This window comes from Microbacterium kunmingense (assembly GCF_023155745.1).
GTDB lineage: Bacteria > Actinomycetota > Actinomycetes > Actinomycetales > Microbacteriaceae > Microbacterium > Microbacterium kunmingense.
The window spans coordinates 1-55313 of the sequence record NZ_JAKNUS010000015.1; the positions used below are offsets into that span (position 1 = coordinate 1).

Consider the following 55313-nt stretch of genomic DNA (forward strand, 5'->3'; position numbering starts at 1 on the left):
CGTCCAGAAGAATCGTGGGCGAGCCCGCGAAACCAGAGCTCACCGCCTCAGCCTCGGTGCGGATCAACACGAACTCCACCGGAACATCGCCCCGTCCGATCGAGTCGAGCACCAGCCGTACTCGATCGCCCGCCTCCTGCCAATTCGGGCAATCCTCGATATGCAGCACCTGGATCTTCACACGCCCATTCTCCCGCGCAACTCGCGGCGGCTGGCCACCCCGCACCTTCTTGATCAACACGCCCTAATCGCACGCGCCCAGCCCTGCACTCGAGGAACCACACACGCGCGGGGCCCGCCCAACGACCGGCTTGCGAACGCAAGCGGACCTCACAGGGGGTCTCGGCACTCCCCACGATGCGTGATCTCCGTTGACCGCGCTTGCCGTTCTCGGGCTCCGTGAGTCTGCAGGCGGGCGGGGGTCCCTCCGGATATCGTGAGGGTGTGCTCGGACTCGCGGATGAATACACCGTGCCGTTGTACTCCCAGGCGGAGGCGGCGCGGATCATCGGCGAGCCGGAAAACACGGTCCGAAATTGGGCGCACGGATACGCCTACCGGACAACCGAGGGCCCGAAGACTTCACTCAGCCTCATCACAGTCACTCCACAACCCTTCAGCCGGATGTCGGTCCCGTTCGTCGGGCTCGCGGAGGCCTACGTGATCGCCTCCTTGAAGAAGGCGGGAGTACCGATGCAACGCATCCGCCCCGCCGTCGAAGCGATCCGAAACGAGCTGGGCACCGCCGAAGCGCTCCTCAGTGAGCGCCTCAAGACCGACGGCTCGGAAGTGCTCTTCGACTATGTCGAGAACGACGGGCTAACCCGTTCCGGGCTCGCCGTCGTCCGCAACAAGCAAGGCGTCATTCCCGAAGTCGTCGCCGACTACCTCCAGACGATCTCCTACGCGAACGGGCTCGTCGAGTCGTTCCGGCCGATCCGCTACGGCGGGACCGTCTTCGTCGACCCGCGCATCAACGCCGGTCGCCCCTCGTTCGTCGAGACCGGGGTCCGGATCATCGACGTCGAGAACCGGATCGCCGCCGGGGAGCCGCTCGCGGAGGTGGCCGACGACTACGACCTCGACCCAGACGAGATCCTCCGAGTTATCGCCGCCGACCGAGCCGCCTGAGGCCGGATGACCGACCCGCGATTCTTCGTCGATCGGAGCCTCGGCGGGAAGGTCATCGCCCGGCTCCTCCGCGCCGACGGCTGGGACATCGTCACGATGCGCGAGTTCTACGGCCGTCCCGGGGACAGGATGAATGACGTCCCCTGGATCACCGAGCAAGCCCGACTCGGTCACGCAATCCTGTCCTGCGACGGGATGATCCTCAGCAACCCTCTGGAGCGGGCGGCGATCACCGACCACGCCGCCCGCGCGTTCGTCCTGCCGACATCTCGGATGACCGGGCCTGAGCAGGCCGCCCGATTCATCCGACACCGCGCCGCCATTTTCGATCGAGCGACCGCCGCCGCCCCCGCCGGATTCGTCGTCTACGAGAGCCGACTCTCCCGCGTCCTGCCCTGACAGCGCGGTGGCTTGTCCGCTCGACGATCGTTCGCCGATCCGGTACCGGGTCGGCCTTCGTTGCTACATCAAGAACTTAGCGACCAGTCCCGCTTGCCCTCCGATGCAGGTCCGGTCGCGGCTTGGAGCTGTTGGGCCACCTGCGCTGCGAAGGTCGAATCGGCGAGGATACGCCGCACGACATCGTCCGCAATTCGGTGGACATCGATGGCGCCGTGGTAGACGACCGCGGTGTCACGTGGGCCGGTGAAGTCGACCTTCGTCGTGTAGGCGCTCTCGCCGTCGTCACCATAGGCCGAGAGCACGTGGTCGTAGACGAGCTGCACTCCATGTCCGCTGTTTCGGGCATGTGGACATCGTCTCGCGAGCAGGACGTTGCTGGCCACGGCACGGCGACCGGGAATCACCGGGGGCTCACCATCGCCAGCGCAACACCGCTCTCGAACGGTGCCGTCCAGCCCGCCGTGTGCAAGTCGGAACCGGGGAGTTGAGTCGCGACCGCCGCATGAGTAGCTCCGGGCGCCGCCACCCGAGTCCCTATCCTCCGCGTGTGGCTGGAAACTGCTCCCGAATGAACGTTCGCAGAGCAGATTGGGCTCGCAGAAGCGACTGGTACGAGGACGTCAACGACTCCTTGCGGAGTGCGGCCGACGCATCCCTCCTCTTCTCGGCGACAGTGCGGGCATCCGCTTGCTCACCGGATCCGCGCGCGGGATTAATACATCAGTGGGAAGTCGGCGAGGACGGCTTGAAGGTGCATGACCTGACGGGGGATGTACTCGGCGATGGTGAGTCCGACGACCTCGCCGGCACCGCTTGCGTCCGCGACGACTCTGCGCACTTGCTCCATGGTGAGGCCGCCGCGGTCGGCGCCGAGCCCGAACCGGACCTCGTCGGCGTCCACTGTGTCGACGTCGAAGTGGATTGCGAGCTTCGATGCCCCGGTCGCATGAACCCAGTCCAGCAACGCCGTGCTGTCGTGTCGTAGTGCGTCCGGCGGGATCACGGCCAACCGCCACTGCTCCGCAGCGGCCGCGAGCGCAGGGTCGGACCAGTCATGCGTGCCCACCAGCGCCACCCGGTCGGTGGCGATCGTCGACGGCAGGGCGGCCAGCAGATTGGGGTCGCCGCGCCCGGTGAGCCCGGAAACCACCATCGCGTGGTACCCCTCGTATGCTGTCTGGCCGGTGTCGATGTCCGGGTGCGTGTCGATCCAGAGGATCGCAAGGTCGGCTCCGTACTTCGCTGAGAGCCACGCGAACGGCGCCATGCTGACCGAGCAGTCCCCGCCGATCGTTGTGATCCGAGACGGGTCGTGACGGTCCAGCAGGGTGAGCGCGGAACGGAGCTGCTCGAGCACGACAGTCTTGGCTTCGATACCGTCACGCAGCTCGAGCCCGTCGTCTCCCGTCGCGACCGGGACAACCGCTGTGGGGCCGACGTGCGGGGGAAGGATCGCTTCGAGCACCGCGGTGCCCACCGCATACCCACGGCGAGCGACGTCGAACGGGAACTCAGAGGCCAGCGCTCTCACACTGGACGAGCCGGCACCTTGCCATTGCGGCCACACCAGTCGAAGGTGGACCCCGTCTCCTGCCTCACGCCCGGTCACACGACCAGGGTAGCGACGCCTACCGCGCGGGGATCGCCGTTTGCGCCGATCTAGAGGCTGGGTCGATGCTTGGTAGGAGTTCAGAATCCGAGACGCTTCCAAATTGACCGCTTCTCCGCGACCGCGTCCTGTTCGGCGAGTTTCGCGACCTCGTGCTCCCGGGCAGTCGCGGCGGCCCGCTCAGCGGCCGCGAGTCGATCGCGATTGTCAGCGTCACGCTCAGCGCGGAAGTCAGCGTAATCACGGGAGTCCTCTGAGGTTGGTGGGGGCGAAAGCCAGACTCCAATATTCGGCCGTTCGGATGTACCGCCGTACAAGGATGCCTGCCGGAATACGAGGAGGCCGTCGTCGGCCGCCTGGACGACCAGCGGCTGGAGTCGGTAAGCCTGCTCACGCGGAAGATAGCCGCAAGTCTCTCGCTCGTAGCCCCACACAAGGTCGACGCGCACAGCGTGGCGATCGAACTCATTCAAAGGCTCGGCGATTAGCTGAGCAAAGAGGGTTCCGCCTTCCTCATCTGCCTCCATCAAGGCCTTGATGCGTAGTATTCGGTCGAGGTACCTGGACTCGCCCACGACCTCCCACTCTTCTCCGTCGGTGAATCCCATCGCTTGCACCGGGACCACAGGCGCATAGGCCTTCTCGCCAAGCGGCGGAAACTCTCCGTCTTGGAACGGAAAGCGGTCGAACCGAGCATCCATGCGCCCAGTATGTACTGACCGTGCCGCGGTAGCCTTCCGCTGTGGAACACGGCGAAGTGAAGACCTTCGAGGTCCAAGGCCGTTGGAAGGAAGAGGTCCTGTATTGGGAGGGTTCCCGCGGCTACCTTTTTGACGCCGGATGGGGAGTGAGTCCTCCCGTGCTTTACGTCCCGTCGGACGAAGAATGGGACTGCGTCACCGCCGAATGGATGAGCGGGCGTCGTGAAGAGATCGTCTCGCGGCTGGTCGAGCACTCCGGCCATGTCGTCCGCGAAGGTCCTTACTCCGGCCCCGGCGGACGAACGCTGAGTCGGTAGCGATCCTAAGAGCGGATCGCCACGGTAGGTGGCATGAATGGAATACAGATTGGCTATGCCAGGGTCTCCACGGCGGACCAAGATCTCACTTCGCAACGCGATGCGCTGTTGCGGCTCGGGGTCCTCGACTCGAACATTTACGTTGATCACGGGCTGACCGGCACGAACCGAGCGAGACCCGGACTGCGAGAGGCACTCGCAGCAGTCCGAGGGGGCGACACTTTCGTGGTCACCAAGCTCGACCGGCTCGCCCGATCGGTGAAAGACGCCCGCGAGATCGCTGACGAACTGACAACGAAGGGCGTCGCGCTCAACCTCGGCGGCAGCAGATACGACCCCACCGATCCGGCGGGACGCCTGCTGTTCAACGTGCTCGCGATGGTCGCCGAGTTCGAGCGCGACCTGATCAGCATGCGCACCAAGGAAGGAATGGCTGTCGCCCGCGCCAAGGGCCACCTCAAGGGCAAGCAACCAAAACTGTCGAAGACACAACGCAAGCTCCTGTTCGAGGTGCAAGACGGGGGTGAGTACACCCAGACCGAGATCGCTGAGCTCTTCAACGTGTCCCGGGCAACGGTCTACCGCGAACTGCAGCGCCGCCGCGTGGCGTTCCTCGCCACGTGCGAAGCGCACATCTTCTGAAAACAGGCACCCGGGCTGACACCGCCGACGTCGATCTCGGCATCCGGGCGCGGGCCGCGGCGGTGAGCGCCCGTGCGGTTACCCTGATCCGGTGACAGAGGCCTGCGAGACCTGCGAACCGGTCGTTGTGCGGAACAACGGCCGTCCGCCGCACGACGTCGACGTCGCCCGGACGACGGATGCGCTGATTCGTCGCGTCGACAGTGGACGGATGCGCTATCTCGGAGGCGACGTGCCGCTCGAAGACATGGTGGCGCTGGCCAAGTCCGACCTGAAGTTCACGATCGTGAGCTACCTCGCGTGTGAGGAGTGCCGCCGAACATGGTTCTGGGGGCTCTGCATCCGCGGTGCGCCGATCTACAAGCCTGTTGCGCCGGACGCGCCGGCGCTCCATCCGTGGAGCGCCGTTCCGCCTCGAGAGCTGTGGGCGGGAGAACCGCGCGGTGAGTAGGACGCCGAACGCACCGGCATCCTGGGAATCGCAGGGGTGCGCGGTCTGCCGCCGCCAGTGGGAGACGGCAGAGCGGCCGCACTTCGTCGCCGAGAACGTCGCGGATCGCGGCGAGCTTTACCGCTGCACGGTGTGCGGGGCCCTGTGGCTCATGACCGAACGCGCGGCGTCGGTCGTGCACCCCGAGGCGATCGAGTCCAGCTACCCCGGAGTTGTGGAGTCAGCAGGAAGGCGCCCGTCTGGGTCCGAGGCGCCGGCGAGCGACGACGAAGTTCAGTACTGGCGGCACTCCGTGGCATCCACCGATCACTACTTCGGACTGGTGGATGGTCGGGACTTCATCCTTCGGGGCGATCAGTGGGTGCCGTACGACGTCTACAAATCCGGACCGAGCTGGTGGCGACTGACGGGCGAGCCCGGCGCCGACGTCATCACCCAGGACGACCTGCCACCCGGCCGACGGTTGTCCTGGGTGCGCCGCATACCTCGAACTGGGACTTCGTGCTCATGCTGGGGATCGCGTGGCGCCTGAAGATGCGCTTCCGCTGGTTGGGGAAGGAGAGTCTCTTTCGCGGATGGCGCGGTCCGATCATGGGGGCGATCGGCGGCATCCCGGTCGACCGATCGAACCCCGCCGGGGTGGTCGACGCGCTCGTCAGCCGCATCCGGAACGGCGATGTGTTCGGGCTCCTCGTGACGCCGGAGGGGACCCGCGCCGGCGCCGCCTACTGGAAATCGGGCTTCTATCGCATCGCCCGTGAGGCGGGCCTTCCCGTCACGCTCGGCTACGTCGATCGCACCACGATGACCACGGGACTCGGGCCCACGCTCCCGCTCACCGGCGACATCCGCGCGGACATGGACGCCATCCGCGCGTTCTACGCGGACAAGTCGGGGATGCGTCCGGATCTACGCGTCGAGCCTCGGCTGCGCGAGGAGGACGATCCCCGCTCGGATGCGTCCGGCTGACCTACCGTCGGTCGCTACGGCCGATTCACATGCCCCGCGGAAGCAGTTGCTTTCGGTCGAGCGGGTTGGACTCAGAAACGGCGCCGGACTCATCCACGATCGTGATTCGGTCACGTGCGCCGTAGGTTCCCGATTCGACCACGGCGTCGGCGTCGACGATCGCGTTGATGACGTGCGCGCCGGACTTGATTCGGGCGCCATCGAGGATGACGCTGTTGCGGACCGTCGCTCCTTCGTCGACGCCGGCTCCGATGCCGACGACGGAGTGCAGCACCGTTCCCGAGACGGTCGCGCCTTCCGCGATCAACGAGTCGGCTACCTCCGCCGACCCGATGACAGCCGCCGGGAGCAGATGGGGTTGCGCAGAGAGGATCGGCCAGGTGTCGTCGTTCAGCGGGGCGCCGTCACCGTCGAGGAGCTGCATATGCGCGGTCCAGTACGACTGCGGGGTACCCAGATCCATCCAGTACCCCCGCAGGCGATGCTCGACCACGGTGCGATGCGCAAGGAACCAGGGCACAAGGTCATCGCCATAGTCCGCGAGTTCCTCCTGCTCATCGGCGAGGGCGTCCAGCGCATCGAGGAGTGCTCGTGCGTCGAAGAGGAAGATCTCCGCCGCCACCAGTCGACCGTTGGGGTTGTCGGGCTTGTAGTCGAAGTCGACGACGCGTCCATCACCATCGACCTGCACCACTCCATACCGTGAGGCGTCCTCGTCGATCTCGGTAGTGACCATGGTCAGGTCGGCGTGACTGGACCGGTGCGTTTCGAGGACGTCGAGGAAGTTCAGCGTGTAGAGATGATCGGCGCTGAGGACGAGCACCAGATCGGGCTCGAACTCCCGGATCAGCTCCCGCTGTCGATGAAGAGCGTCCGTATTGCCGCGCGCGAATCCCTCGCCTGACCCGCCTTCGAACGGAGGCAACACCCGCATCCCGCCGTGCGAGCGATCCAAATCCCACGGCCGACCGTTGGCGAGGTACTCGTTGAGCGTGTGGGGCAGGTACTGCTGGATCACCCAGACGTCGCTGATATGCGAATGGACGAGGTTCGACATCGACACGTCGATGAGGCGGTAGGTGCCGGCGACGGGCATAACGGGCTTGGCCTTGTTCTCGGTGAGACTTCCGAGGCGGCTACCGGCGCCTCCGGCAAGGACCAGCGCGACAACACGGGGCAGTTTCACGTCGTCCTCCCGGAGCGTTCACGCCATCCTATTTGCGCGAAGAATTCGCCGATACGGGGGATTGCCAGGTCGTTTCGAGGCTAAACCCGCCCAGGCACCTTCGCCTGCACGATCGGGATCGGCCACTGCGTGACATCCAGTTCGACGAATGCCTCCTGGTAGTCGGTGATCTCGGCCGTAGGCACGCGCCCGACCACCCGACCGAGCCAGGGGTTGTTCGTGAGACCGGGGAGCGCGGCGACCCGGGCGTCTGACTCCGGCGGCCCGGCGTAGGTGAGATCGGCCTTGCCGGAGTCAACGGGGCGAGGTTCGCGAATCCGGTCTCGATCCGCGTCGGAGAACTCGACGCTGAACGGCCCCTCACCCGCATACCAGCCGTAGGCGTCCACCCGCCGCAGGCGGGTGATCGACGCATGCTCGACCGTGATGCGGCGGTTCTCGTCGAGGAGCTCGGCGACCCAGGGCAGTTCGGCGATGTGCGCGTCGCTCGGGAGAAGGAGGACGGGTTCGCGTTCCCACATCGGGTGAGAGCGCTGCGACACCGCGAACTCCGTGTCGCGGACCGTGGCGAGGAGGTGCGACCCCCAGATGCCTGCGCGCGTGTCCATGCGGTCAACCCTGACACAGGCGCCGGCCCGCTCATGCGCGCTTCGTCGCGGGGGTGCCGCCTCATAGGAAGCGCAAAGGTATGTCCAATGTCGCAGCAACCTCTGCCCTCGAGGGTTGCTGCAACACACCGACAGAGGAGGACGCCGTGAGCAACACCCCCGAACCCGACTTCACCCCGCAGGGCCCGACCTACGAGGGGCGTGTTCTGCCGCGCCCGGAGGACGAGGTCGTCGACCAGGGCGCCGGCTTCGACGTCACGACCATGGTCAGCCGTCGACGCGTGCTGACCCTGGTGGGACTCGGCGTCGGCGCGGCCACGCTTGCCGCGTGCGCGGCGACCACCGATTCACCCAGCAGTGCGACCTCGACCGCTACGACGGACTCGAGCCCGACGACCGACGCGACCGACTCGACGACCACCACGACCACGACGACGGCGGCGGGCGAGATCCCCGAGGAGACCAACGGCCCCTACCCTGCGGACGGCACGAACGGCGTGAACGTGCTCGAGGAGTCGGGCATCGTCCGCAGCGACATCCGCTCCAGCCTCGACGGCGGCACGACCGCCGACGGCGTGCCCCTCACCTTCACCTTCTCGGTGACCGACATCGCCGGCGGCGACGTGCCGTTCGAGGGTGCCGCGGTCTACGTGTGGCACTGCGACGCGCAGGGGCTGTACTCGATGTACTCGGAGGGGGTTGAGGACGAGACGTTCCTCCGCGGCATCCAGGTCGTCGACGCCCACGGTGAGGCGACGTTCCAGACGATCGTGCCGGGGTGCTACACCGGCCGCTGGACGCACATCCACTTCGAGGTGTACCCCGACGTCGCATCCGCCACCGATGTCTCGAACGTCATCGCGACCTCGCAGGTCGCCTTCCCCGAAGACATGCTCAACGCCGTCTACGAACTCGGCGCCTACTCCGGCTCGGCACAGAACCTGGCGCAGATCGGCGGCCTCGCAAACGACAACGTCTTCAGCGACGGGACCGAGCTGCAGATGGGAACGTTCAGCGGCGACACCTCGTCCGGCTACGTCGGCACCCTCGCCGTCGGAGTGGACACCGCCACTGCGCCCGGCGTCAGCGCCGGCGCAGGGGGAGCCGGCGGCGCCGGTGGCGGGCAGCCGCCGTCCGGCGGAGGCCCCGGCAACTGACCCTGACCCCTCGACGAACACACGAAAGGACACTCCCATGCTGCAGAACCTCACGGGCTGGCACGCCCTCATCATCCTCGCCGTCATCGTGCTGATCTTCGGAGCCGCGAAACTCCCCGCGCTCGCACGAAGCGTCGGTCAGTCGATGCGGATCCTGAAAGACGAGGTGCGCGAAAGCCCGGAGGGCACCTCCCCTCCACTGACGGATGCCGCGGGGGCGGCCTCTCTCCCGCGTGACTCGTCGCACGCGCCAGGGCACGCCGTACCCACGACGGTGGGCACGGGAGGAGTGGGCACGTCATGACCGCCGCGACCGTCGCTCGAGGCGACATGCCCCTCGGATCGCATGTGCGCGAAGCCCGTCGGCGTGCCGTCCGGGCGGCGGTGGCGCTCAAGATCGGCATGATCGCCGGATTCATCTTCTCCGACCAGGTGATCGACGTGCTCCGCGCCCCGATCGAGGTGCTCGCCGCGTCCCGCGACGCGAGTCTCAACTACGACTCCGTCACCGGAGCGTTCGAGCTCAAACTGAAGATCGCCCTGTTCGCGGGGATCGTGCTGTCGAGCCCGGTCTGGATCTTCGAGCTGTTCGGATTCGTCTCGCCGGGTCTCACGCGCCGTGAACGTCGGCTCACCTTCGCGTTCTCCCTCGCCGCGTTCGCGCTCTTCGCCGCCGGAAGCGTGACGGGGTTCCTCCTCTTCCCGCACATGGTCGAACTGCTCGCGAGCTTCGCGTCGACCGAGGACAGCACCATCCTCAGCGCCGCGTACTACGTCGACTTCGTGATGAAGATCGTCGTCGCCACCGGCATCGCCTTCACCCTGCCGGTGTTCATGGTGCTGCTCAATGCGCTCGGACTCGTGTCAGCCCGCACGCTCCTGCGGAGCTGGCGGCTCATCGTGGTCGCGATCGTCGCCTTCAGCGCCCTGGTCACCCCCTCGGCGGATGTGCTGTCGATGTTCCTCATCGCCGTGCCGATGGCGGCGCTCTTCGCCGGCGCACTCCTCATCACCCATCTTCACGACGCGCGCGCTGCCCGCCGGGCCAGTGCCGCAGCCTTTCCCGACGCCGTCGCCACGCCCGCGGGCGTCTGACGCACCCCGATCCAAGGAGACACCGTGTTCGGCTTGACCTTCGAGAAGCTGTTCGTCGTCGCCGTTCTCGCTGCGCTGATCATCGGACCGCACCGGTTGCCGCAGATGGCCCGCCGCGCGGGCGAGCTGCTGAGAGGACTGCGCGCCTTCGTCGAGAGCACGCGCGCCCAGGCGGAGAGCGACCTGGGTGTTCCTCTTGACCGTGCGCGCTGGGAGACCGTGGATCTCCGCCAGTACGACCCCCGCCGGATCGTGCGCGACGCCCTGGCGGGCGCCCCAGCACCCGGGGCCGGTGGGGGACTGCCGGTGCAGACCGCTGGCGAGGCCCCCGGAGTCGGCCCCGAGCCGGACGCGGACCCGGGTGTCGACGCCGCGCCCCCTGCCACCCCGCGGCTGGCCCGCCCGAGCACGACCGGGCGCGGGCAGAAGTACGTCGTCTCCGGTTCAGCGGCGCACCCCCGCCGCATCCTGGTTCCGATATCAGAAGAGGATGCCGCGCCTGCGCCGGCCATCGGGATGCCCGGAGCCGAGGAGGATGCCGGGGTCGAGGCCGTGGGCGCGGTCCGCTGAACGACATTGCCGGCCCCCTTCGGTCGTACGCGGCGGCGTAGGTTGAGGGGATGCGCGGCATTCCGTCGGACGAACGTGACTCGACGTGGGAGCGCGACGATGCCCGGTACCGGCTCTACGTCTTCACAGGCCCCGACAACGCCGTGACGACGACCGACATCGTGGAGGCCACGATCGAGGAAGCTTTGGACTGTGCTGAGGCGCTTTCGGAGGGCGACGCGCACCTGTGGTCGCTGGCCCTGGTCGAGAACGACGCGCGAGGCATGCGCGGACTGATCTGGCTTTCGGGCATGGACTACAACGACCCGCCCGACTCGCCGCGCGAGTGGCAACGACGCAGGCGGATGCAGGACCGCTACCTCCGCGCTCGCCACCGACGCGGTGAACCCGTCGTGCTTCCGAACGGGCTGCGCCTGATCCGGGTGTTCCCCGAGTGGGTGAGCGGGTGGCCGCTGTGGGAGAACTACACCGAGGGCTACCGGCTCACGGGACCGGGCCTCGGGCTCACCCGACTCGCTCAGCGAGGCGCTGTTCGAGTGGAATGAGGCCTGGCTGTCGCGCGATGAGAACGACCCCCTTCCTGCCGGTTGGGAAGCCGAGGGTCACCGCCTGGTCGGCCGACTCCGCGACGAATTGCGCGGTGTCGCGGAGGTGCGGCCCGAGTTCCTGCGCTGACCCGGCGGCGGGGGTGGGCACTCCGCTGCATAGAGCTTCCTCCGGACCGTCCGTTGATGATCCCGCCCTGCCGTCGATGTCACCCCACGCCGCGATGTCGACGCCGTGGTTGTCCGGCGACGCGAGTGTCCACCAGTCGGGCGCGTGCGAGCTATCGGCCAGCCGTCCGCCGGCTTCGAGCGCTGCTGCGACACGCGCCTCCGCGCGTCCGTGGGGCAGGGCCACGTCTATATGGGTGCGGCCACGCCCGGGTGCCGCGATCTCGTCGAACCACATCCGCGGTCCTCGGCGCAGCGGGTCGATGAGAAGTCCGTCGAGCGACTGGTACCCGAGCGCCGCGACCCAGAAATCGCGCGTGCTCACTCCCGCCGCCTCCGCGACGGCGATCTGGATGGTGTGCAGCTGAGAAGGGTCGGGCGCGAGCCCGAGCTCCGCGGCGATGGAGGAGACGCGGCGGACCAATTCGACGTCAGCGGTATCCAATCTCCCGCGCGGCGTCGAGGCGGTGCGAACGACCACCGCCTCCGGTCGAAGGTCGATATCGGGCTCACGACCCACCGCATCAGTCACGAGCGCGATGCGCCGGATGAACTCGACGCCGGTCGCGAATGAGGACGTAGGAAATACGGTTTGCGCGCCGCCGTAAAGGACATGCCACCCGGCAGTTCCCTCTTCGTCGTGGAACTGCCTCGCGCTGATCGGTTCGCCCATACTGTCTCTCCTCCACCCTCGTCGGCAGCGCGACCAACGCTACGCGGCGGCTGCGACATTCCGGCTCCAGCAAGCCCTCACGTCCCTCTTTCGATGACCCGGCCGGGGCCGGCGGGAGGTTCATCGGGATCGTAAGGAGGTCGCGACGTCGTCGCACTCCGATCGCTTCCCGGCGAGCGCGGCGAGGGCTCGTTCGAACTCCTCGATGTGCGGACCGAGTTCGTCGTCCTGCTTCCGATGTCTCGTGAGAAGGTCGAGATTGGCTTCAGCGGTGAGGTGAGCGCCCTCCAGCGCCGCGCGCAGCGTCTCCGTAGCGACACGCAAGTCGGCGTCGACGTGAGGATTGCCGATGTCGGCCAGCAAGTGGACATCGTCGAGAAGGGATGCTCCGAGTCGACCGATCGCCAGTGATGACTCGATCGCCTCCACCGTCGCCTGTCGAACGGCCTGCTCTCGCTCTGGCCCTTCGCTCATCGCGAGAGCGGCGCCGAAAGCGGCGGAGCGGACACCATCCTCCTCGGCGGCCCGCGTCGCCTCATGACGCGTCCTCTGCAGCCGCCGGACAGCCTGTTCCGCTGCGATGTCGTCGGGGGTGTAAGCAGCGACCATTCCGAGCAGCGCCGCGGAGATCGCCGTCATGACAGCGCACGCCGCGCCGCCGCCCGGCGCCCCCCGCGCCTCGGCGAGACGGCCCAACCAATCTTCGAGCGGCGTCCGTGCAGGGACGATATCGTCGCGACTCATGTCGCCGACGCTACCCCGACGCCCGGTGAACCGACTCGCGGGCTCAGTTGCCTCCGGTGACGCGGAGATCGGCGCCGGAAGTGAATGCGGCGCCCGGGCCGAAAAAGTAGGCGACGGCGTCGGCGATCTCGTGGGGATGCGCCGCGCGGCGCAACGGGATGCCGGGCGCACGCTCTTCGGGCGCGTTCGGGCGCCCGCCGTCGGCGTGGATGGTCGTGTAGGTGGTGCCGGGGGAGACGGTGTTCACGCGCACACCCTGGGGGCCGAACTCCTTGGCCAAGCCGATGGTCATCGCGTTGATCGCGGCCTTGCTCATCGCATACGGCACGTACGTGTTCGGTGCGCCGCTCGTCGCAGCACCCGAAGAGATGTTGACGATCGTGCCGCCCTCGCCGCCCCTCTGGGTCGACATCACCTCCAGCGCCGCGCGTGTGAGGGAGATGGGAGCGAGGACGTTGATGCGGAGCATCCGATCCACCTCTGCGAGGTCGATGTCGATGTAATCGCCGATCCGCATGGTGACACCGGCATTGTTGACCAGCCCGGTCAGCCGGCCGAACTCAGCCAGTGTCGCCGGGACCAGCGCGGCGGTGTCATCGAGATCCGTGAGATCCGCCCGGATGACCAAGACCCGGGCGCCCAGGGTACGGCAGGCCGCAGCGACGGCCTCAGCCTCGTCGCGGGCGACCCTGTAGGTGAGCGCAAGGTCATGCCCGTCCGTGGCGAGCCGTTCGGCGACGGCGGCGCCGATCCCTCGGCTTCCGCCGGTGACGATCGTGACGGGCCGTGGTCTGGTCGAAGGCGCCATTCCGCCAGCCTATGTTTCGCGACCGCCGTCAGCCGGGCCGCTTTCACCGAACCCCACCTTCGCCGTCGAAACCCTGCGCGAGGCGATGGGTTTCGACGGCGGAGGTCTGTCTCGACGGAGCGACGCTCGGCGCGCGTCACCGCGACCCGGTCGGCATCCCCATCCGGGCGAGGACGACGTTCTCGATCACCTGCACCACGTTGTAGAGCACGAGCGTGATGACGGTGATGAGCGCCACCGAGGCCCAGAGCTCGTCGAAGCGGGCCGAGGCGCTGAACTTCTGGATCATCCCGCCGATGCCTTGACCCGTCGAGAGCCACTCCGCGAGCAGCGCTCCGGTCACCGCGCCCGGCACCGATACCCGCGCCGCCGCGAACAGCGACGGCAGGGCGCCCGGCACATTGACCTTGCGCAGCTGCGTCGCCCGCCCGCCGCCGTAGACGTGCACGAGGTCGAGGCTCTCCTTCGACGCGCGGCTGAGTCCGAAGAGCACCGACGCGAGCGCGGGGAAGAGCACGACGATCGACCCGATGACCGCGACCGACGCCGGTGTTCCGCGGCCGGTGATGAGGATGATGACCGGCGCGATCGCGACGAGCGGCACGCTCCGCAGCAGCAGCGCCAGCGGCATCACCCCCATCTCGACCGAGCGCGACAGCGAGAACGCGATGGCGAGCACGACGGCTACGAGCATGCCGACGACGAATCCCAGTGCCGCGTCGGAGAGGGTCTGGGCGAGCAACGGCGCCATGTCGGCACGGTGCAGCGCGGCATCCTCATCGGTGAAGAGGAACTGCCACACCTCCACCGGGCCCTTGGCGACGTAGGGCGAGATGCCGGTGAGGTTCACCACCGCCCACCAGAGCGCCACGACGATGACGAGGGTGAGGAGGGCGTTGAGGAGCGAGCGGCCGACAGCCCGCGCGGCGCCGGTCATGCCGCCACCGCCTTGCCCGAAACCCACGGGGTGACCGCGCGGGCGAGCAGCCCGACGACGGCGTAGCCGACGAGCGCCACGATCGCCGACAGCAGGAACACCGCCCACACGCGCGCGGAGTCGAGGTCGCCCTGCAGTCGGATGAGGGTGATGCCGACGCCCCGGTCGGTCGCCCCCATGTACTCGCCGAGGATCGCGCCGAGGAAGGCGGACGGCACCGCGATTTGAAGGGCGTTGAGGATAGCGGGGAGGGCGGCGATGAGTCGGACCTTGCGCAGCTGCATCCATCTCGATCCGCCGTAGACGCGTACGACGTCGAGGCTCGAGCGGTCGGACGAGCGGAACCCGAGGAGCGCGCCGACGACGGTGGTGAAGAACACCGCGAGCGCGGCGAGGAAGATCGCTGTCGCGCTCGGTTCGCCCGCGCGGCGCGCGCCGCCGAGGACGACGATCGCGATGCCGCCGACGGCGACGACCGGCAGGCAGTAGCTGACGACCGCGATCTGCACGACCACGGTCTCGATCTGGGGGAGGAGCAGCACGGTCGAGGCGACGAGGAGCGCCAGGCCGTTGCCCCACGCGTAGCCGATGAGCGCCTCGGTGATCGTGACCTCGAACACGCCGATGTAGGGGGCGAGGCCGTCGCTCCAGATGGTCTGCAACACCACGAACGGCGAGGGCACGGGGGTGAAGGTGGTGCCGGCCGGCGGCTGGAAGACCGTGGCCGAGAAGATCCACCACGCGGCGAGGAGCCCCGCGGCACCGATGACGCCGGCGAGCCAGCCGGGGATGCGACGGACGCGCATCAGGCTTCCGCCGCGGCGCGCCCGTCGGCTCCGAAGAGCAGTTCCGACGCGCGGTCGACGAGGGCGTGGAACTCGGGGGTGCGCTGCAGATCGGGGGTGCGCGGATGCGGCAGGTCGACGTCGAGGATCTCCTTGATCCGTCCGGGACGCGGCGACATCACCGCGACGCGATCGGAGAGGAAGATCGCCTCGGAGATGCCGTGGGTGACCAGCAGCGTCGTCGCGGGCTTCTCGGTCCAGATGCGCAGGAGCTCAAGGTTGAGGTTCTGCCGGGTCATGTCGTCGAGTGCGCCGAAGGGCTCGTCGAGGAGCAGCACTGAGGGTTTCAGCGCGAGCGCGCGGGCGATCGACACGCGCTGGCGCATGCCGCCCGAGAGCTGGGCGGGCTTGGCCTTCTCGAAGCCGGTGAGCCCTACGAGGGAGATCAGCTCGTCGATGTAGGCCTTGTCGGTGCGGCGGCCGGCGACTTCGAAGACGAGTCGGATGTTGGCGTACACGCTCCGCCACGGCAGGAGCGCGTGGTCCTGGAAGGCGATGCCGAGCTCGCTGTCGCGGCGCAGCTGCGCGGGGGTCTTGCCGTCGACCCGCACGTCGCCCGTCGTCGGCGTCTCGAGATCGGCGAGGATGCGCAGGATCGTCGACTTTCCGCATCCGGAGGGCCCGAGAAGCGCGAGGAACGAGCCCTTCTCGGTGTGCAGGTGCGTGTCCTGCAAGGCGGTGACGGTGCGGCCGCGGCCGGTGTGGAAGGTCTTGGTGAGACCGTCGATGCTGATGCCGGAACCGCCGGCCGGCGCCGCCGACGGGGTGACCCCCGCCGACGGCGCCGCCGCGGCATCCGATGTTGTTGTATCGGTCATGATGGTGCGTCGCTCGGGCTACGGGAGGTAGTCGATGAGCTCCGGGTTCTCCTCGTAGATCTCGTCGATGATGGTGGTGTCGAACAGGTCGTCGACCGACACCTCCCAGCCGGCCGCGGCGAGCGAGGCCACGGTCTGCTCCTTCAGGGCGTCGGAGATGGTGAACAGGCCGTTCGCCTCGGTCTCCTCGGTGGAGATGAGGAGGTTCTGCGCCTCGAGGCCGAGCGCGGTCTTCTCGGGGTCGAGGGCTCCGAAGACGGCCTCGAGTCCCTCCGACGACTCCGCGGCGGCCTCGTTGTAGTACTTCTCCACGAGGGTGACGGTGTCGTCGACCGGCTGCTGGAAGACCTCGGTCCAGCCCTTGATCTCGGCGATCAGGAACGCCTTCAGCAGGTCGGCGTTCTCGGCGAGGTACTGGTCGGTGACCGTGAAGGTCTCGGCGACGTAGGGCACGCCGTTCTCGGCGTAGGCGAGATTGGTCACCTCGTACCCCGCGAGCTCGACCGTGAGGGCCTCGTTGGTGAGGTACGCCATGAAGCCGTCGACGTCGCCGTTCATCAGCGGCGTCGGGTCGAAGTCGACCGGCACGACGTTGACGTCGGCCGGGTCGATGTCGTTGGCGTTGAGGAGCGCCGCGAAGACCGAGGCGTTGGAGTCCTGCACGCCGATCGTCTTGCCGATGAGGTCTTCGGGGGTGGTGATGTTGCCGCCGTCGGCGAGCGACAGGATCGTGAACGGGTTCTTCTGGAAGGTCGCGCCGATGATCTTCAGCGGCGCCTCCTCCTCGGCGATCGCGGCGCCGACCGACGCGGCGTCGCTGAGGGCGACCTGCACCGTGCCGGAGAGGAGCTTTGCGACACCAGTGTCAGGGCCGGAGATGCCGATGACCTCGTCGAAGCCGGCCTCGTCGTAGTAGCCGTTCTCGTAGGCGTAGAACTCGCCGGCGAACTCCTCGTTCTTGATCCAGGAGTACTGGACGCTGATCTCGCCGTACGACGCCTCTTCGGCGCTGTCGCCGCCGGCGGCGGCGGTGGTCGTGCCGCCGGAGGCGCAGCCGGCGAGGACGAGGGCGGATGCGAGGAACGCGGCCGCGCCGGCGGCGAGGCGACCGCGGCGGCTCAGGGTGCTGTGTGTTGCCATCGGGTGTTGGCTCTTTCTCGTGCGGGTGGAGCGCAGGGACGTGATCAGGCGACGCTATGGCGCCGACGTTTCGCGGGGGGCCGCGCGGTGTTTCGGGGGTGTGACGGATGGTGCGCGGGGCGGTGGGGCGCGCGAGGGCCGCTCGCCTCGAGCGGCCCGTACAATCGCGAAGATGGAGCGCGCTCGTGGCTGAAGACCGTCTGGATGCTGAACCGGTCGCCGAGGTGACTGTCGACGAAGTCACCGTCAACGGTGCGCTCCGCTCGCTCGAGGGCGTGCCTGTGCACACCAACGCCCTCGACTGGCTGCGCTCGTGCGGCCTGACCGGAAGCAAAGAGGGGTGCGCCGAGGGCGAGTGCGGCGCGTGCGCGATGCTCATCGCCACGCCGAGCACGGATGCCGCGGGCGCGGCGTGGACCGCAGTGAACTCGTGCCTCGTTCCCGCCCAGGCGCTCCGCGGACAGGAGATCGTCACCGCCGAAGGCCTCGGTACCCCCGAAGCGCTGCACCCGGTGCAGGAGGTCATGGCGTCGGGCGGCGGGTCGCAGTGCGGCTACTGCACGCCCGGCTTCGTCTGCAGCATGGCGGGGGAGTACTACCGGCGCGACCGGGTGTCCGGGCCGGACGGCGACCCGCTCCCCGGCGAGCCGCACACCCACGTCGGGGCGAACGGGTTCGACCTGCATGCGCTGAGCGGCAACTTGTGCCGCTGCACCGGGTACCGGCCTATTCGCGATGCGGCATATGAGCTCGGGATGCCGGACGGCGACGATCCGCTGGCGGCGCGCCTGCGGCATCCGGCCCCTGCGCCCGTCCCGACCGACGTGACCGTCGACGGCGCCCGCTTCGTGCGGCCGGCGACGCTCGACGAGGCGATCGCCCTCCTCGCGAGCGAGCCCGATGCGCGCCTGGTCGCCGGGGCGACCGACTGGGGCGTCGACGTGAACCTCCGCGGTGTGCGGGCGCCGCTCGTCGTCGCGATCGACCGGCTGCCCGAGCTGCGGGCGGTCCGCGTCACGGACGACGAGATCGAGCTGGGCGCCGCCCTCACCCTCACCGAGATCGCCGCCGCGCTCGGCGATCGCGTGCCGCTCCTCTCCGAACTGCTGCCGCAGTTCGCCTCGCCGCTCATCCGCAACCGCGCGACGCTCGGCGGGAACCTCGGAACGGGGTCGCCCATCGGCGATTCGCTGCCCGCACTCCTCGCCCTCGGCGCGAGCGTCGCGCTCGCTTCGCGCGACGGCGAGCGAGACGTGCCTCTCGAGGAATACTTCACCGGCTACCGGCAGTCGTTGCGGCGCGACGACGAGATCATCCGCGCGCTGCGCTTCCCCGCCCCGCGCGGCGAGCTCGCCGCGTTCCACAAGATCGCCAAGCGCCGCTTCGACGACATCTCCAGCGTCGCCGTCGCGTTCGTGCTCGAGCTGCGGGACGGCGTCGTCGTCGATGCGCGCATCGGCCTCGGCGGCGTCGCCGCCACCCCCGTTCGTGCGCGCGCCACCGAGCAGGCGCTCATCGGCCGCGAATGGAGCCTCGCCACCGTACGCGAGGTCGCCCCGGTGCTCGGCGCCGAGGGCACCCCGATGTCCGACCACCGCGCGAGCGCGGCCTACCGTGCGGCGATGCTCGAGAACGCTCTGCGGAAGCTCTTCGCGCGGCATCCGGGGCCCACGGCGGAGGCGGTGGCCCGATGAGCGATCTCGCCCGCCGCCCCGCCGACCCGGTCGTCGGCCGCTCCGTCGCGCACGAGAGCGCGGCCCTTCACGTCACCGGCCGTGCGATGTACACCGACGACCTCGCCGTCGAGACCATGGGGGTCCTCACCGCCTGGCCGGTGCAGTCGACCCACACCCACGCGCGCGCGAGCCTCGACGTCCTCCCGGCGTACAGCGTTCCCGGGGTCATCCGAGTGCTCACGGCGGAAGACGTTCCGGGCGTCAATGACGCCGGCGTCAAGCACGACGAGCCGCTCTTCCCCACCGAGGCGATGTACCACGGGCACGCCCTCGCCTGGGTGCTCGGCGAGAGCCCCGAGGCGGCCCGGCTCGGCGCGGCCGCCGTCGAAGTGACCTACGAGCCGCTTCCGAGCATCGTCACCCTCGAGGAGGCGATCGCCGCCGAGTCGTTCCAGGGCGCGCAGCGCACCCTCGCCCGCGGCGACGCCACCGCAGCGCTCGCCGAGGCGGCGCACGTGTTCGAGGGCGTCACCGCGTTCTCGGGCCAGGAGCACTTCTACCTCGAGACCCACGCGGCGCTCGCGCGCATCGACTCGGAGGGGCAGATCTTCGTCGAGTCATCGACCCAGCACCCGAGCGAGACGCAGGAGATCATCGCGCACGTGCTCGACCTGCCGTCGCACCAGGTCACCGTGCAGTCTCTTCGGATGGGCGGCGCCTTCGGCGGCAAGGAGATGCAGCCGCACGGGCTGGCGGCCATCGCCGCGCTCGGGGCGAGCATCACGCGGCGCCCGGTGCGGCTGCGCCTGAACCGCACGCAGGATCTGACGATGACCGGCAAGCGGCACCCCTTCCACATCTCCTGGCGGGTCGCCTTCGACGACGACGGGCTCCTGCAGGCGCTGGAGGCGACGCTCACCTCCGACGGCGGCTGGGCGCTCGACCTGTCGGAGCCGGTGATGAGCCGCGCGCTCTGCCACGTCGACAACGCCTACTGGATCCCGAACGTCCACGTCGTCGGCCGTGTCGCCCAGACCCACAAGACCTCGCAGACCGCGTTCCGGGGGTTCGGTGGCCCGCAGGGGGTGTTCCTCATCGAAGACATCCTGGGGCGCACCGCCCCCGCGCTCGGCCTCGATCCGGCGGAGCTGCGCAGCCGCAACTTCTACGCCCCGGGGCAGGACACCCCCTACGGGCAGGTGGTGAAGGACGCCGAGCGGATGCCCGCGATCTGGCGGACCCTCCACGCCGAGGCACGGGTCGACGATCGGCGGGCCGCGATCGCGGCCTTCAACGCCGAGCACGACGACGTCAAGCGCGCGATCGCGCTGACGCCGGTGAAGTTCGGCATCTCGTTCAACTTCACCGCCTACAACCAGGCGGGCGCGCTCGTGCACGTCTACAAAGACGGCTCGGTGCTGATCAACCACGGCGGCACCGAGATGGGGCAGGGCCTTCACACCAAGATGCGGCAGGTCGCCGCGACCGCGCTGGGAGTGCCGCTCAGCCAGGTGCGGCTCGCGCCGACGCGCACCGACAAGGTGCCGAACACCTCCGCGACGGCGGCGTCGTCGGGCGCCGACCTCAACGGCGCGGCGATCAAGAACGCCTGCGAGCAGATCAGAGAGCGGATGACGGGGGTCGCCGCCGGGCTCTTGGGCACCGATCCGGAACACCTCGTCTTCAGCGGCGGTCACGTCGCCGCCCCGCACCTGCAGCGTTCGGTGCCCTTCGCCGAGGTGGCCTCTGCCGCGTACTTCTCGCGGGTGCCGCTCTTCGCCGCGGGGTACTACCGCACCGAGGGGCTCTCCTGGGATCAGGAGCGCATGACGGGTTCACCCTTCAAGTACTTCGCCTACGGTGCCGCGGCCGCCGAGGTCGAGGTCGACGGGTACACCGGAGCCTACCGACTGCGGCGCGTGGACATCGTCCACGACGTGGGCGATTCGCTCTCGCCCCAGATCGACCGGGGTCAGGTCGAGGGCGGGTTCGTGCAGGGGGCGGGATGGCTCACCCTCGAGGATCTGCGGTGGGACACCTCCGAGGGCCCCGGCCGGGGGCGGCTGCTGACGACGTCGGCGAGCACCTACAAGCTGCCGAGCTTCTCGGAGATGCCGGAGGAGTTCCACGTGCACCTCTTCGCCGACGCCCGCGAGGACGGCGCGGTGTACGGGTCGAAGGCCGTGGGGGAGCCGCCGCTCATGCTCGCGTTCGCGGTGCGCGAGGCGCTGCGTGAGGCTGTCGCGGCTTTCGGGGAGCCGGGGCGCAGCGTCGAGCTCGCCTCACCGGCCACCCCCGAGGCGGTCTTCTGGGCGATCGAGGCCGCACGCTCCGCGGCGCCCGTCGCGCGCTGAACGGAGGCCGCGGTGGACTGGGTCGACGAGCTCCGGCGGCTGCGGGATGCCCGCGTGCCGGCGGTGCTCGTCACCCTCGCCGCGGTGCGGGGCCATGCCCCGCGCAACGGCGGCGCGAAACTCGTGGTCTCGCCCGAGCGGCTCTTCGGCACGGTCGGCGGCGGCAATCTGGAGGAGACCGCCATCGCCACCGCCCGGGAGATGATCGACGCGGGCGAGAACGAACCGCGGCTGCTGACGCTCACCCTCAGCGACAAGGCTGCGACCGAGTACGGTGTGCAGTGCTGCGGGGGAGAGGTGACGATGCTGCTGGAACCCGTGCGCGTGGTGCCGACGGTCGCGATCTTCGGCGTGGGCCATGTCGGGCTGGAGCTCGCCCGTGTGCTCGCCCGTCACGAGATCGAGCTGTGGCTCATCGACGGGCGCGCCGAGATGGTCGAGGGTGCGCGGCTCGGCGTGCCGGGTCGGAGCGGACTGTTCGCCGATGCGGTCGCGACGGTGCGGGTGCGTCATGCGCCGGTGCCCGAGGCGGTGATCGCCGAGCTGCCGCCCGGCGCGCACGTCGTCGTGATGACGCACGATCACGTCGAGGATCTCGCCCTCGTCGATCAGGCCCTCCGCCGCGGCGACCTCGCATCGATCGGCCTGATCGGCTCGCGGTCGAAGTGGACGCGGTTCACCTCCCAACTCCGAGAGCTCGGCCACACCGACCAAGATCTGGCGCGGGTGACGACGCCCATCGGCGTGCCGGAGGTGTCGGGCAAGGCCCCGGCCGTCATCGCGGTGAGCGTCGCCGCGCGCCTGCTGCAGCTGATCGAGGAGGCGGCGCGCGCGCCGCGCGCCTGAGGAGACGGCGGCGTCAGCCGCCGAGGACGACGTTCAGCGGGGCCTCGCCCCGCGACATCCGCTCGATCTGGCGGCGGACGAGTCGTGCGATCCGCGGGCGCATCGCGCTCGAGGCCCCGCCGACGTGCGGCACGATGAGGACGCCCTCGGTCGACCAGAGCGGATGACCCGGGGGCAGCGGCTCGGGATCGGTGACGTCGAGGGCTGCGCGGATGCGTCCGCGGCGGGCGTGATCGACGAGCGCGTCGGTGTCGACGAGGGGTCCGCGCCCGACGTTGACGATGAGCGCGCCGTCTGGGAGGGCGGCGAGGAACGCGTCGTCGACAAGGTGGCGCGTCGCGTCGCCGCCGGGCAGCGACGCCATCACGATCTCGGCATACGGCAGGAGGTCGGGGAGCTCGTCGACGCCGTGAACGATGACCCCGTCTTCCTCGCGGTGCCGGGATGCCACCCGCGTGAGCTCGACCTCGAAGCCCGAAAGTCGCGCTTCGATCGCCTTGCCGATGCCGCCGTAGCCGAGGAGCAGGACGCGGCGGTCGGCGAGACTCGCTGCCCGCTCCGGGGCCCAGCGGCCTTCGGCCTGGGCGTGTACGAAGTCGGGGATCTGCCGCTGCGCGGCCAGCGCGAGGGCCACCGCGAGCTCGGCGGTCGATGTCTCGTGCACGCTGGAGGCGTTGGCGAAGGTGTATGTCGGCGGGAGAATATCCTCGATGCCGTCGTACCCGATCGACTGGCTCTGCACCAGGCGGGTCTCGACCTGGTCGAGGAGCGGCACCGCGTCGGCGAGCGACATGTAGGGCGGCACGACGATGTCGATGCGGGGCCTCGGCGGCGGACCGTCCATGGCCCACTGGATCACCTCGACCCCGCCGGGCAGGGGCTCGAGATCGGCGGCGAGCTGGGCGGTCGGAACGGACACGACGAGATTCGCACTCACCACTCCCACGCTACCCGCCGCGGCGGGAGTAGGTTCAGCGGCAGGAGGCGGCCGAGCGTGCCGGGATGAATATGGTTCCCGAGATCAACTACTGGGCGGTGCTGATCGCCACGGCCTCGACGCTGGGCGTCGGATCGGTCTTCTACGCACCCAAGGTGTTCGGCACCCGCTGGGCCCGGCTGGCGAACGTCGACATGAACCGACCCGGCGCCACCGCGGTCATCCCGATCCTGGTCACGGTCCTCGTGAGCTTCGTCACCGCGTGGGTCCTCGCCGGGGCCATCAACATCGCGTGGCATTTCTACGGGGGCGGGTACCTCCTCGCAGCGCTCGGTACCGCGATCATCCTGTGGGCGGGGTTCACGGCCGCCCGGATCATCACGCACGACGCCTTCGAGGGTCGGCCGTCGTCGCTCACCGTGCTCACGATCGGTCACGAGCTCGCGACCTTCGTTGTCATGGCGCTGATCATCGGCGTCTGGCCCCCCGCCGGCACGGTCTGACCCGCCCGCCGGGCCGCGTTGCGCGCCCGCGCTCGGCCGCGCACGGGAGGAGATCGGCACACCGGAGGTCGACGTCGCGCTGCGCGCCCTCCGATGTGCGGATCTCCTCCCGACGGCCGCCGGGCGCGACGCCGCGCGCGGCTCAGGCGGCGGCGACCAGCGAAGCGATGGCGGAGGTGAAGAACCGGCGGCCGTCGACACCCGAACGCATGGCGAGCCGGGTGTCGGGGCCGAAGCCCTCTTCGACCGCGTGCTCGGGGTGCGGCATGAGGCCGACGACGTTGCCGCGCTCGTTGCGCAGGCCCGCGATGTCGTTGAGCGAGCCGTTGGGGTTCACGCCCAGGTAGCGGAACGCCACGAGACCCTCGCCCTCAATGCGGGCGAGGGTGTCGGCGTCGGCGATGTAGCCGCCGTCGGCGTTCTTCAGGGGGATGGTGATCTCCTCGCCGTCGGCGAAGTCGGCCGTCCACGCCGTCGACGTGCTCTCCACGCGCAGACGCTGGTCGCGGCGGATGAACTGCTGATGGGCGTTGCGGATCAGGCCGCCGGGCAGCAGGTGAGCCTCGACGAGCATCTGGAACCCGTTGCAGATCCCGAGCACGGGCATGCCGCCCCGGGCGGCGTCGGTGACCTCCGACATGATGGGCGCCAGAGCGGCGATCGCCCCGGCCCGCAGGTAGTCGCCGTAGCTGAAGCCACCGGGAAGGATGAGCGCGTCGACCCCCTCGAGGTCGTGCGAGCCGTGCCACAGCGCGACCGGTTCGCCGCCGGCCAGCCGGACGGCGCGGCGCGCGTCGACGTCGTCGAGACTTCCGGGGAAGGTGATGACGCCGACGCGGGCGGTCACTCGACGACCTCGATGCCGACGACGTCCTCGATCACGTCGTTCGACAGCACCTCGGCCGCGATGCGACGGGCCGTCGCAAGCACCTCGTCGTCTACCTCGCCGTCCACGGTCAGCTCGAAACGCTTGCCGATCCTGACGCCCGAGAAGCGGTCGACACCGAGCCGCGTGAGGGCTCCGGCGACGGCCTTCCCCTGCGGGTCGAGCAGCTCGGCCTTGGGCATGACGTCGACGACGATGGTGGGCACGTCCCCATCTTACGACCCACCACTCCGCAAACTGTCGTGATCTGATCGTTACCAAACTTCTTGGGAGCGCTCCCTTGACTTCCGTGAGAGCGATCCCATAACGTCATCCGAAATCCGTGGGAGCGATTCCACGGACACGTCAAACTCGCACCGTGTCGCCGACACAGCATCGTGCTCATCCACCCACAAAGGAGTGATCGTGACGTCATCCACCATGCGCAACGCGGCCGTCGCGGCTGCGATCGCATCATCCACTGCCCTCGTTCTTGCGGGCTGCAGCTCCTCCGGCGGTGACGCCGCGGGCGGCAATGCCGGCGAGGACATCACCCTCACCATCACCACATTCGGCACCTTCGGTTACGACGACCTCTACGCCGAGTACGAAGAGGCCAACCCCGGCATCACGATCGAGGCCACCAACATCGACACCGGCGGCAACGCCCGCACCGACGCCTTCACCAAGCTCGCCGCCGGCTCGGGACTCTCCGACATCGTCGCGGTCGAGGAGGGGTGGCTCGGCGAGATCATGGGCGTCGCCGACCGGTTCACCGACCTGCGCGACTACGGCATCGAGGACCGCAAGGGCGACTGGCTCGAGTGGAAGTACGACCAGGCCACCGACGCCGAGGGCCGTGTCATCGGTTACGGCACCGACATCGGCCCCCAGGGCATCTGCTACAACCGTCCGGCTTTCGAGGCGGCCGGCCTCCCGACCGATCGTGAAGAGGTCGCGGCACTTCTCGGGGGCGACTGGGAGAACTACTTCGACGTGGGCCGTCAGTACAACGAGGCCACCGGCAAGGCCTGGTACGACCACTCCGGCTTCGTCTGGAACGCCATGGTCAACCAGCTTCCCGAGGGGTACTACACCGCCGACGGCGAGCTGAACGTCGAGGGCAACAGCGACCTCGAGGAGCGCTTCCAGCTGCTGGGCGCCGCGACCGAGGATGGCCTGTCGGCCGCCCAGAGCGCCTGGGACTGGAACGGCGGCAAGTCGTTCGTCGACGGCACCTTCGCGACCTTCGTCTGCCCGGGCTGGATGCTCGGTGTGGTGCAGGGCCAGGTCGAGGCCGGCGGCGGCGACGCCGCCAGCGGGTGGGACTTCGCAGACGTCTTCCCCGGCGGCGCGGCGAACTGGGGCGGCGCCTTCCTGACCGTTCCCACCACGTCGGAGCACCCGGAGGAGGCGGCCAAGCTCGCCGACTGGCTGACGCAGCCCGAGCAGCAGATCAAGCAGTTCGAGGCGGCCGGCACCTTCCCGTCCACCATCGAGGCCCAGGAGACCCTGGCCGCCGACGCGACGCCGAACGAGTTCTTCAACGACGCCCCCGTCGGTGCCATCCTCGCCGAGCGCGCTCAGGGTGTGCAGGCGCAGTTCAAGGGTCCGGACGACTCGGTCATCCAGGAGAACGTCTTCGGCCCGGCGCTGACGTCGCTCGACCAGGGTGACACCGACACGCAGGGCGCCTGGCAGGAAGCGCTGCAGCTGCTCCAGGAAGTGGTCGGCTGAGCCGACCGTGAGACACGGGGCCTCCGGGCGTGCCCGGAGGCCCCGACCATCTCCACCGAGAGGATTCCCACATGACTGCGACCCTGTCGCCGACGACGTCGGCACCGGCCCGCGATCCGCAGGCGAAGGACCGGATGCCGCGGCCCACCCGGTCGCCGTTCCGTCAGCGACTGTCGAAGGCCGACCAGAAGGTTTCGCCCTATCTCTACGTCGCCCCGTTCTTCCTCCTCTTCGGCGTCGTCGGCCTCTTCCCGCTGCTCTACACCCTCAACGTCTCCCTCTACGACTGGGACCTGCTGCTGGGCCAGAGCGGGTTCGTCGGTCTCGGCAACTTCGTCGAGATCCTGAACGACCGGATGTTCTGGAACGCGCTGTTCAACACCATCAGCATCTTCCTGCTCTCGGCCATTCCGCAGCTGACGATCGCCCTTATCGTCGCCTACCTCCTCGACCGGGGCCTGCGCGCCCCCACCTTCTGGCGGATGAGCGTTCTGCTGCCGTTCGTGGTCACCCCGGTCGCGGTCGCCCTGATCTTCTCCAGCATCTTCAGCGACGTCGACGGCCTGGCCAACAACCTTTTGAACCTGTTCGGCATCGCCGACCAGCAGTGGAAGCAGGACCGGTTCCTCAGCCACCTCGCGATCGCGATCATGGTCAACTTCCGGTGGACCGGCTACAACGCCCTCATCCTCCTTGCCGCCATGCAGGCGGTGCCGCGCGACCTGTACGAGTCCGCCGCCATCGACGGCGCCGGTCCGGTGCGCCGCTTCTTCTCCATCACGATCCCGACGATCCGCCCGACGCTGATCTTCGTCATCATCACCGCCACCATCGGCGGACTGCAGATCTTCGCAGAACCGCGCCTGTTCGACGTCTCGGCGGCCGGGGGGATCGGCGGCAGCGACCGTCAGTTCCAGACCCTGGTGCTCTTCCTCTGGGATCTCGCCTTCTTCCGCAAGAACCTCGGTGAGGCATCCGCCGTCGCCTGGCTGCTGTTCCTCCTGATCGTGCTGTTCGGCATCCTCAACTTCCTGATCGCACGTCGCATCGCGACATCCGACTCCCGATCCGACCGCAAGGCACGTCGAATCGCCCAGCGTCAGACCCGAGCCCTTGGAGGGGTCAAGTGAGCATCACCATCCCCGATCCGCTTCCGGCGGTACAGGTCGAGACCCTCGACACCGACCCGCCCGAACGGCCCGCGAAGCGCCGCCGCGGCGGCGAGACCGGCAACGCCGGCATCGGCAGTCGCCCGGGCTTCCTCACCTATGGACTGCTCGCCGCGTTCATCATCGGCAGCGTCTATCCGCTGTGGTGGTCGTTCGTCGTGGCCAGCGGCGAGAACTCCACGCGCGGCGAGACCCTGCCCCTCATTCCGGGCGGCAACTTCCTCGCCAACGCCGCTCGCGTCCTCGACGCCATCCCGTTCTGGCTGGCCCTGGGCAACTCGATCGTCATCTCGGGCATCATCACGATCTCGGTCGTGACGTTCTCGACGATCGCCGGCTACGCCTTCGCGAAGCTGAAGTTCCGCGGCCGGAACGGCCTGATGCTCTTCGTCATCGCCACCATGGCGATCCCGACGCAGCTGGGCATCATCCCGCTCTTCATGGTCATGCGCGAGCTCGGCTGGACCGGCACGATCGGCGCGGTCATCGTGCCCACCCTCGTGACCGCCTTCGGCGTGTTCTTCATGCGGCAGTACCTCGTCGACGTCATCCCCGACGAGCTCATCGAGGCTGCGCGCGTCGACGGGGCCGGCCAGTTCCGCACGTTCCTGACCGTCGGCGTCCCGGCCGCCCGCCCCGCCATGGCGATCCTCGGGCTCTTCACCTTCATGACGGCGTGGACCGACTACCTGTGGCCGCTGATCGTCCTGAGTCCCCAGAACCCCACCCTGCAGACGGCGCTCAGCCAGCTGCAGTCGGGCTACTACATCGACTACTCCATCGTGCTCGCCGGCGCCGTCATGGCGACGATCCCCCTGCTCATCCTGTTCATCATCGCGGGCAAGCAGCTGATCAGCGGCATCATGGCAGGAGCAGTGAAAGGCTGACATGACCATCGACCTCACCGAGGACCCCCGCCTCGACGTCACGGGCGCCCGCGCCTTCCCACCCGGTTTCCTCTTCGGCGCGGCCACCGCCGCCTACCAGATCGAGGGTGCCGCGCACGAGGACGGACGACGCGATTCCATCTGGGACGCCTTCAGCCGTGTGCCCGGCGCCGTCATCAACGGCGACAACGGCGACGTGGCGTGCGACCACTATCACCGCTATCGCGACGACGTGGCGCTGATGAAGGACATGGGCCTGCAGACCTACCGCTTCTCGACGTCGTGGTCGCGGGTGCGCCCCGACGGCGGGGCGCTCAACCAGGCGGGCGTCGACTTCTACCGACGCCTCGTCGACGAGCTGCTGGACGCCGGCATCCTCCCCTGGCTGACGCTCTACCACTGGGACCTCCCGCAGGCCCTGCAGGAGAGGGGCGGCTGGGCGAACCGCGACATCGCAGACCTGTTCACCGAGTACGCCCTCGACATGCACGACGCGCTCGGCGATCGGGTCGACGTGTGGACGACGCTGAACGAGCCGTGGTGCGCATCGTTCCTCAGCTACACGGCTGGGATCCACGCGCCCGGGCGGTTCAGCATGGCCGAGGGCATGCTCGCCTCCCACCACCTGCTCCTCGGCCACGGGCAGACAGTGCGCGAGCTCCGCGCCCGCGACGCGTCGCTGACGCTCGGCATCACCCTGAACCTCACGGTGGCCGATCCCGCAGACCCCACCGACCCGGCCGACGTCGACGCGGCACGACGCATCGACGGACAGTTCAACCGCTGGTTCCTCGACCCGGTCTTCCGCGGCGCGTATCCGGCCGACATCCTGTCGGATTTCGAGAAGAAGGATGCCGCTGCCGTCGCCGTGTTCACCGACGCGGTGCGCCCCGGCGACCTCGCCGCGATCAGCGCGCCGCTCGACACGCTCGGGGTGAACTACTACCACGGCGAGCTCGTCGGAGGCACGCCGCCGGTCGTGCCCCCGCCCCGCGGCGATGCGCCGACCGACCGCGCCACGGCGTCGCCGTTCCCGGCATCCGACGCGATCTTCTGGCATGACCGCGGACTCGCGCGCACCGCGATGAACTGGGAGGTGCAGCCCGAGGGGCTGACGCGTCTGCTGCGGCGCACGTGGGACGAGTACGCCCAGCCGGCCGGTGTCGCCCTCTACGTCACCGAGAACGGTGCGGCATACGACGACGAGGTGATCGTCGACGGCAGCGAGCTGCGGGTGCCGGATGCGGAGCGGACGCAGTTCCTCCGGGCGCACCTCGGTGCGGTTCTGGATGCCGCCGAATCCGGCGTCGATGTGCGCGGCTACTTCTACTGGTCGCTGTTGGACAACTACGAGTGGGCGTGGGGATACGAGAAGCGATTCGGCATCGTCAGGGTCGACTACGACACCCAGGTGCGCACGGTCAAGGACTCCGGCCGCGAGTACCGCCGTATCATCGCAACACGAGAGCTCGACGACGTCCACCCGGAGGCCCTGTCGTAGCGTCGACCGCGAGGCGGGTGCCCCGCGGGCAAGGAGGCATCCCATGAGCACGCACACCGGCGATGAGCGCCGGCACCGCGATGAGCACTGATACCAGGGCCGCCGCGACCATCGAGGAGGTCGCGGCAGCCGCCGGTGTCTCCCGCTCCACGGTGTCGCGCGTGGTCAACGGGTCGACGGCGGTGAGCCCGGCCGCGTTGGAGTCGGTGCGGCGTGCCATCGCCGAGCTGAACTACGTGCCCAACCGCGCCGCGCGCTCGCTCGCCAGCCGGCAGACCCACGCGGTCGCCCTCATCGTGCCCGAGGACACCACGCGATTCTTCGGCGACCCGTTCTTCGCGGCGATCGTGTCGGGCATCAACCGTCGCCTGAGCCGCTCGGACTACGTCCTGAACCTCTTCATCGCCAGCGACGACCCCGGCGACAAGACGACGAGCTACCTGCGCAGCGGCTCGGTCGACGGCGCCGTGGTGGTGTCGCACCACACCAGCGACACCTTCCTCGACCGGATCGCCAGCGCTCTCCCGGTCGTCTACGGCGGTCGCCCGCACCGGCTCGGCCCGCAGGACTACTACGTCGACGTCGACAACCTGCAGGGCGGGAAGGATGCCGCGGCGCACCTGATCGCGAAGGGCCGGCGCCGGATCGCGACCATCACGGGATCGCTGACGATGGCGGCCGGTGTCGACCGATTGGCGGGGTTCCGCGAGGCGCTGGCGGCCGAGGGTCTCGAAGAGGTGGCCGTCGAGGACGGCGACTTCACCACCGACGGGGGGATGCGCGCGATGGAGCGCATCATCGACAGCGGGGTGGAGTTCGACGGGCTGTTCATCGCGAGCGACCTCATGGCCCAGGGGGCCGTCGAGGTGCTGCGTCGCACCGGGCGCCGCGTTCCCGAAGACGTCGCCGTCGTCGGGTTCGACGACTCGCCCATCGCGGTGGCGGTGCAGCCGGCGCTGACGACGATGCGTCAGCCCTCCCTGCAGCAGGGCGAGCAGATGGCGGGGGTGCTGCTGGACCTGCTCGCGGGAGGAAAGCCGCCGCACGCGACGATCCTCGGCACAGAGCTGGTCGTACGCGACTCGACCTGACCCGTCACCGGTCCACCGGGTCGCCGCCGAGCGGTCCCACCGCCGGAAGCGGGCCGCCGTCGTCGGCGCCGGTGCGACGCCAGCGCGCGATGGCGTTGCCGAGGTGGTAGATCACCAGCGCCGCGGCCGTGCCCAGCACGATCGCCCCGAGCTGCACGTCGCCCCACTCGAGGGTGAATCCGGCGATCGCCACGACGAGGGCGACGGCGGCGGTGTACTGGTTGACGGGCCGGGAGAAGTCCACCCGGTTGTCGACCCAGATCTTGATGCCGATGATGCCGATCAGTCCGTACAGCGCGGTGGTGACCCCGCCGAGCACCCCCGCGGGGATGGAGTTGAACACCGCGCCCACCTTCGGTGAGAGGCTCAGCAGGATCGCGGTCGACCCGGCGACCCAATACGCCGCGGTCGAGTACACCCGCGTGGCCGCCATCACGCCGATGTTCTCGCCGTAGGTCGTCGTTCCCGAGCCGCCGAAGAATCCTGCCAGGGTCGTCGCCGCGCCGTCGGCGATGAGGGCGCGGCCGGTCGAGCGGTTCACGGAGGCATCCGTCATCGTCGCCACCCCGCGGACGTGGCCCACGTTCTCTGCGATGAGCACCAGCACGACGGGAAGGAACATCGCGATGACGCTCCACGTGCCGGGTGAGGTGAAGTCGGCGATCTGGAACTGGGGAAGGCCTACCCATGCCGCCTCGCCGACGGCGGTGAAGTCGACGGCGCCCACGAGGAGCGCCACGACGTAGCCCACGACGACGCCGAGGAAGATCGAGATGCGTCCGAGGAACCCGCGGAAGAGCACGCTGAAGAGGATGACGGCGGTCAGCGTCACGGTCGCGATCACCGGCTGCTGCTGGTAGCTGTCCCACGCCACCGGGGCGAGGTTGAAGCCGATGAGGGCGACGATGGCCCCCGCCACGACCGGCGGCATGAGCCTTTCGATCCACCCGAGGCCGGCCAGCTGCACCACGACGCCGACGGCGGCCAGGAGCACCCCGACCGCGACGATCCCGGCCAGCGCCGACCCCATGCCCTGCGAGGCGGTCGCCGCGGTGACGGGCGCGATGAAGGCGAACGACGACCCCAGGTAGCTGGGGAGGCGGTTGCGGGTGATGAGGAGGAAGAGCAGCGTGCCGACGCCGGAAAAGAGCAGCGTGGTCGACACCGGGAAGCCCGTGAGCACCGGCACGAGGAAGGTCGCGCCGAACATCGCCACCACATGCTGGATGCCGAGGGCCACCGTCGCGCCCCAGTTCAGGCGTTCGCGCGGGCCGACGACGCTTCCGGGTGCGACGGTGCGGCCGTCTCCGTGCAGCTTCCAGATGGGCATGGGGGAGGTTCCTTCCGAGAATGGCGGGACTCACCCTATCGGGACCCTCGTGCCCGGCCCGAGTTGCCGCGGCGAGCGGTTTCCGGAATGCTGTACGGGCGCTGGTGTATCGGCGCGTCGACGGATGGAGCGATGTGAACGAATTCCGCACCACCGCACCGCCTTCGGCGGCGATGCAGCTCACCGGTCTGCACAAGCGCTTCGGTGAGAAGGTCGCCGTCGAGGGACTCACCCTCACGGTTCCGACCGGATCGTTCTACGGCCTGGTGGGACCCAACGGAGCCGGCAAGACCACCACACTGTCGATGGCCACGGGGCTCCTTCAGCCCGACGCCGGACAGGCCTTCATCCACGGGGTCGACGTGTGGCGGCATCCGGTCGAGGCCAAGCGCATGCTCGGAAACCTCGCCGACGGGGTGAAGCTGTTCGACCGCCTCACCGGCGAGCAGCTCGTGACCTACACCGGCATGCTCTTCGGGCTGCCGCACGACGAGATCGCCCGGCGCACGGCCGACCTGCTGCAGCTGTTGGACATGACCGAGGCCGGCGGGGTGCTCGTGGTGGACTACTCCGCGGGCATGACGAAGAAGATCGCGCTGGCCTGCGCGCTCGTCCACGCCCCGCGCGTGCTCGTGCTCGACGAGCCCTTCGAGTCGGTCGATCCGGTGTCGGCGGCGAACATCCAGGACATCCTCACCGGCTACGTCGCCACCGGCGGCACCGTCATCGTCTCGAGCCACTCCATGGACCTCGTCCAGCGCATGTGCGACCACGTCGCCGTCGTCGCGGGCGGGCGCCTCCTCGTCGCCGGAACGGTCGACGACGTGCGCGCGGGGCAGTCGCTGCAGGACCGCTTCGTCGACCTCGTCGGCGGGCGCCGCCACGGGGAGGGGCCGGAATGGTTGCGACACTCCTGAGGCTGCGGTTCCGAGTCCTCGGCAACCAGCTGGCGCGAAGCCCCTGGCAGCTCGTGGGGTTTCTGTTCGGCTGCGTCTACGGAGTCGGGATGCTGGGGGGCGCCGTCCTCGGGCTGGTGCTGCTCGGTTCGGCTCCGCTCGATCTCGCGTCGGCGATCGTCGTGGGGGTCGGCGCCCTCGTGACGCTCGGATGGGTGCTCGGTCCGGTTCTCGTCGCGGGGGTCGACACGACGCTCGAGCCCGACCGGCTGGTCACCTTCCCCATGACGATCGACCGGATGATGGTCGCGCTGACCCTCGCGGGGGTGTGCGGCATCCCGGGGATCGTGACCTCGGTGGCCGCCCTCGCCACCGTCGCCACCTGGGCGCGCACGCCGGCGTCGCTCGTCGCGTGGGTGGTCGCCGCGCCGCTGGCGATCCTCACCGCGGTCATCGCGTCGCGCACGATGGCGGCGCTCTCGGCGGGCCTCGGCGGCGGCCGGCGATTCCGCGAGATCGCCGGGGTGCTGATCTTCATCCCGCTCGTGCTCGCGGGCCCGATCATCATCGCCCTCACCACCGGACTCGCGCTGAACATCGACACCGTCGCCGTCGCGGTCGAGGTCGTCTCGTGGACGCCCCTCGGCGCGGCCTGGGCGATCCCCGCTGCCGCGGCCGCGGGCGAGTACCTTCCGGCCCTGGTGAAGTTCCTCATCGCCGTGGGGACCCTTGTGATCCTGTGGGTGCTCTGGCGCCGCGCGCTCGGCGACGCCCTCGTGCGGCCGCGGAGCAGCGGGGGTGCCGCCGCGAAGCCCGGCGCTCTCGGATGGTTCGGGCGGGTGCCGACAGGCGGCTTCGGGGCCATCTACGCACGGTCGCTGACCTACTGGCTGCGCGACCCGCGCTACCTGCGCCAGCTCATCGTCGTGCCGCTCGTTCCCGTCATCCTGTGGTTCTACGCCCGCGGCGGCGACGCGCTGACCGCGGTCAGCTGGAGCGGTCTTCTCATCGCGCTGGTGATCGGCATCGTCATCTACGCCGACATCTCGTACGACGGCACCGCCTTCGGCACCCAGCTGGCGACCGGGGTCTCGGGGCGCGCCGACCGCTACGGCCGCACCCTCGCCGCGGCGACGCTCGCGCTGCCGCTGACCCTGGCCGGCACGCTCCTGCCGTTCGTGTTCTCGGGCGACTGGACGCAGGCGCCGGCGGTGCTGGGGGCCAGTCTCGGCGTGCTCGGGATCTCGTACGGCGTGTGCGCCATCACTTCCGCGCAGTTCGTCGTGCCCGTCGCGGCCCCGGGCGACAACCCGTTCAAGCGGGTGCCGGGCGTGACCTTCGTGCAGGGCCTGGCCTTCCTGGGCATCTGGCTCGTCGCCATCGTGCTGTCGGCGCCGTCGGTGGTGACGGCGCTCATCGCGTTCTTCACCGGCAACGCGGTGCTGGGTCTCATCGCGGGACTCATCGGCCTGGTGATGGGAGCCGTCGTCTTCGCGGTGGGAATGATCGTCGGCGGACGGACACTCGACCGCACCGGGCCGGTCCTGCTGTCGCGACTGAAGGCGATGCGCAACGCCTGATGCGGGCGTGGCGCTCCGCCGGTGCTGAGGCGGTGAGGCGGTCGATCAGACGGTGAGGCGGTCGATCAGCTCGCGGTAGCGGGCCGCGGTGCGCTCGACGATCTCGGCGGGGAGTTCGGGCGGGGTGCCCGTGCGGTCCCAGTGGGCGGCGAGCCAGTCGCGCACGATCTGCTTGTCGAAGCTCGCCATGCGCTCCTCGGGGGTGGTGCCCCGCTCCCACGCGGCGCGGTCCCAGTAGCGCGACGAGTCGCTCGTCAGCACCTCGTCGGCCAGGCGCAGGACGCCGCCGTCGTCGACGCCGAACTCGAACTTGGTGTCGGCGAGGATGAGACCCTTCTCCTCGGCGATCGCCGCGGCCCGGCGGTAGATGTCGAGCGAGGCGTCGCGCAGCTGCTCGGCGCGGTCACGGCCGACGAGCTCGACGGTGCGGTCGAAGGAGATGTTCTCGTCGTGCTCGCCGAGCGGTGCCTTGTAGGCGGGGGTGAAGAGCGGTTCGGGCAGGCGGTCGCCGTTCTCGAGGCCCGCGGGAAGAGGGATGTCGCAGACCGTGCCGTGCTGCTGATACTCCGCCCAGCCCGACCCGGTGAGGTAACCCCGTACGACGCACTCGACGGGGAGCATCTCCAGGCGCCGCGTGAGCATCGTGCGTCCGCGCACCGCCTCGGGGATCTCGCCGGATCGCAGGTGATTCGGCACACCGAGACGGTCGAACCACCACAGGCTCAGGCGCGTGAGCAGCTCGCCCTTTCCGGGGATCCCGGGGGAGAGCACGTGATCGAATGCGCTCACGCGGTCGCTCGCGACCACCAGCATCCGATCCTCCGGTCCCTCGGTCGGGAGGTACAGGTCGCGCACCTTGCCGGAGTAGACGTGCCGCCAGCCGGGAATCTCAGTGGGGTGGGTCACCCGCCCATTATCCCGAGCCGCCGCGCGTGGCGTGGCCCGGTCGCCCCCGGTCGTCCCGCTCGTTGAGCGAGGAGCGCAGCGACGAGACGAAACGGGCGTGGGGAGTCGCGTTTCGTCTCGCTCCGCTCGCTCAACGGGCGCTGCGGCCCCGAGACCTCCCTCCGCACCCCCGTGCATCGGAGATTCGCACCGTCGTCGGATCGCTGAGGCGCTTCGCTCCGCCGATGCGGCGTTTCTCCGACGAACGGAGGGGGAGGAGCGACGCGAGGGGGGCCGGGGCGGGCGCCGGGGGCGGCAGCGGATGTCAGGGGGTGATGCGGTCGACGTACGCGAACGCCTCGTCGACCGCGGCCGGCCACAGCGCGGCATCCGTCTGCTCGAAGAAGAGCCACTCCTTCATCTCGCGCTCCCGCATCACCATGCGGCGTGCGGGGGTCGTCTCCACCAGCTCGTTCGCCCGCTCGGCGGGGACCTTCACGATGAGCTGGCCGTCGAAGCTCAGGAACGCGAAGATCTTGCCGCGGATGCGCAGCCCCTCGGATCCGAAGATCGGTCCGATGTCGACGCCGTCGTGTGCGACGTACCGCTCCGCGATCGGGTCGAACAGGTCGTGGCCGCGGCGCTTCGCTGCCGCGCGCTCGGTCTCAGCCATAGCGGCACCGTAGCGACGTGCGGCGGCGGCGTCGAGGGTGGGTGCGGGCGTTTCGACTCGCTGCGCTCGCTCAACGACCGGGGGGCGTTTCGACTCGCTGCGCTCGCTCAACGACCGGGCGAGGACCGGGGCGGGTCAGGCCTGCGCCGCGATGTCGGTGCGGAACTGCCCGCCCTCGAGCGCGATGCGGCCCATCGCGTCGTACGCGCGATCGCGCGCCTCGGCGAACGTCGGCGCGACGGCGACCACATTCAGCACTCGGCCGCCCGTGGCGATCAGGTCGTCGCCGTCGACCCGGGTCGCGGCGTGGGCGAGGTGCACTCCGGCGACGCTCTCCGCGGCATCCGTCCCCTCGATCACGCGACCGGTCAGCGGACGCCCGGGGTACCCCTCGCTGGCGAGCACCACGGTCACCGCTTTGTCGTCGGTGAACCGGGGGCGGGCGCGGCCCTCGAGGCGGCCCGACGCGGCGGCGAGCAGCAGCTCGGACAGCGGCTCGTCCAGCCGCGGCAGCACGACCTGCGTCTCGGGGTCGCCGAATCGGGCGTTGAACTCGATGACCTTCACACCCGCGTCGGTGACGATGAGGCCGGCGTACAGCAGCCCGATGAAGGGGCTTCCCTCGACGTCGAGCTGACGGATGACGGGCTCGGCGACCTCCTTCGTCACGAGGTCGACGAACGCCGCCTCGCTGCCGAAGCGCTCAGCGAGCCAGGGAAGCGGCGAGTACGCCCCCATGCCGCCGGTGTTCGGGCCGGCGTCGCCGTCGGCGAGGCGCTTGAAGTCCTGGGCGGGGCTGAGCGGGAGCACCCGGTCGCCGTCGCTGAGGAAGAACAGCGACACCTCGGGGCCGGCGAGGAACTCCTCGATCAGCACGGGGCCGGTCGGGAGGTACGTCTCGGCGTGGGCGAGAGCGGCATCGCGGTCGTCGGTGACGATGACGCCCTTCCCCGCGGCGAGACCGTCGGCCTTCACCACGTGCGGAGCGCCGAAGGCGTCGAGGGCGGCGGCCACCTCGTCGAGCGTGCGGGCGCGGGTCGCGCGCCCGGTGGGCACCCCCGCGGCCTCCATGATCCGCTTCGCGAACGCCTTCGACCCCTCCAGCCGCGCGGCGGCGCGGCTGGGACCGAAGGCAGGGATGCCGCGCTCGCGCACGGCGTCGGCGACCCCGGCGACCAGGGGCGCCTCAGGTCCGATCACCACGAGGTCGATGTCGTTCGCGAGGGCGAACCCGGTGACGGCCGCGGGGCTGTCGGGGTCGAGCTCGACGATCGTGGCGTCGCGGGCGATGCCGGCGTTGCCGGGAGCCGCGAAGATCTCGTGACGCACCTCCTCACCGCGGAGGGCAAGGACGATCGCGTGCTCGCGGGCTCCCGCGCCGAGGACCAGGATTCTCACCCGGCCAGCCTAGCGAGGGGTGCCGAGCCTTCGCGGGGGACTCGGGCCCCGGCGCCGCCCCGGCGTACGGTGGAGGGATGCCGCGGAAGATCACCACCGACGAGGGACGCGCCGCCCTCGACGCCGCGCGCCTGCCCGACGCACCGCGTCCGGCGCGGGCAACCGCGGTGCGCTACCTGCTGCAGCTGCTCGCCGAGAAGGCGCCGGGTCACTCGGTGGAGGTGCGCGTGCCGCCCTTCGGCGCGGTGCAGGTCATCGAGGGCCCGCGGCACACGCGCGGAACCCCGCCGAACGTGGTGGAGATGGACGCCGCGACCTGGCTCGCCCTCGCCACCGGCGCCGAGCAGTGGGGCGAGGCCGCCGCGGCCGGCCGGATCCACGCATCCGGAGTGCGCGCCGACATCAGCGACCTCCTGCCCCTGCGCCCCTGATCCCGCACGGCCCTACGCCCCCTGGCCCCCGCACGGCCCCGACCCGCACGGCCCCGACCCCCCACCGCCGGTGCCACAATGAGGGCATGGCGCGCGGCCGCGCCGGCCGCGACGGCTGGCAGGGAAACCCCGACGACGAACACGTCGTCGATGAGGAGCGGATTCCCGCCGTCGTCCACCGCTCGCCCCGGTACGGTCGGTTCCTCGTGATCGGCGTGCTCTCCGGCGTCGCGCTGGCCCTCCTCTACGTCTTCGTCGGCAACCCCGGCGGCCCCGCCTCCGACAGCCTCGGGGGCGCCTTCCGCGTCGCCGGGGTGCTGAGCGTCGTCTTCGCCGGGCTCGGCCTGCTCGTCTCGGCACTCGTGGTGCTCGTCGTCGACGCCGTCATCAGCAGACGCAGACGGATGCTGCAGGCGCAGCGCGACACGACACTTGTCGACGATCTCCGCCGCCCCGTCTCCGACGATCCGCCGCCGTGGCGGCCGCCCACCGATCCCGACCCCACCACGCGGCCCCGCTGACGCCGACCACCCTCTCCCCGACCCCGCGACGCCGCCCGAGGCGCGGGGTGGGAGAATGGGGTCATGGCAGATGAGGCGCCGCGTCCCGGCATCCATCCCCCCGCACGGGATGAGATCGAGACCGTCAGCGTGCGCCGATCGCCGAAGTACTCCGCCTTCCTGCTGGTGGGCGCCGCGCTCGGCATCCTCACCGCCCTCATCCTCACCTTCGGCTTCAACGGCTCCGCGCAGGTGAGTGAGAACACCGGGCTGGAGTACTCCAGCGGCCAGGTGTTCGGGTTCCTGCTGCTGATCTTCATCCCCGTCGGCCTCGCGGTGATGGGCGCCGTCGCGCTGATCCTCGACCGCACCTCGGGGCGTCGCACGCGTCAGGTGCGCGTGGACCACACCCTCACCCGCGAGGACTGACCCTCACGCGAGCTCGGCGATGATCGGGTGGATCGCGGTGTCGAACGCCGCAATGTCACCGCGCAGCCCGTCGGTCACCGCGATGGTGAGCGACCCGATCCACCACACCCCCCGCTGGGCGAGCGGCAGCACCTGCACGTTCAGCTCGAACGAGTGCGCGCGCCGGCCGACCTGCCTCTCGTGCTCGGCTATCGCGCTGGCGTAGGCGCGATAGGCGCTGTGCGAGCCCGCGTCGCGGCTGTAGCGGCCATGCGCGTCCTCGGCGAACTCGATCGCGTCGGCCGCATGCGGCTCGATCGCCGCGCGCAGCTCGTCCATCCCCTCGGTGGGCACGGCGACGTACACGCCGAACCCGTCGACGAGGTCGAGCGGAACGGGCGACGGATGCGCCTGCGGCTCGACGGTGAGCGCCCAGAACTCCCGCCACTGCCGCTCCAGCAGAGCCTGGGCGTGCTCGCTGCGGGCGCTGACGCGAGACGGGATGCCGCGCAGCGGCGGCAGCTCATCAGGCGAGCGGATCCCCAGGGCCTGCCGGAGGTAGAGGGCGATCAGCACCGGCCGACCCGCGTCCTCGCGGATCAGCCACTCCGGACCGCCGGCACCGCCCATGCCGCCAGTGTAAGGGCCGCTGTTTCGGCGCGGGTAGGCTGAGCGGGTGGACCGCATTCCTGGCGACACTTCCCCCTCCTCTCCCGAGAATCCCTACGCGGCCGCGGGCGTCGACACCGCGGCGGGCGACCTGGCCGTGGAGCTGATGAAGGACGCTGTCGCGCGCACCCATGGCCCCGAGGTGCTCGGCGGGGTCGGCGGTTTCGCGGGTCTCTTCGACGCCTCGGCGCTCCGCGGGTACGAGCGGCCGCTGCTGGCCACGAGCACCGACGGCGTCGGCACGAAGGTCGCGATCGCGCAGGCGATCGACAAGCACGACACCATCGGCCTCGACCTCGTGGGCATGGTCATCGACGACATCGCCGTCGTCGGCGCCCGACCGCTGTTCATGACCGACTACATCGCCTGCGGCAAGGTTGTGCCGGCCCGCATCGCCGACATCGTCGCCGGCATCGCCCGCGGCTGCAGCGAGACCGGAGCGGCGCTCGTCGGCGGCGAGACCGCGGAGCACCCGGGACTGCTCGGCCCGAACGATTACGACGTCGCCGGGGCGGCGACCGGTGTCGTCGAGGCATCCGCTGTTCTCGGCCCGGAGCGCGTGCGCCCGGGTGATGCGGTCCTCGCCCTCGCCTCGAGCGGTCCGCATTCGAACGGGTACTCCCTCATCCGGCACATCATCGCCGGGGCCGGGATCGGCTACGGCGACCACGCCGCCGACTTCGGGACGACCTGGGGCGAGGCCCTGCTCGAACCGACCCGCCTCTACACCCGGCCGCTGCTCGACCTCGTCGACGAGGTCGGCGACGGCGTGCACGCCCTCAGCCACGTCACCGGCGGCGGCCTCGCCGCGAACCTCGCCCGCGTGCTGCCGCGCGGCAGCTGGGTCGAGGTCGATCGCTCGACGTGGGAGCCGCCCTCGGTGTTCCAGGTGCTCGCCGACCTCGGCGACCTCTCGCTGACCGCCACCGAGGGCACGTGGAACCTCGGCGTCGGATTCTTCGCCGTCGTCGCCGCCGACAGAGCGGATGCCGCGACCGCGGCCCTCCAGCGCGCGGGAATCACGACGTGGCAGGTCGGCGTCGTCGGCGACGGCACCCTGCCGGACGGCGAGTTCGAGCAGGGCGCGAAGGGCGTCGACGGGGGCGCTGTGCGCCTGGTCGGCGCGTATCGCGGCATCCCCCGGATCGGAGCGAAGTAACACCACATGTGCGGAATCGTCGGGATGGTCGGGCGCGGGAGCGTCAACCAGGAGATCTACGACTCGCTCCTCCTCCTCCAGCACCGGGGGCAGGACTCCACCGGCATCGCCACGGCGGAGCCGGGCGGCGCGGTCCACATGCACAAGGCGCGCGGGATGGTGCGCGAGGCGTTCCGCACCCGCGACATGCGGGCGCTGCTCGGCACGATCGGTCTCGGCCACGTCCGCTACGCCACCAAGGGCACGGCCTCCAGCGAGGAGGAGGCGCAGCCGTTCTACGTCAACGCCCCCTACGGCATCGTGCTCATCCACAACGGCAACCTCACAAACACCCGGGAGCTCACCGAGGAGCTCTTCCACAAGGACCGCCGGCACCTGAACACCTCCAGCGACACCGAGCTGCTCGTGAACGTCCTCGGCGGTGAGCTGCAGTCGACGATCTCGGGCCCCGAGCTCGACCCCGACCAGGTGTTCGACGCGGTCACCCGCGTGCACGAGCGCGTGGAGGGGTCGTACGCGGCCATCGCTCTCATCGCCGGACATGGGCTGCTCGCCTTCCGCGACCCGTTCGGCATCCGCCCGCTCATCCTCGGCACGCGTCGCCACGACGACGGGCACTACGAGTGGGTCGTCACCAGTGAGAGCCTCGTGCTCGAGAACGGCGAGTTCGAAGTGGTGCGCGACGTCGACCCCGGCGAGGCGGTCTTCATCGACCTCGACGGGCACCTGCACACGCGTCAGTGCGCGAAGGACCCCAAGCTCATCCCGTGCTCGTTCGAATACGTCTACCTCGCCCGACCCGACTCGATCATGAACGGCATCTCGGTCTACGAGGCGCGGCTGCGCATGGGCGAGCGCCTGGCCGACACCATCGCGAAGTACACCCCGCCCGGAGCGATCGACGTCGTGATGCCGATCCCCGACTCGTCGCGCCCCGCGGCGATGCAGGTCGCGCGCAAACTCGGCATCGAATACCGCGAGGGCTTCTACAAGAACCGCTACATCGGGCGGACGTTCATCATGCCGGGGCAGGCGGTGCGCAAGAAGAGCGTGCGTCAGAAGCTCAACGCGATGTCGAGTGAGTTCAAGGGCAAGAACGTGCTCCTCATCGACGATTCGATCGTGCGCGGCACGACGTCGAAGGAGATCATCCAGATGGCCCGGGATGCCGGGGCGAAGAGCGTCACGTTCGCCTCGGCCGCACCGCCGGTGCGCTACCCCCACGTCTACGGCATCAACATGCCCTCGCGGCTGGAGCTCGTCGCCCACGGGCGGACGATCCCCGAGATCGCCGCCGAGCTCGGCGCGGACTACATGGTCTACCAGGAGGTCGAGGACCTGAAGGCCGCGATCCTCGAGGGCTCCGACGTCGAGGATCTCGACATGAGCTGCTTCGACGGCCGCTACGTCACCGGCACGGTGACCGAGGAGTACCTCGCCTGGGTGGAGGGCTCGCAGGAGAGCTGATCGCCCGCCCGCGGCGGCGTTGCGCGGCGCCCGCGTCACGCGCCGCGCCACCCGCCGTGCCTGCGTCACTCGCATGCACTCCGGTCCTCCGCCCACGTGGGTCCCCACTGCTCTCGGCGTCGCAGGATTTCATCGGCGTCGCAGCGAAACGGCCGAATTCTGCGACGGAGGTGACTTTCTGCGACCGCGGGGACGGCAGACGGGGGCGCGCGTGAGGCCCCGGGCCGGGCCGCGCGGCGTGGGGCGACTGCCCACCCGCCTCCCAGCCCATTCGCGAGCGGCGTTGTTACCGTCGAAGGGTGTCCGCACCCGCGAACCCCGACCCCCGCAAAGCCGAGGCCGAAGGCCTCGAACGCGAGATCCGCGACGAGATCGCCGAGGCCGAGCGGCCCGACCGGCCGATCCGCGCGACGCTTCGTCGCATGCGATCGTGGGTGGCGGGGCATCCGTTCCTCGAGCGGTTCTACCGCATCGGGGTCGCGATCTTCGGCGGGGTCCTCGCCGTCGGGGGACTGATCCTCGTCCCGCTTCCCGGGCCCGGCTGGCTGGTGGTGTTCCTCGGGCTCGCCGTCCTCGGCACCGAATTCCACTGGGCGCGGCGCATCGCCGCCTGGCTCAAGCGTCAGCTCGACCGCTTCTGGACGTGGTGGCGTCAGTATCGCGCGCAGCGCGCCGCCCGCCGAGCGTGACCGGCGTCAGGGCGCGCAGAAGAAGCAGACGTCGACGTACGGCGGAGACTCGGGGCTGTCAGGCCTTCTCGTCCTCGTACTCGTCCGCCCACTTGTCGACGTACTCGTCTTCACGAGTCGGGGAGCCGAGCTCACGTTCGAGCGCAGAGTAGTTGATGCTCTGCATGTCGTACTTGAGCTCACGGGCGATCTTGGTGTTCTTCGCCTTCTGTCGGCCACGCCCCATGCGAGACCCCCTCATGTCTGAGCCGCGGGCTGTTGTGCGCGGGCTTTCCGCGACGGTTACCCGGGCAATCACGAATCCGGCAACGAACCGGCAAGAGTAGCATTCAGAATATCACGGCGCCCCGCCCGACCGGCGGCCCCACGACTGGTGAAACGAGGATATATGAGCGAGGCGGAATCCCAGACCGCGGGCATCGATCTCGAAGCCCTTCACGGCGCGGTGATCGCCGGGGTGATCCCGGGTCAGTCGCCCCGCGTCCTCACCGAAGGCGGCCGCTACGCCAAGCTGCTGGGCGTGCCGCTCGTCGTCGTGCACGTCGACGTCACCCGCTTCGTGACCTACGAAGACCCCGACGGATACGTGCACTCCGCACCCATCGACATCAACATCGCCTCGGGCGAGGCCGATCTGAAGCTGATCGAGCAGGCCGCTGCGGCCGCTCTCGACGGGCACGGGGTCACCTGGCAGGTGCATCAGCTCGTCGGCGACCCGGCCCTCGCGATCAAGCACTTCGCCGACAAGATCGACGCGAAGCTGCTCGTCGTCGGCACCCGCAAGCGGGGGATCGGCGAGTCGATCCGCGAGTTCTTCACCGGCTCGGTCGCCGCCCGGCTGGCCCACCGTCAGCGCCGACCGATCCTCGTCGTCCCCCTGGGCGAGCCGGTGCCCGAGGGCGAGGAGATCTGGCCGGCGTGACGGCCGGGCGGGTCAGCCGCGCAGCGCGCGGGTGATCTCCCGCGAGATCCGATCGAGATCGTCGGTGAGCTGGTCGACGACGGATGCCGCGAGCTCGCCGCCCCGCGCGACATGCGTCCTCAGGTCGCCCCGCACGCGGGCGCGGAACTCGGTGAGGGCCGCGTCGGCACGGTGAAGCTGCTCGCGACTGCGCGACCGCGGGTCATCCGTCGCCGTCCGTGTCGATTCGCTGCCGGCGCGCTCGTCGACCCGCGCGGCGGCGAGGTCGGCTCGGAGGCTCTTCATCGCCTCGCGCACGCTGCCGCGGACGCCTTCGGCGATCATCCGCACGGAGTCGCTCAGGCCCGCCTCGATCCCCTCGAGGTCGCTTGCACGCGCGCGGACCTCTGCCCGGCCGGCCTCGGTGATCTCGTAGACGGTCTTCCGCCCGTCGACGGTCTTGGTGACGAGCCCCTCCTCCTCGAGCTTCGCCAGCCGCGGGTAGATGGTGCCGGCGCTCGGCGTGTACGTGCCCCCCGTGCGGTCCGCGAGTGCCTGCATCACGTCGTAGCCGTGACGCGGCCCCTCGTCGAGCAGGTTCAGCAGATACAGGCGCAAGTCGCCGTGCGAGAACACCGGCGTCATGACCATTCCTCCTCGCGGCGCTCGTCGGCGCCCTCGACCTGCGCGGCCGGCGCCTCGGCGGGAGCGACGCGGGCGGCCCGTCGCAGCACCGTCAGGTCTCCCGAGACGGAGTTGGCCCGCACGTCGACGAACGAGCCGCTGAGCTCGCCGGTCGACCCGCTGTAGCCGGTCGGTCCGCGGCCCGAACGCACGACGCCGTCGATCTGGATCCGCCCGCTGACGCTCCGCACCACGTAGTTGGCCGGCAGCGCCTCGTCGAGGCGCACCGTCGCGTCGCCGCTGACGGTGTTGAGGTTCACGCTCTGCAGGTTGCCGGTCGAGTCGACGAGCATGGCGCCCGAGGCGGTGTCGATCGTGGCCTTGCGCAGTTCGCCGGTGGCCGTGACATCGCCCGAGACGCTGTTGGCCACGAGCCCGCCGACGAGTTCGCGCACCTGCACGTCGCCCGAGACGGCATTGGCGGTGAGGTTGCCGGTGTGACCGTCGACGATGATGTCGCCCGAGACGGTGTTGAGCTTGGCGTCGCTGCGCAGGCCGGTCACCAGCGCGCTGGCGCTCACGACCCCGAGGTTCAGGGCAACGGAGCGGGGGACGGCGACGCTGATCTCGGCGCGCGGACCGCTCGCGCCGAAGTTGCGGAACACCTCGAGGAAGTTGTCCCACCGCAGCTGCGGGTGATCGATCTCGACGGTGCTCCCCTCGGCGCCGTCGCCGGTGACCTCGATGCGAAGATCCTTGACGGTCACCGAATGCACTTCGATGCGCGCTCCCGGCTCATCGTGGGCGACGACGTCGATCTGACCGCCGACGAGTCCGATCTTCAACGCACGCACGTGCTCCAGATCGATGACACGGGTTTCGCCCGGGTGGATGATCCACTTCTCCAGACTCATGACTCCTCCAAGTGAGACGCGATATATCTCGATACCGCCGAGGCTAACACGATATATCGCGTTCCGCCATACCCGAGGGTGATCCCGTCTTGACCTTGACGCAACGTCAACCTCTAGCGTCGATGACGAAGGGAGGGATGCCACATGGACTGGCCGATCCAGCACATTGCGCGTCTGGCGGGGACAACCAGCCGGACGCTCCGGCACTACGACGACGTCGGGCTGCTGCGCCCGACCCGCGTGGGTGGGAACGGGTATCGCTACTACGACCGCTCGGCGCTGGTGCGCCTCCAGCGGATCCTGCTCCTTCGCGAGCTGGGTCTGGGGCTCCCGCAGATCCGGGGTCTCCTCGATCGGGAGACGAGCGAGGCGGAGGCGCTCGAAACGCACCTCGCCTGGCTCCAGGAGGAGCAGAGCCGGCTGGCGCGCCAGATCGCGTCGGTGCAGGCGACCATCCACGCACTGAGAGGAGGTGAAGAACTGATGGCAGAGAACATGTTCGACGGCTTCGACCACACCCGCTACCGGGAGGAGGTCGAACAGCGCTGGGGGTCCGATGCCTACGCGCGAAGCGACCGCTGGTGGCGTGGGATGAGTGACACCGAGCGCAGCGAATGGATGTCGCGGGCCGCCGACCTCGGGCGCGACTGGATCGCCGCCGCGGAGCGCGGCATCGATCCGGAGGGCGACGAGGCGCAGGCGCTCGCCGCCCGCCATGTTGCATGGCTTCGCGGTATTCCGGGCACGCCCGGCCAGGGATCTCCCGACGAGTTCGCGCAGTACGTGCGCGGTCTCGCCGACATGTACGTCGACGATCCCCGCTTCGCGGCCAACTACGGCGGCACGGCAGGTGCGGAGTTCGTCCGCGCGGCGCTTCGACAGCACGTGGACGCAACCCGGTGAGCACACGAGCACACCGCAGAACGAACGAAAGGATGCCGCAGGCCAAGCGCCTGCGGCATCCTTTCGTTGATCCCGCGCTCTGTCCGTCGCGCGCGGGTGCGGGACGTCAGGTCCGGCGGCTGCCGGTGATGACGCGGAAGAGGAAGGCGATCAGTGCGATGACGCCGACGATGAGCGCCACCCACAGCAGCCACTGCAGGGCGGAGTTCAGGCCACCGACGATGGCAAGCACGATCGCAACCACGATGATGATGATCAGGGCGAGGTTCATGGGGCTCTCCTTGTCCGTAATCGGCGACCAGGTCGGGTGCGCCGCGTGCCACTCGGCACTTTCCCAGGTTGACACTCGGCGCTCTCGGTCAGCAGGGGCTTGACGAGGCCTCTCACGCGGTGTAATCGCCGGTCATCCGGCTATCCCCGGGGAAGGGGGTTGTCAAGCCGCTGTGCCTGAGCGGCGGTCGTCCTAACGTCGGCGGTGTGACCGCGATGCCGGTCGCATGGAGGGAGGCATCATGCCCCAGGGACGAGGCTCGTCGAGCCTGAAGGACCCCGAGCTCTACGAGGAGCTCCGCAAGGACGGTGCGTCGAAGGAGAAGGCCGCGCGCATCTCCAACGCCGCCGCCCGAGACGGTCGGAAGACCGTCGGCCGCCGCGGCGGCGAGTCGGGCAACTACGAGGACTGGACCGTCGCAGAGCTGCGCGGCCGGGCCAAAGAGCTCGGTCTGTCGGGATACTCGAACAAGAAGAAGGCGGAGCTCATCTCGATGCTCCGCGACCACTGAGCGCGGGCGTTGAGCACGACGGAGGAGCGGCGGGTGGCGCGACTGGTGCGGGTGCGCCCGGGCGATGACCCCGGATATCGGCGTGTGCGCTCCGGGTCGAGCTTCCGGTACGTCGACATCCACGGGTCATCCGTTCCCGAGGAGGATCGCGAGCGCATCCACCAGCTGGTGATCCCGCCGGCCTGGCAGGACGTCTGGATCTCCAGCGAGCCGATGGGCCACATCCAGGCGGTCGGGGTCGACGAGGCGGGGCGGCGCCAGTACCTGTACCACCCGAAGTGGCGCGAGCGCCGCGATCGCGGCAAATTCGCCCGCGCCCTGACCCTCGCCGAGGCGCTCCCGCGCGCCAGGGCGAAAGCGACCACCGCCCTTCGCCGGGACGAGCTCAGCCGCGAGAAGGTGCTGGCCGTGTCGTTCCGCCTGCTCGATGAGGGCGCGCCGCGGATCGGGTCGGCCCGCTACCTCGAGCGCCACGGCAGTCGGGGCCTGACGACGCTCCAGCGTCGCGACGCGTCGGTGGACGGCGCGGTCATCACGCTGTCCTTTCCCGCCAAGAGCGGGCAGCGCGCGCTCATCCGCATCGAAGACGAGGAGCTCGCCGCCGTCATCGACGAGCTCAGCGCCGGGCGCCCGCGCTCGGCGTTGCTGTCGTATCAGCGCGGCCGGCGACGCGTGCCGCTCACCCCCGCCGACGTCAACAACCACGTCCGCGCCCTCACCGGCGGGCGCTTCACCGCGAAGGACTTCCGCACCCTGCGCGGAACGATCATGGCCGCTGAGGCGCTGGCCCGCATCGGCACCGTCGACACCGCGCGCGACCGCAAGCGCGCGGAGAAGCTCGCCGTGCGCGCCACGGCGGAAGCGCTCGGCAACACCCCTGCCGTGGCGCGCAGCAGCTACATCGACCCGAAGGTCTTCGCCCGCTACGACCGCGGACGCCTCCTCGACCTCACCATCTCGCCCGAGTCGGCCATCCGCCAGCTGCTCACCGGCCGCTGAGTCCCTCGCCGCGACCGTCGCGGCGAGTACTGTGGCCGGGTGCCCGCCCGACCGCGCATCCGCGCCGATGTGCTCCTCGCCGTCATGGCCGGCGGGGCGATCGGGGCGGGCCTTCGGGCCCTGCTGCTCCTCCCCGTCGCCGGCGGCGGCCGCACCGAGGTCATCGCCGTCACCCTCGTCGAGAACGTCGTCGGGTCGCTGGTCCTCGGCATCGTCGTCGCGCTGCTCGGAGACCGCCGCCCGCGACTGCGCGCGTTCGCCGGTACGGGTGTCCTCGGCGGCTTCACCACCTACAGCACGTTCGCCGTCCAGACGGTGCAGCTGACAGCGGATGCCGCGGCCGCGGCCGTGCTGCTCGCGCTCGCCTCGCTGCTCCTCGGCCTCCTCGCCGCGCTCGGGGGGCTCGTGATCGGCCGGCGGCTCACGGGCGGGCGGCCGGGCTCCGACGCCCCGCGGGAGGCCGAGTGAACGCCGTCGACCCCTTGGCCTTCCTGCTGCTCCTGGCGGCCGGCGCCCTCGGCGCGGGCAGTCGCTATGTCGTCGACACCCTCGTGCAGCGCGTCTGGATGCGCACGTTCCCGCTCGGCATCCTGCTGGTGAACGTGACGGGATCGTTCCTGCTCGGTCTTCTCACCGGAGCGGCACTCGCCCTCGACGACTCCCTTGTCGCGATCGTCGGGGTCGGCTTCCTCGGGGCGTACACGACCTTCAGCACCGTGTCGGTGGAGACGATGCTCTTCGCCGAGCGCGGGCGGTGGCGCCTCGCGCTGGGGAACGTGGTCGGAACCCTCCTCGCCGCCGTCGCCGCCGCCGGTGCCGGGCTCCTCCTCGGCATGCTCCTCACAGCCTGACGCTCCCTCGCGGATGAGATACTGAGGCGGCCGATACACTCCCGTATCGACGCGCCGGCCACTCCGCCACAGCAGCAGAACCACCCCCATCGCGGAGCGCCGGATCGCGGCATCCGGTGTCTCCTGCAAGAAAGCAGCTCATGTCGAACCTCGCCGTCCTGAGCCTGAAGAACCGCGCGCTCATCGCCCTCATCACGATCGTGGCGGCGCTGTTCGGCGGCATCGCGTTGAACAGCCTCAAGCAGGAGCTGATCCCCTCGATCGAGTTCCCCACGCTCATCGTGGTCTCGACCTACCCCGGCGCCTCGCCGGAGGTGGTGAACACCGACGTCTCCACGCCGATCGAGACGGCGATCCAGGCCGTTCCGGGCCTGGAGTCCACCACCGCGACGAGCACGACGAACGCGTCGGTCGTGCAGGCCTCGTTCACCTACGGCACCGACCTCGCCACCGCGGAGCAGAAGATCACGCAGGCGATCAACCGCATCGAGAGCCAGCTGCCCGACGGCCTCGACCCGAACGTGCTGAGCGCCAGCATCGACGACTTCCCCGTCATCCAGCTCGCCGTCACCGGCTACGACGACGAGGAGACGATCCAGTCGCAGCTCGAGACAAGCGTCGTTCCCGAGCTCGAAGACATCGACGGCGTCAACACCGCGCAGATCGTCGGCGGCACGGGCCAGCGCATCAGCATCACGCCCGACCAGGCGGCGCTCGCCGCCGCCGGGTTCGGTCAGCAGGCGATCCGCGACGCCCTCGATCAGAACGGCGTGCTCTTCCCCGGCGGTGAGATCACCGAGAACGACGAGACGCTCACCGTGCAGACGGGTGTGAAGCTCGGCTCGGTCGACGACATCGCCGCGCTCCCGCTCGTGCCGACCGACGCTGCGCAGTTCGGTGCCGGGACGGTCACGATCGGCGACGTCGCGACCGTGGAGCAGGCCGAGGATCCCGTGACGAGCATCTCGCGCGTGGATGGCGAGCCTGCCCTGACGATCGCGGTAACGAAGCTCCCCGCCGCGAACACGGTGGAGGTGTCGCAGGGCGTGCTCGCCGCGCTCCCCGACCTCGAGGACGCCCTCGGCGGGGCGGAGTTCACCGTCGTCTTCGACCAGGCGCCCTACATCCAGAAGTCCATCGAGACCCTCGCCGTGGAGGGCACGCTCGGACTCGTCTTCGCCGTTCTCGTCATCCTCGTCTTCCTGCTGTCGATCCGCTCGACGCTCGTGACGGCGATCTCGATCCCCACGAGCGTCCTCATCACCTTCATCGGGCTGCAGGCGTTCGGCTACTCGCTGAACATCCTCACCCTCGGCGCGCTCACGATCGCGATCGGACGCGTCGTCGACGACTCGATCGTCGTGATCGAGAACATCAAGCGCCACTACGTGGGCGATGCCGACAAGAAGGCCGCCATCCTCCTCGGCGTCCGCGAGGTGTCGACGGCCATCACCGCGTCGACGATCACGACGGTGGCCGTCTTCCTCCCGATCGCCTTCGTCGGAGACGTCACCGGCGAGCTGTTCCGCCCCTTCGCGCTGACGACCACCATCGCGCTCCTCGCCTCGCTGTTCGTGGCGCTCACGATCGTGCCGGTGCTGGCCTACTGGTTCCTGCGGCCGGGTAAGCCCATCCTCGACGAGGCCGGGCGCGCGATCGACCCCGAAGACCCGGCGGCCCCGCCGAGCCGGCTCCAGAAGGGCTACCTCCCGATCCTGCGCTGGACGCTCCGGCACTCCTGGGCGACGCTTCTCATCGCCGTCCTGGTCCTCGGCGGCACGATCGCGGCCATCCCGTTCATGAAGACGAACTTCCTGGGGGACTCCGGGCAGAACACCTTCACGATGCGGCAGGACATCGGACCCGCCCCGAGCCTCGACGCCGAGAGCGCCGCGGCCGAGGAGGTCGAGGCGATCCTCACCGACATCGACGGCATCGAGACGGTGCAGGTCTCGATCGGCTCCAGCGGCTCGCCGCTGCAGGACGCCTTCGCCGGCGGCGGCACCGGCATCACCTACTCGATCACCACGGCCGACGACGTCGACCAGGTCGCCCTCCGCGAAGAGGTGCAGGATCGCGTCTCGGAGCTGGAGGACGCCGGCGAGATCACCGTCTCGGCCGCCCAGGGCGGCTTCGGCTCGACCGACATCGAGATCGACGTCACCGCGCCCGACTCGGCCACGCTCCAGGAGGCGACCGACGCCGTCGTCGCAGGCCTCGACGGACGCGAGGGCATCGGTCAGATCTCGAACAACCTCTCCTCGTCGCTGCCGTACATCGCCGTGACGGTCGACCGTGACGCCGCCGCGGGTCTCGGGCTCTCCGAGGTCGCGGTCGGCGGCATCGTCTCGGCCGCCATGCAGCCGCAGTCGGTGGGATCCGTCGAGATCGACGGCACGGCCCTCACGGTCTACCTCACCGCCGCCGACACCCCGCTCACCATCGACGAGCTCCGCCAGCTGCAGGTCCCGAGCGCCACGGGCCCGATCGCGCTCGAGCAGATCGCGACCGTCGAACCCTCGACCGGCCCGGCGTCGATCACGACCGAGCGCGGACAGCGCACCGCGACCGTCACCGTGACGCCGTCCACCGACGACCTGAACGTCGCGTCGGCCACGGTGACCGAGGCGCTCGCCGACATCGACCTGCCCACGGGCGCCGACGCCGAGCTCGGCGGTGTCGTCTCCGAGCAGCAGGACGCCTTCACGCAGCTGGGTCTGGCGCTCCTCGCCGCCATCCTCATCGTCTACATCGTGATGGTCGCGACGTTCAAATCGCTGCGCCAGCCGCTCGAGCTGCTGATCTCGGTGCCCTTCGCCGCCACCGGTGCCATCCTGCTGCTGGTCGTCACCGGCATCCCGCTCGGCGTGCCCTCGCTCATCGGCGTGCTCATGCTCATCGGCATCGTCGTGACGAACGCCATCGTCCTCATCGACCTCGTCAACCAGTACCGCGAGAAGGGGCTCTCGGCGCACGATGCCACCATCGCGGGCGGCTCGCGCAGGCTCCGGCCGATCCTCATGACGGCGCTCGCGACGATCTTCGCTCTCACGCCGATGGCGCTGGGCATCACGGGCAGCGGCGGGTTCATTTCGCAGCCGCTCGCCGTGGTCGTGATCGGCGGTCTCATCTCGTCGACCGTGCTGACGCTCCTCGTCCTCCCGACCCTGTACAACCTCATCGAGGGGGCGAAGGAGCGCCGCGAGGCGCGCCGCGCCGGCGCCCGCGAGGGTGCGCTCGCTCCCGCCGAGGGTGCAATCCTTCCCGCCGAGGGCGCACTCGCTCCCGGCGACGGTGCACTCGACGCGGGGGCGGCGACCGGCCTCACCCGGCGCCAGCTGCGGCAGCAGGCGGGTGTCGCAACCGGCGCCATCGCCGTGGCCGTGCCGCTCATCGAGGAGGCTCCCGATGTCGAGACGCCGACGTCCGCAGACGAGGATGCCGCGGAAAGCGACGTCATCGGTGAGACGACCGTGCCCGACGACCTGCCGATGATCGAGCAGGACCCCGACATCGAGACGCCGATGCCCCCGGAGGAAGCGGCGGAGGAGTCGCCGACTACGGACGCGTCAGTCGACGGCGGCCCAGGCGCCGACCGGGCTGAGTCACACGAACCCGAACCGACCGCTGCGGACGGGCCGAAGGGGCCGTCACCGGCCGCGACGTCGGAAGGTGCATCGCCCGACGGGGCATCGTCGGACGAAGGGGCTGACGGCGGGGAGCACGGTCCGCGCTGATCAGAGCGGGCTCGGCGAACCGGCGGGTCGTGACGGGCGACGCCACGCAGTGTGGTGCCACGGCGATGTCGGCGGGAGGCGCGGTCGCGGCATCCGTCTGGGAGGTGACATCCACCTTCTTCCCGCGGTCGAGAGTGGCCTGCGCGCGGTAGGCGAGTGCCCGGGGGAGCACGCCGAGCCACACGAGCATCAGCGAGAAGGCCACGATCTCGAACAGGGCGAGCGTGATGAAGCCGGCCGTGAGGATCACCATGCCGCTGGCGAGCACCACGACGCAGAAGACGGTGAACCGGCGGAACGCCGCGTGGCGACCGCGGATGCCGAGGCTCGACGCCACCATCGTCAGGAATGACAGCCCGAGGCCCGAGGCCGCGAGGTCGTGAAGGACCACGCTGACGGGGATCGGGATCATGCCCACGACGGTGAGGTGCAGCCCCGCCGAGACGATCGACCCCCGGAAGATCCGGCCGGTGCGACGACCGACCCCCTGCGGCAGCGCGACGGCCAGGAGCACGCCGTACGCGGCGAGGAAGAATCCCGAGAAGAGCACGGTCGAGTTGAACAGCTTGCTCGACACGGTGGCGAAGGTACCGAGCTGCGAGAAGTGCAGGTGCCACCAGTCGGGATCGGTGGTGGTGAGGATCGCCAGCAGCACGCCGATCGGCAGGGACGAGATGGCGATGGTGCCGAGGCGGTGGACCCGGGGGAGAGCGACGGGGGCGACCGGGGCCGCGACGGTGAGGGCAGGAAGAGAGGGAGCCGTGGCCGGGAGGGTCGCGGTGGTCATGCTGCTCACGATCGGTCAGGCGCCGACGGATCCGGGTGGTCGGTTGTGCCCAACCGCTCCTCCGGGAGGTCGTCGCGAGTAAGAGTAGATAAGATCCCCCGGGCCAAGCGGTTCCAGCCCGTTGGTGTGATCGTACCGCGTACACATGACAAGCGGACACGCCGACGATCGGTCGTCTCTCAGGCCCGGCCGGTACGCTAGGGGACGTCGGGCTGAGGACACCGCTACGTTGTGACGGCTTCTGTGAGTTCTCACGGCCGATTCCGCGCCCTCTGCCATCGCGAGCCGGCGCTTCACATCACAGGAATGGCCCCCCGGCCGGCGAATGCCCGGGTTGCTCGAGCATGTCCTCGAGAGCTGTTCTCGTGCGAGCACGAAAGACCTCACATGAGCCCCAAGAACAAGAAGCCCGCCGGCGGACGCCCGGCACGCAACTACGATCCGCGCTACGCCGCGGGATCCAGCTATCAGGACCGCAAGCGCCGTCCCGCCGACGGCGGCGGCGCTGCCGGCGCCGTCGGCGCCAAGGGTGCGAAGGCGGGGAGCCGCAGCCCTGGGCACCGCGGCTACCGCGCGAACGACGGCGCGACCGGTGCGCGGCAGGGCGGCTCCCGCGAGTGGGTGGCGCGCGAAGCGAGCGAGCCCAAGCGGCGCTGGAGCGCGCAGGAGAAGGCAGGCCGCGACGAGGCCCGCGCGATCCGCTCTCAGGCGCGCGGCGACCGGGGAACGTTCGGCCGGCAGGGGGACGAGCGTCCCGCGCGGCGGTTCGAGGGCGGCGATCGGCCGGCACGTCGATACGAGGATGACCGCCCGCAGCGCCGCTTCGAGGATCGGCCGGCTCGCCGGTACGAGGATGACCGCTCTGCTCGTCGTTCCGAGGGTGGAGACCGGCCGCAGCGTCGGTACGAGGATCGAGCGCCCCGTCGGGATGATGACCGTCCCGCCCGTCACTTCGAGGATCGTGCGCCCCGTCGGGACGACGACCGTCCCGCCCGGCGTTTCGAGGATCGTGCGCCCCGTCGCAACGAGGACCGTCCTTACCGCTCCGGCGACGACCGCCCGGCCCGTCGATACGACGATCGTCCGCAGCGCCGCACCGACGATCGTCCCCAGCGCCGTCACGAGGACCGCCCGGTCCGTCGCTACGAGGACGATCGCCCCCGCCGCTACGACGACGACCGCTCCGCCCGCCGCTTCGACGACCGCCCGGCGCGTCGCACCGATGACCGTCCTGCTCGCTCGGCGCACGCCGAGGCGCAGCTCGACGTCGTCCACGAGCGCCTGCAGGCGGAGGCCGTCGAGGCGCACGAGGTCGAGAACATCGGATTCGGCGACCTCGGTCTCGGTCAGAACCTCGTGACCCGCCTCGAGGAGCTCGGCGCCTCGTCGCCGTTCCCGATCCAGGCGGCGACCATTCCGCCGATCATCGAGGGTCGCGACGTGCTCGCGCGCGGTCGAACCGGTTCGGGCAAGACCATCGCCTTCGGCGCCCCCCTCGTCGAGGCGATCCTGCGCGCACAGGCGGGCCAGCGGCGCCAGCAGGGCCGCGCGCCCCAGGCGCTGATCCTCGCGCCGACCCGCGAGCTCGCTCTGCAGATCGACCGCACGGTGCAGGCGCTGGCGCGCAGCGTCGGTCTCTTCACCACCC

The 55313-nt window shown here is 69.9% G+C and carries 60 protein-coding genes and 2 pseudogenes (1 of these 62 running past the window's edge); 36 read left to right on the top strand and 26 right to left on the bottom strand.

Annotation, left to right across the window (positions count from 1 at the left end; genetic code table 11):
- Positions 1-181, bottom strand: a pseudogene (locus tag MA875_RS16450) (hypothetical protein); the annotation flags it as partial.
- 263 nt (positions 182-444) lie between these two features.
- Between MA875_RS16450 and MA875_RS17880 the strand changes: the two are divergent.
- Positions 445-1131, top strand: a complete 687-nt coding sequence (locus MA875_RS17880; RefSeq protein WP_248243337.1) for a DUF433 domain-containing protein — start codon at positions 445-447, stop codon at positions 1129-1131.
- A gap of 6 nt (positions 1132-1137) precedes the next feature.
- Positions 1138-1530 carry a PIN-like domain-containing protein gene (locus MA875_RS16460; protein WP_248243338.1) on the top strand — a complete coding sequence of 131 codons (393 nt, stop codon included), beginning with the start codon at positions 1138-1140 and terminating at the stop codon, positions 1528-1530.
- A gap of 68 nt (positions 1531-1598) precedes the next feature.
- Here the strand turns inward: MA875_RS16460 and MA875_RS16465 are convergent, their stop codons facing one another.
- The 3 genes from MA875_RS16465 to MA875_RS16475 form a co-directional block, all read right to left on the bottom strand.
- On the bottom strand, positions 1599-1856 hold the full coding sequence (locus tag MA875_RS16465) for a hypothetical protein (protein WP_248243339.1): 258 nt from the start codon (positions 1854-1856) through the stop codon (positions 1599-1601).
- Positions 1857-2245: 389 nt separating this feature from the next.
- Positions 2246-3142 (bottom strand): arginase family protein, encoded by an 897-nt coding sequence (locus MA875_RS16470; protein ID WP_248243340.1) that lies wholly within the window; start codon positions 3140-3142, stop codon positions 2246-2248.
- An 80-nt stretch (positions 3143-3222) separates the two neighbouring features.
- Positions 3223-3843, bottom strand: a complete 621-nt coding sequence (locus tag MA875_RS16475) for an HIRAN domain-containing protein (RefSeq protein WP_248243341.1) — start codon at positions 3841-3843, stop codon at positions 3223-3225.
- Positions 3844-3884: 41 nt separating this feature from the next.
- Here MA875_RS16475 and MA875_RS16480 point away from each other — a divergent pair, with 41 nt between their 5' ends.
- The 4 genes from MA875_RS16480 (at position 3885) to MA875_RS16495 (ending at position 6222) form a co-directional block, all read left to right on the top strand.
- A complete protein-coding gene (locus MA875_RS16480; RefSeq protein WP_248243342.1) occupies positions 3885-4160 on the top strand; it encodes a hypothetical protein in 276 nt (91 codons plus the stop codon).
- A 33-nt stretch (positions 4161-4193) separates the two neighbouring features.
- Positions 4194-4802 carry a recombinase family protein gene (locus MA875_RS16485; protein WP_248243343.1) on the top strand — a complete coding sequence of 203 codons (609 nt, stop codon included), beginning with the start codon at positions 4194-4196 and terminating at the stop codon, positions 4800-4802.
- A gap of 91 nt (positions 4803-4893) precedes the next feature.
- Complete coding sequence (locus MA875_RS16490) at positions 4894-5253, top strand: hypothetical protein (RefSeq protein WP_248243344.1); 360 nt, start codon at positions 4894-4896, stop codon at positions 5251-5253.
- Positions 5254-5646: 393 nt separating this feature from the next.
- Entirely contained in the window at positions 5647-6222 is a 576-nt protein-coding gene (locus MA875_RS16495) for a 1-acyl-sn-glycerol-3-phosphate acyltransferase (RefSeq protein WP_248243394.1), read from the top strand.
- 25 nt (positions 6223-6247) lie between these two features.
- Here MA875_RS16495 and MA875_RS16500 read toward each other — a convergent pair whose 3' ends face one another.
- Positions 6248-7408 (bottom strand): glucose-1-phosphate adenylyltransferase family protein, encoded by a 1161-nt coding sequence (locus MA875_RS16500; protein ID WP_248243345.1) that lies wholly within the window; start codon positions 7406-7408, stop codon positions 6248-6250.
- Between the two features lie 80 nt (positions 7409-7488).
- On the bottom strand, positions 7489-8016 hold the full coding sequence (locus MA875_RS16505) for a hypothetical protein (protein ID WP_248243346.1): 528 nt from the start codon (positions 8014-8016) through the stop codon (positions 7489-7491).
- Between the two features lie 146 nt (positions 8017-8162).
- On the opposite strand from MA875_RS16505, the gene MA875_RS16510 reads away from it, so the two are divergent.
- The 5 genes from MA875_RS16510 to MA875_RS16530 are packed head-to-tail and all read left to right on the top strand — an operon-like array spanning position 8163 to position 11383.
- Entirely contained in the window at positions 8163-9173 is a 1011-nt protein-coding gene (locus tag MA875_RS16510; protein WP_248243347.1) for an intradiol ring-cleavage dioxygenase, read from the top strand.
- Between the two features lie 37 nt (positions 9174-9210).
- Positions 9211-9477 (top strand): twin-arginine translocase TatA/TatE family subunit, encoded by a 267-nt coding sequence (gene tatA / locus MA875_RS16515; protein ID WP_248243348.1) that lies wholly within the window; start codon positions 9211-9213, stop codon positions 9475-9477.
- On the top strand, positions 9474-10268 hold the full coding sequence (tatC, locus tag MA875_RS16520; RefSeq protein WP_248243349.1) for a twin-arginine translocase subunit TatC: 795 nt from the start codon (positions 9474-9476) through the stop codon (positions 10266-10268). The genes tatA and tatC overlap by 4 nt, the downstream gene beginning before the upstream one ends.
- A 24-nt stretch (positions 10269-10292) precedes the next feature.
- Positions 10293-10838 (top strand): twin-arginine translocase TatA/TatE family subunit, encoded by a 546-nt coding sequence (locus tag MA875_RS16525; RefSeq protein WP_248243350.1) that lies wholly within the window; start codon positions 10293-10295, stop codon positions 10836-10838.
- Between the two features lie 50 nt (positions 10839-10888).
- On the top strand, positions 10889-11383 hold the full coding sequence (locus MA875_RS16530; RefSeq protein ID WP_248243351.1) for a hypothetical protein: 495 nt from the start codon (positions 10889-10891) through the stop codon (positions 11381-11383).
- Here the strand turns inward: MA875_RS16530 and MA875_RS16535 are convergent.
- From MA875_RS16535 to MA875_RS16565, 7 genes are all read right to left on the bottom strand, one after another.
- A complete protein-coding gene (locus MA875_RS16535; protein ID WP_248243352.1) occupies positions 11343-12224 on the bottom strand; it encodes a VOC family protein in 882 nt (293 codons plus the stop codon). The genes MA875_RS16530 and MA875_RS16535 overlap by 41 nt on opposite strands.
- Positions 12225-12344: 120 nt before the next feature.
- Positions 12345-12968, bottom strand: coding sequence for a cyclodeaminase/cyclohydrolase family protein (locus tag MA875_RS16540; RefSeq protein ID WP_248243353.1), 624 nt, complete (start codon positions 12966-12968; stop codon positions 12345-12347).
- A gap of 43 nt (positions 12969-13011) precedes the next feature.
- A complete protein-coding gene (locus MA875_RS16545; protein ID WP_248243354.1) occupies positions 13012-13776 on the bottom strand; it encodes an SDR family NAD(P)-dependent oxidoreductase in 765 nt (254 codons plus the stop codon).
- Positions 13777-13912: 136 nt separating this feature from the next.
- Entirely contained in the window at positions 13913-14713 is an 801-nt protein-coding gene (locus tag MA875_RS16550; RefSeq protein ID WP_248243355.1) for an ABC transporter permease, read from the bottom strand.
- The gene (locus MA875_RS16555) at positions 14710-15519 is read right to left on the bottom strand and encodes an ABC transporter permease (protein WP_248243356.1); all 810 of its coding nucleotides are present in this window, start codon (positions 15517-15519) and stop codon (positions 14710-14712) included. The genes MA875_RS16550 and MA875_RS16555 overlap by 4 nt, the downstream gene beginning before the upstream one ends.
- Positions 15519-16376: an ABC transporter ATP-binding protein gene (locus MA875_RS16560; protein ID WP_248243357.1), complete on the bottom strand. Its 858-nt coding sequence runs from the start codon at positions 16374-16376 to the stop codon at positions 15519-15521. Before MA875_RS16560 ends, MA875_RS16555 begins: the two co-directional genes overlap by 1 nt.
- An 18-nt stretch (positions 16377-16394) precedes the next feature.
- Positions 16395-17516 (bottom strand): ABC transporter substrate-binding protein, encoded by a 1122-nt coding sequence (locus tag MA875_RS16565; protein ID WP_248243358.1) that lies wholly within the window; start codon positions 17514-17516, stop codon positions 16395-16397.
- A gap of 185 nt (positions 17517-17701) precedes the next feature.
- On the opposite strand from MA875_RS16565, the gene MA875_RS16570 reads away from it, so the two are divergent.
- Genes MA875_RS16570 through xdhC form a run of 3 tightly spaced genes read left to right on the top strand, consistent with a single transcriptional unit; the run spans position 17702 to position 22392 of the window.
- A complete protein-coding gene (locus MA875_RS16570; RefSeq protein WP_248243359.1) occupies positions 17702-19210 on the top strand; it encodes a xanthine dehydrogenase small subunit in 1509 nt (502 codons plus the stop codon).
- Positions 19207-21546 (top strand): xanthine dehydrogenase molybdopterin binding subunit, encoded by a 2340-nt coding sequence (gene xdhB / locus MA875_RS16575; RefSeq protein WP_248243360.1) that lies wholly within the window; start codon positions 19207-19209, stop codon positions 21544-21546. The genes MA875_RS16570 and xdhB overlap by 4 nt, the downstream gene beginning before the upstream one ends.
- Positions 21547-21558: 12 nt before the next feature.
- On the top strand, positions 21559-22392 hold the full coding sequence (xdhC, locus tag MA875_RS16580) for a xanthine dehydrogenase accessory protein XdhC (protein ID WP_248243361.1): 834 nt from the start codon (positions 21559-21561) through the stop codon (positions 22390-22392).
- Between the two features lie 13 nt (positions 22393-22405).
- On the opposite strand, the gene MA875_RS16585 is transcribed toward xdhC, so the two are convergent.
- Positions 22406-23329 (bottom strand): 2-hydroxyacid dehydrogenase, encoded by a 924-nt coding sequence (locus MA875_RS16585; RefSeq protein ID WP_248243362.1) that lies wholly within the window; start codon positions 23327-23329, stop codon positions 22406-22408.
- A gap of 71 nt (positions 23330-23400) precedes the next feature.
- On the opposite strand from MA875_RS16585, the gene MA875_RS16590 reads away from it, so the two are divergent.
- Positions 23401-23832, top strand: coding sequence for a DUF1761 domain-containing protein (locus tag MA875_RS16590; RefSeq protein WP_248243395.1), 432 nt, complete (start codon positions 23401-23403; stop codon positions 23830-23832).
- Positions 23833-23974: 142 nt separating this feature from the next.
- On the opposite strand, the gene purQ is transcribed toward MA875_RS16590, so the two are convergent.
- Together purQ and purS are read right to left on the bottom strand one after the other, a co-directional pair.
- A complete protein-coding gene (purQ, locus tag MA875_RS16595; protein ID WP_248243363.1) occupies positions 23975-24679 on the bottom strand; it encodes a phosphoribosylformylglycinamidine synthase subunit PurQ in 705 nt (234 codons plus the stop codon).
- Entirely contained in the window at positions 24676-24924 is a 249-nt protein-coding gene (gene purS / locus MA875_RS16600) for a phosphoribosylformylglycinamidine synthase subunit PurS (RefSeq protein WP_248243364.1), read from the bottom strand. Before purS ends, purQ begins: the two co-directional genes overlap by 4 nt.
- 214 nt (positions 24925-25138) lie before the next feature.
- Between purS and MA875_RS16605 the strand changes: the two genes are divergently transcribed.
- From MA875_RS16605 to MA875_RS16625, 5 genes are all read left to right on the top strand, one after another.
- On the top strand, positions 25139-26434 hold the full coding sequence (locus MA875_RS16605; RefSeq protein ID WP_248243396.1) for an ABC transporter substrate-binding protein: 1296 nt from the start codon (positions 25139-25141) through the stop codon (positions 26432-26434).
- A 71-nt stretch (positions 26435-26505) separates the two neighbouring features.
- Positions 26506-27564, top strand: a complete 1059-nt coding sequence (locus tag MA875_RS16610) for a carbohydrate ABC transporter permease (RefSeq protein ID WP_248243365.1) — start codon at positions 26506-26508, stop codon at positions 27562-27564.
- 110 nt (positions 27565-27674) lie between these two features.
- Positions 27675-28490, top strand: a complete 816-nt coding sequence (locus MA875_RS16615; protein WP_248243397.1) for a carbohydrate ABC transporter permease — start codon at positions 27675-27677, stop codon at positions 28488-28490.
- A gap of 1 nt (position 28491) precedes the next feature.
- Entirely contained in the window at positions 28492-29991 is a 1500-nt protein-coding gene (locus MA875_RS16620) for a GH1 family beta-glucosidase (RefSeq protein WP_248243366.1), read from the top strand.
- 80 nt (positions 29992-30071) lie between these two features.
- Positions 30072-31082: a LacI family DNA-binding transcriptional regulator gene (locus MA875_RS16625; protein WP_248243367.1), complete on the top strand. Its 1011-nt coding sequence runs from the start codon at positions 30072-30074 to the stop codon at positions 31080-31082.
- A gap of 4 nt (positions 31083-31086) precedes the next feature.
- On the opposite strand, the gene MA875_RS16630 is transcribed toward MA875_RS16625, so the two are convergent.
- Positions 31087-32412 carry a uracil-xanthine permease family protein gene (locus MA875_RS16630; protein ID WP_248243368.1) on the bottom strand — a complete coding sequence of 442 codons (1326 nt, stop codon included), beginning with the start codon at positions 32410-32412 and terminating at the stop codon, positions 31087-31089.
- Between the two features lie 173 nt (positions 32413-32585).
- Between MA875_RS16630 and MA875_RS16635 the strand changes: the two genes are divergently transcribed.
- Complete coding sequence (locus tag MA875_RS16635; RefSeq protein WP_248243398.1) at positions 32586-33329, top strand: ABC transporter ATP-binding protein; 744 nt, start codon at positions 32586-32588, stop codon at positions 33327-33329.
- Entirely contained in the window at positions 33311-34888 is a 1578-nt protein-coding gene (locus tag MA875_RS16640) for a hypothetical protein (RefSeq protein ID WP_248243369.1), read from the top strand. Before MA875_RS16635 ends, MA875_RS16640 begins: the two co-directional genes overlap by 19 nt.
- Positions 34889-34933: 45 nt before the next feature.
- Here the strand turns inward: MA875_RS16640 and MA875_RS16645 are convergent, their stop codons facing one another.
- The 3 genes from MA875_RS16645 to purD all read right to left on the bottom strand — a co-directional run bounded on the left by MA875_RS16645 (position 34934) and on the right by purD (position 37844).
- The gene (locus MA875_RS16645; protein ID WP_248243370.1) at positions 34934-35794 is read right to left on the bottom strand and encodes a phosphoribosylaminoimidazolesuccinocarboxamide synthase; all 861 of its coding nucleotides are present in this window, start codon (positions 35792-35794) and stop codon (positions 34934-34936) included.
- Between the two features lie 304 nt (positions 35795-36098).
- Complete coding sequence (locus MA875_RS16650) at positions 36099-36446, bottom strand: TfoX/Sxy family protein (protein WP_248243371.1); 348 nt, start codon at positions 36444-36446, stop codon at positions 36099-36101.
- Positions 36447-36581: 135 nt separating this feature from the next.
- Positions 36582-37844 (bottom strand): phosphoribosylamine--glycine ligase, encoded by a 1263-nt coding sequence (gene purD / locus MA875_RS16655; protein WP_248243372.1) that lies wholly within the window; start codon positions 37842-37844, stop codon positions 36582-36584.
- A 77-nt stretch (positions 37845-37921) separates the two neighbouring features.
- Between purD and MA875_RS16660 the strand changes: the two genes are divergently transcribed.
- The 3 genes from MA875_RS16660 (at position 37922) to MA875_RS16670 (ending at position 39204) form a co-directional block, all read left to right on the top strand.
- Entirely contained in the window at positions 37922-38275 is a 354-nt protein-coding gene (locus MA875_RS16660) for a sterol carrier family protein (protein WP_248243373.1), read from the top strand.
- Between the two features lie 86 nt (positions 38276-38361).
- Positions 38362-38796, top strand: a complete 435-nt coding sequence (locus MA875_RS16665) for a hypothetical protein (RefSeq protein WP_248243374.1) — start codon at positions 38362-38364, stop codon at positions 38794-38796.
- A gap of 63 nt (positions 38797-38859) precedes the next feature.
- Positions 38860-39204, top strand: coding sequence for a potassium transporter Trk (locus MA875_RS16670; protein ID WP_248243375.1), 345 nt, complete (start codon positions 38860-38862; stop codon positions 39202-39204).
- A gap of 3 nt (positions 39205-39207) precedes the next feature.
- Here MA875_RS16670 and MA875_RS16675 read toward each other — a convergent pair whose 3' ends face one another.
- The gene (locus MA875_RS16675) at positions 39208-39813 is read right to left on the bottom strand and encodes a zinc-binding alcohol dehydrogenase (RefSeq protein WP_248243376.1); all 606 of its coding nucleotides are present in this window, start codon (positions 39811-39813) and stop codon (positions 39208-39210) included.
- 46 nt (positions 39814-39859) lie between these two features.
- Here MA875_RS16675 and purM point away from each other — a divergent pair, with 46 nt between their 5' ends.
- From purM to MA875_RS16690, 3 genes are all read left to right on the top strand, one after another.
- On the top strand, positions 39860-41011 hold the full coding sequence (gene purM / locus MA875_RS16680; RefSeq protein ID WP_308221547.1) for a phosphoribosylformylglycinamidine cyclo-ligase: 1152 nt from the start codon (positions 39860-39862) through the stop codon (positions 41009-41011).
- A gap of 6 nt (positions 41012-41017) precedes the next feature.
- Positions 41018-42478 (top strand): amidophosphoribosyltransferase, encoded by a 1461-nt coding sequence (purF, locus tag MA875_RS16685; RefSeq protein ID WP_248243377.1) that lies wholly within the window; start codon positions 41018-41020, stop codon positions 42476-42478.
- Between the two features lie 299 nt (positions 42479-42777).
- The gene (locus MA875_RS16690) at positions 42778-43167 is read left to right on the top strand and encodes a TIGR02611 family protein (protein WP_248243378.1); all 390 of its coding nucleotides are present in this window, start codon (positions 42778-42780) and stop codon (positions 43165-43167) included.
- A gap of 58 nt (positions 43168-43225) precedes the next feature.
- Here MA875_RS16690 and MA875_RS16695 read toward each other — a convergent pair whose 3' ends face one another.
- Positions 43226-43393 carry a DUF3073 family protein gene (locus tag MA875_RS16695; protein WP_179561265.1) on the bottom strand — a complete coding sequence of 56 codons (168 nt, stop codon included), beginning with the start codon at positions 43391-43393 and terminating at the stop codon, positions 43226-43228.
- A 162-nt stretch (positions 43394-43555) separates the two neighbouring features.
- Between MA875_RS16695 and MA875_RS16700 the strand changes: the two genes are divergently transcribed.
- The gene (locus tag MA875_RS16700) at positions 43556-44089 is read left to right on the top strand and encodes a universal stress protein (RefSeq protein WP_248243379.1); all 534 of its coding nucleotides are present in this window, start codon (positions 43556-43558) and stop codon (positions 44087-44089) included.
- Between the two features lie 12 nt (positions 44090-44101).
- Here MA875_RS16700 and MA875_RS16705 read toward each other — a convergent pair whose 3' ends face one another.
- Together MA875_RS16705 and MA875_RS16710 are read right to left on the bottom strand one after the other, a co-directional pair.
- Complete coding sequence (locus MA875_RS16705) at positions 44102-44713, bottom strand: PadR family transcriptional regulator (protein WP_248243380.1); 612 nt, start codon at positions 44711-44713, stop codon at positions 44102-44104.
- Positions 44710-45606, bottom strand: a complete 897-nt coding sequence (locus tag MA875_RS16710; protein WP_248243381.1) for a DUF4097 family beta strand repeat-containing protein — start codon at positions 45604-45606, stop codon at positions 44710-44712. Before MA875_RS16710 ends, MA875_RS16705 begins: the two co-directional genes overlap by 4 nt.
- Positions 45607-45750: 144 nt before the next feature.
- On the opposite strand from MA875_RS16710, the gene MA875_RS16715 reads away from it, so the two are divergent.
- Positions 45751-46509: a MerR family transcriptional regulator gene (locus MA875_RS16715; protein ID WP_248243382.1), complete on the top strand. Its 759-nt coding sequence runs from the start codon at positions 45751-45753 to the stop codon at positions 46507-46509.
- 106 nt (positions 46510-46615) lie between these two features.
- Here the strand turns inward: MA875_RS16715 and MA875_RS16720 are convergent, their stop codons facing one another.
- Positions 46616-46780 (bottom strand): hypothetical protein, encoded by a 165-nt coding sequence (locus MA875_RS16720; protein ID WP_164478137.1) that lies wholly within the window; start codon positions 46778-46780, stop codon positions 46616-46618.
- 241 nt (positions 46781-47021) lie between these two features.
- Between MA875_RS16720 and MA875_RS16725 the strand changes: the two genes are divergently transcribed.
- The 5 genes from MA875_RS16725 to MA875_RS16745 all read left to right on the top strand — a co-directional run bounded on the left by MA875_RS16725 (position 47022) and on the right by MA875_RS16745 (position 52878).
- Positions 47022-47291, top strand: a complete 270-nt coding sequence (locus MA875_RS16725) for an SAP domain-containing protein (protein WP_248243383.1) — start codon at positions 47022-47024, stop codon at positions 47289-47291.
- Positions 47292-47324: 33 nt separating this feature from the next.
- Positions 47325-48290: a DNA topoisomerase IB gene (locus MA875_RS16730; protein ID WP_248243384.1), complete on the top strand. Its 966-nt coding sequence runs from the start codon at positions 47325-47327 to the stop codon at positions 48288-48290.
- Between the two features lie 39 nt (positions 48291-48329).
- Positions 48330-48758 carry a fluoride efflux transporter FluC gene (locus tag MA875_RS16735; RefSeq protein ID WP_248243385.1) on the top strand — a complete coding sequence of 143 codons (429 nt, stop codon included), beginning with the start codon at positions 48330-48332 and terminating at the stop codon, positions 48756-48758.
- On the top strand, positions 48755-49141 hold the full coding sequence (locus MA875_RS16740; protein WP_248243386.1) for a fluoride efflux transporter FluC: 387 nt from the start codon (positions 48755-48757) through the stop codon (positions 49139-49141). Before MA875_RS16735 ends, MA875_RS16740 begins: the two co-directional genes overlap by 4 nt.
- 140 nt (positions 49142-49281) lie before the next feature.
- On the top strand, positions 49282-52878 hold the full coding sequence (locus MA875_RS16745) for an efflux RND transporter permease subunit (RefSeq protein WP_248243387.1): 3597 nt from the start codon (positions 49282-49284) through the stop codon (positions 52876-52878).
- Positions 52879-53056: 178 nt separating this feature from the next.
- Here MA875_RS16745 and MA875_RS16750 read toward each other — a convergent pair.
- Positions 53057-53665: pseudogene (locus MA875_RS16750) on the bottom strand (DUF998 domain-containing protein); the annotation flags it as partial.
- A gap of 387 nt (positions 53666-54052) precedes the next feature.
- Here MA875_RS16750 and MA875_RS16755 point away from each other — a divergent pair.
- Positions 54053-55313 carry the 5' portion of a DEAD/DEAH box helicase gene (locus MA875_RS16755; protein ID WP_248243388.1) on the top strand. The gene runs 857 nt beyond the window's last position, so the window shows 1261 of its 2118 coding nt (coding positions 1-1261); it begins with the start codon at positions 54053-54055; its stop codon lies off the right edge, out of view.

Bases quoted from the DNA above. Each gene is read 5' to 3' on its own strand.
- MA875_RS16460 (WP_248243338.1), top strand. From the start codon at position 1,138: ATGACCGACCCGCGATTCTTCGTCGATCGGAGCCTCGGCGGGAAGGTC.
- MA875_RS16475 (WP_248243341.1), bottom strand. From the start codon at position 3,843: ATGGATGCTCGGTTCGACCGCTTTCCGTTCCAAGACGGAGAGTTTCCG.
- MA875_RS16485 (WP_248243343.1), top strand. From the start codon at position 4,194: ATGAATGGAATACAGATTGGCTATGCCAGGGTCTCCACGGCGGACCAA.
- MA875_RS16505 (WP_248243346.1), bottom strand. From the start codon at position 8,016: ATGGACACGCGCGCAGGCATCTGGGGGTCGCACCTCCTCGCCACGGTC.
- tatA (WP_248243348.1), top strand. From the start codon at position 9,211: ATGCTGCAGAACCTCACGGGCTGGCACGCCCTCATCATCCTCGCCGTC.
- tatC (WP_248243349.1), top strand. From the start codon at position 9,474: ATGACCGCCGCGACCGTCGCTCGAGGCGACATGCCCCTCGGATCGCAT.
- MA875_RS16530 (WP_248243351.1), top strand. From the start codon at position 10,889: ATGCGCGGCATTCCGTCGGACGAACGTGACTCGACGTGGGAGCGCGAC.
- MA875_RS16535 (WP_248243352.1), bottom strand. From the start codon at position 12,224: ATGGGCGAACCGATCAGCGCGAGGCAGTTCCACGACGAAGAGGGAACT.
- MA875_RS16540 (WP_248243353.1), bottom strand. From the start codon at position 12,968: ATGAGTCGCGACGATATCGTCCCTGCACGGACGCCGCTCGAAGATTGG.
- MA875_RS16545 (WP_248243354.1), bottom strand. From the start codon at position 13,776: ATGGCGCCTTCGACCAGACCACGGCCCGTCACGATCGTCACCGGCGGA.
- MA875_RS16550 (WP_248243355.1), bottom strand. From the start codon at position 14,713: ATGACCGGCGCCGCGCGGGCTGTCGGCCGCTCGCTCCTCAACGCCCTC.
- MA875_RS16555 (WP_248243356.1), bottom strand. From the start codon at position 15,519: ATGCGCGTCCGTCGCATCCCCGGCTGGCTCGCCGGCGTCATCGGTGCC.
- MA875_RS16560 (WP_248243357.1), bottom strand. From the start codon at position 16,376: ATGACCGATACAACAACATCGGATGCCGCGGCGGCGCCGTCGGCGGGG.
- MA875_RS16565 (WP_248243358.1), bottom strand. From the start codon at position 17,516: ATGGCAACACACAGCACCCTGAGCCGCCGCGGTCGCCTCGCCGCCGGC.
- xdhB (WP_248243360.1), top strand. From the start codon at position 19,207: ATGAGCGATCTCGCCCGCCGCCCCGCCGACCCGGTCGTCGGCCGCTCC.
- MA875_RS16590 (WP_248243395.1), top strand. From the start codon at position 23,401: ATGGTTCCCGAGATCAACTACTGGGCGGTGCTGATCGCCACGGCCTCG.
- MA875_RS16605 (WP_248243396.1), top strand. From the start codon at position 25,139: ATGCGCAACGCGGCCGTCGCGGCTGCGATCGCATCATCCACTGCCCTC.
- MA875_RS16610 (WP_248243365.1), top strand. From the start codon at position 26,506: ATGACTGCGACCCTGTCGCCGACGACGTCGGCACCGGCCCGCGATCCG.
- MA875_RS16620 (WP_248243366.1), top strand. From the start codon at position 28,492: ATGACCATCGACCTCACCGAGGACCCCCGCCTCGACGTCACGGGCGCC.
- MA875_RS16625 (WP_248243367.1), top strand. From the start codon at position 30,072: ATGAGCACTGATACCAGGGCCGCCGCGACCATCGAGGAGGTCGCGGCA.
- MA875_RS16630 (WP_248243368.1), bottom strand. From the start codon at position 32,412: ATGCCCATCTGGAAGCTGCACGGAGACGGCCGCACCGTCGCACCCGGA.
- MA875_RS16635 (WP_248243398.1), top strand. From the start codon at position 32,586: ATGCAGCTCACCGGTCTGCACAAGCGCTTCGGTGAGAAGGTCGCCGTC.
- MA875_RS16640 (WP_248243369.1), top strand. From the start codon at position 33,311: ATGGTTGCGACACTCCTGAGGCTGCGGTTCCGAGTCCTCGGCAACCAG.
- MA875_RS16650 (WP_248243371.1), bottom strand. From the start codon at position 36,446: ATGGCTGAGACCGAGCGCGCGGCAGCGAAGCGCCGCGGCCACGACCTG.
- MA875_RS16660 (WP_248243373.1), top strand. From the start codon at position 37,922: ATGCCGCGGAAGATCACCACCGACGAGGGACGCGCCGCCCTCGACGCC.
- MA875_RS16665 (WP_248243374.1), top strand. From the start codon at position 38,362: ATGGCGCGCGGCCGCGCCGGCCGCGACGGCTGGCAGGGAAACCCCGAC.
- MA875_RS16670 (WP_248243375.1), top strand. From the start codon at position 38,860: ATGGCAGATGAGGCGCCGCGTCCCGGCATCCATCCCCCCGCACGGGAT.
- MA875_RS16675 (WP_248243376.1), bottom strand. From the start codon at position 39,813: ATGGGCGGTGCCGGCGGTCCGGAGTGGCTGATCCGCGAGGACGCGGGT.
- purF (WP_248243377.1), top strand. From the start codon at position 41,018: ATGTGCGGAATCGTCGGGATGGTCGGGCGCGGGAGCGTCAACCAGGAG.
- MA875_RS16695 (WP_179561265.1), bottom strand. From the start codon at position 43,393: ATGGGGCGTGGCCGACAGAAGGCGAAGAACACCAAGATCGCCCGTGAG.
- MA875_RS16700 (WP_248243379.1), top strand. From the start codon at position 43,556: ATGAGCGAGGCGGAATCCCAGACCGCGGGCATCGATCTCGAAGCCCTT.
- MA875_RS16705 (WP_248243380.1), bottom strand. From the start codon at position 44,713: ATGACGCCGGTGTTCTCGCACGGCGACTTGCGCCTGTATCTGCTGAAC.
- MA875_RS16710 (WP_248243381.1), bottom strand. From the start codon at position 45,606: ATGAGTCTGGAGAAGTGGATCATCCACCCGGGCGAAACCCGTGTCATC.
- MA875_RS16715 (WP_248243382.1), top strand. From the start codon at position 45,751: ATGGACTGGCCGATCCAGCACATTGCGCGTCTGGCGGGGACAACCAGC.
- MA875_RS16720 (WP_164478137.1), bottom strand. From the start codon at position 46,780: ATGAACCTCGCCCTGATCATCATCATCGTGGTTGCGATCGTGCTTGCC.
- MA875_RS16725 (WP_248243383.1), top strand. From the start codon at position 47,022: ATGCCCCAGGGACGAGGCTCGTCGAGCCTGAAGGACCCCGAGCTCTAC.
- MA875_RS16745 (WP_248243387.1), top strand. From the start codon at position 49,282: ATGTCGAACCTCGCCGTCCTGAGCCTGAAGAACCGCGCGCTCATCGCC.